Here is a 56739-nt window from a genome sequence, read left to right on the forward strand (position 1 = left end):
CCGCCTCCATCGCAGCACTGCTGATCACCACGGAGACCGCGGTGGTCGAAGAGGTGATGATCAACCCGGGCGCCATCCCGGCACCCGGATTCGGCGATCTCGCCGAAGGCATGGTCCGCCCGTCGAACATCTACTGACCGTGAACCATCCCTGACCTCGTCGGCCCCAGAACTGGGCCGGTCGCGATCCGGACACGCACACGTGTCCTCGGCGTTGATCGCGACCGGCCCTCCCCACGTGCGAACCGGTTCGGTGGCCGGTCCCGTTCGGATACACTCGGGAGCAGAGGTGAGATCTAGATCACAGAGGAGTCCACGCGCTCGGTGAAATGTCAGCCCAGCCCAGGCCAGAACGACCAGGCCCGACCAACCCGCGATGCTGCGATGTCCCGGGAGGTAGCGCGCGCCCGCGAGCGCTTTCTCAGCGACGATGACCTGGACGCCGCGGTCCGGGAGGCCATCTCCACCTCGTGGCGCCGCTCACGTTCCTTCAACGTCGATGCCGATCGTCTGCAGTTGCCGTTCGTCCGCGAACCCAACCTCGAGAGTCCTCTGGTTTCCGCGGCGCGGCCGGTGCTCTCCGCACTCGTCGACGACCTCGCCGACGATGCGGTCAGCGTCATCCTGACCTCACCCGACGGTGTGGTGCTGTCGCGCGCGTCGGCGAATCGTCGTCTCCGCTCGATGCTCGACGACGTGAATCTCGCCCCCGGTTACAGCTACAGCGAGGAGTTCGCGGGCACCAATGGCATCGGTACCGCCCTCGAGACCCGCAAGCCCACCCTGGTGGCCGGTGCCGAGCACTACGCCGGCTGCCTCGACCAACTGTCCTGCGCAGGCGTGCCGATCATCCACCCGGTCTCGGGTGCGATGGTGGGGGCGCTGGACCTGACGGGGTGGGACGACGAATCGGGGTCGCTGCTGATGTCGCTGGCGAAGTCGGCGACGGCGCAGATCGTGCAGCGGATGATGTCGCAGGCAAGTGAACGCGAGTCGCGGCTGCTCAACGCCTACCTCGCCACCTGCCGACGAGCGCCCCAGGCGATGGTGCTGGCCATCGCCGGCGACGTGGTGCTGATGAACCGCCGCCTGCGCTTGTCGGTGGATCCGCGCGATCAGCTCGCGATCCTCGAGCAGGCCGTCGACCACTCGCTCGTCGCCACGGCCGCCCAGCGGGTCAACGCGTTGCCCAGTGGCCAGGTGGCGCGACTCTCACCGGTCGCCGAGTTCTCCGACGCCGCAGCCCAGATCGCCGTGTTTCGCGTACATCTGCTCGACACAGCACCTGCACCGGCGGCGGCCGCTCGTCCGGCCCGGGCGACCCTGCCCGGCGTTGCGGGCCACAGCTCCTCGTGGCGGCTGGCGTGCGAGCAGATCTCGCGTGCCGTCGGCGCCGGCGAATGGCTGGCGGTGTCCGGTGAGCCGGGCACCGGCCGCAGCACCGTGCTGCGTGCCTGCTGTGACCGCCACGTGCGGAGCACCACACGGGTGTTCGCCGCCGACGACTTCACCGCCGAGGAAACCCTCGACACCCTGGCCACCGAACTCGAACGTGACGGCTTCTGCATCATCATCACCGATCTCGACCGGGTACCCGACGAAGCGGTGGCGGCAATCGCCGACATGCTGCCCGGCCGCGAACACGCCGGCTGGATCGGGGTGACCACCGGGGTCGACGCCGGATCGGCGCCATCCACCATGGTGCAGTCGACGGTGATGCCGTTCTTCGCCCACACGGTGGAGATCCCGCCGCTGCGCCACCGCATCGAGGACCTCCACGATCTGATCCCCGCACTGCTGCGCCAACTCACCCGTGGCCGCGAGCTGTCGGTGTCCGCCGAGGCCATCACCCAGCTCAGCAGGTATCCGTGGCCCGGCAACGTCGCCGAACTGCGCCAGATCCTTCGCGAGGTGGTGACCCACCAACGCTCCGGCGTGATCGGGGTGCGCCAATTGCCGCCGCGGTGCCGCGCGCTCACCCGGCACACCCTCACCCGCATCGAAGCACTCGAACGCGACGCGATCGTGCGCAGTCTGGAAGAGAACGCACACAGCAAGGCCGCGGCGGCGCACGCGCTCGGTATCTCCCGGGCCACCATCTACCGCAAGATCCGCGAGTTCGGCATCGACACCTGAGATCGACGCCCGAGATCGTCGGCGCCACGGGCTGTCACGACCACCCGCCGAGGACTACCGTCGAAGTCGTGGACATAGAGGAGCAGCGGGAATCGCTGTGTGCCGCCGCTCATCAACTCGCGGCGGCCGGATTGACCGTGGGAACCGGCGGCAACCTGTCGATCCGCGTCGAGGACGCCGTCCTCCTCACCCCGTCCGGATGCCGCCTCGAGTCGGTGAAACCCGAGCAGCTCGTCATCGTCGACCTCGAGGGTTCGGTGGTGGTCCCCACCCCCTACCGGCCCACGTCGGAACTGCGATTCCACCTCGACATCTACCGCACCACGTCGGCCTCGGCGGTCGCACACGCCCATCCCGTCGCGTCGGTGGCACTGGCCAACATCGTCGACGAGTTGCCGCCGATCCACTACACCGCGGCCATGATCGGTGGATCGGTGCGGGTGGCTCCCTACGCGGTGTTCGGCAGCCAGGAGCTCAGCGACGCGGTCACCACCGCGCTGCACGAACGCACCGCGGCGCTGATGCGCAACCACGGGTCGGTGGCCATCGGCGGCAACCTCGAAACCGCCTGCGAACACATCGAACTGCTGGACTGGCTGGCCGAGGTGTATCTGCGCTCACTGCCCGCAGGCACCCCGGCCGTCCTCGACTCCGCACAACTGACCGAGGTGGTCGCCACCGCGGCGCGACGCCAGTACACGCCCTTCCCCGGACACGACCGATGAGGCTGGTGACCGTCGGCGCACACGTACTCGATGTGCTGGCGGCGCCCGTCGAACACATCCCCGCCGGTCAGGGCGCAGCGCTCGTCGAGCACATCCGGATGTCGCCGGCCGGCCCGGCGGGCGGCACCGCTCTCACCGCCGCCAAACTGGGCGCCGAGGTGGCGACGGTGGGCGCGGTGGGCGACGACGATCCGGGCCGAATGCTCGCCACGGCATTGCAGCGCTTCGGGGTGGACACCACGCATCTGGTGCGGGTGGACCTGCCGACGTCGATGAGTGTGCTGCCGATCAGACCCAACGGTGACCGCCCGGCCCTGCACATGCCCGGAGCGAATCTCGCCTATCCGCTTGCCGAGCTCCCGATCGACCTGCTCACCGGCGCCGACCACGTCCACCTCGGGGCTCCGGAACTGCTCAATCCGCCCGAGCTCGCCCCGGTGATCGACGACATCCGGGCGGCGGGGGTCACGATATCCGCCGACATCCTGGCCGACGGCAACGCCGGCATGCTCGCCTGGCTCGAACCCGTGCTGTCGCGGCTGGATTACCTGCTGCCCAACGACGATCAGGTGCGTGGGCTGACCGGCGAAAGCGATCTGGTGACCGCTTCGCGCGCGCTGATCGCTCACGGCGTCTCCTGTGTGGCGGTGACCGCGGGCGCCGACGGGGCATGGGTGGTGACGGCCGACGACACCGAACACGCCCCGGCCCGCGCCGGCGTCGATGTGGTGGACACCAGCGGCTGCGGCGACGCCTTTTCCGCGGCATTCCTGGTGGCTCGCGGTCACGGGCTGTCGCTGCTGCAATCGGCCCAGGTCGGCTGCGCGGTGGCCGGACAGGTGGCCGAGGGACTCGGCAGCGATCACGGCGGCTTCACGTGGGCCGAGATGTCGGGGGCGGCGACCGCCTGACGGCATGCCACTCGAATGCATCGCTGAGGCACCACCATGCCGCTACTTCGGCCCAACCGATGTATTACCCCAGGTCTATCCGCTGTACAGATGCAGAGCTGGACGGGAATCATGAATACCGACACCGCAGATGCCAGACCAGTGGAGGCCGAGATGACGCAGAACCCGATCGAGGTTGTCGTCGTGGGTGGCGGGCAGGCCGGCATCGCGATGAGTGAACACCTCGGTGCGCAGGGCATTTCGCACGTGGTTCTCGAACGCGACCGGGTGGCCGAGCGGTGGCGCACGTGGCGGTGGGATTCGCTCGTCGCCAACGGCCCCGCCTGGCACGATCGCTTCCCCGGCATGGAGTTCGACATCGATCCCGACGCCTTCGCGTCCAAGGACGAGGTCGCCGACTACCTGGCCGCTTATGCGCGACGGATCGACGCACCGATCCGCACCGGCGTCGACGTGATCTCGGTGCGGAAGACCAACGGCGCGAGTGGTTTTCGGGTCGAGACCTCCGAGGGAATCATCGACGCCCGCTTCGTGGTGTCGGCGACCGGCGCATTCCAGAAGCCGGTCATCCCGCCGTTGGTACCCGACACCGCAGGACTGCACCAATTGCATTCGAGTGACTACCACAATCCGCAGCAGCTACCGGCCGGTGCGGTACTCGTCGTCGGCGCCGGCTCATCAGGGGTCCAGATCGCCGACGAACTGCGCTCATCGGGTCGCGAGGTGTATCTCGCCGTGGGACCGCACGATCGACCACCCCGGCACTATCGGGGCCGCGACTTCTGTTGGTGGCTCGGCGTTCTGGGCAAGTGGGATGCCGCGACACCACCGGCCGGCGCGGAGCACGTGACCATCGCGGTCAGTGGCGCACGCGGCGGACACACGGTGGACTTCCGCGATCTCGCCGCCGACGGGATCACCCTGCTGGGCCGTGCCGAACACTTCGACGCGGGAGTGATGCGTTTCGCTCCGGACCTGCGCACCAACATCGAGAACGGCGACGCCACATATCTTTCCATGCTCGACGAGGCCGACGAGCACATCGCCCGCAACGGTCTCGACCTGCCTGCCGAGCCGCTGGCCCGGGCGTTGGGGCCGCTGCCCGAATGCGTGACCGACCCGATCGCGGCACTCGATCTCGGCGCCGCCGGCGTGACATCGATCGTGTGGGCCACCGGATTCGCCTACGACTACGACTGGTTGCAGGTCGACGCCGCCGTCGACGAGAACGGTCGGCCACGCCACCAGCGCGGCGTGTCGCCGGAGCCCGGCATCTACTTCCTGGGACTGCCCTGGCTGTCCCGGCGCGGCTCGAGTTTCATCTGGGGGGTGTGGCACGACGCCCGATACCTCGCCGACCAGATCGCCATCCAACGCGGCTACCTCGCGTACCGTCCGCAGACCCAGACCCCCTGCACCGCTCGGACAGGAGTATCGGCATGAGCGCAGCCACCGGTCCCGAGGTCACCCACACCCGGATACGGCCGTTCAACACCCGTGACACCTACCCCGAACAGAACCTGGACAACGACCTGTGCCAGGCGGTGGTCGCCGGCGGCGTGGTGTACCTGCGCGGACAAATCGGGCAAGACCTCGACACCCGCGAATCGGTCGGCATCGGCGACGTCGCCGCGCAGACCGAGAAGGCGATGAGCAACATCGCCATGCTGCTCGACGAGACGGGCAGTTCGCTGCGCGACATCGTCAAGGTCACGGTCTACCTCACCGACATCCGTTACCGCGAAACCGTCTACCGGGTGATGGGCCGCTGGCTCAAGGGTGTGTACCCGGTGTCGACCGGGCTGGTGGTCCACGCGCTGGCGCGCCCGGAGTGGCTCGTGGAGATCGACGCCACCGCCGTCCTCAGCGACCCGGAACGCGCCGCCCGATGACCATGTCGCTGGTCGCCCGCGACCCCGCCACCGGTTCGTTCGGGATCATCGTGTGTTCGTCGAGTCCCGCGGTGGCCGCACGGTGCCCCCATCTGCGAGCGGGCGTCGGGGTGGTGGCATCGCAGAATGTCACCAATCCCGCTCTGGGTCCGCAGATCCTCGACCTGCTCGCCGGTGGCGCCGACGCCCAGACCGCACTCGACGCTGCGCTGGCCACCGAACCGTTCCCCGAGTATCGGCAGGTGACGGTCGTCGACACCGCGGGCGGCACCGCCGCCCACTCGGGAGCGCGCAGTCTCGGGGTGCACGCGCAGGTGCGCGGGGATCAGGCCGTCGCGGCCGGCAATCTGCTCGCCGACGCCGATGTGATCGACACGCTGCTCAGCGGTTTCACTCGCAGCGCGGCGGAGGACTTCGAGCGGCGCCTGCTTGACGGTCTCCACGCGGCGCTGGCCGCGGGCGGGGAGGAAGGACCCGTGCATTCCGCCGGACTGAGCGTCGTATCGGATGTGCCCTGGCCGGTGACCGATCTGCGCGTCGACCATGCCGACGATCCCCTCGCCGAACTCGACCGCCTGTGGGAGGTGTGGCGGCCACAGAAGAACGACTACCGGGTACGTGGCGTGGATCCCACGCGCGCCCCCTCCTACGGCGTGCCGGGTGACCGGTGAGCGGCCTGGACGCGGCGCTGCGCAGCGGCGTGGACACCGCGTTGCCCGCACTGATCGAGTTGTCCCGGGATCTCTACGATCATCCCGAGATCGCTTGGGAGGAGGTTCGTTCGGCCACGCAGGTGGCGACCCGGCTCGCGGGGTACGGCTTCGACGTCACCGAACGCTTCTGCGGCCTCGACACCGCATTCGCGGCGCGGATCGGCGACGGCGATCTGCACGTCGCACTCTGCGCGGAGTACGACGCGTTGCCCGGACTCGGGCACGCGTGCGGCCACAATCTGATCTCCGCCATCACCGTGGGTGCCGCGGCCGCGCTCGCTCCGCTCGTCGACGACCTCGGCCTGACCCTCTCCGTGATCGGGACGCCCGCCGAGGAGGGCGGCGGCGGCAAGATCGAGTTGCTCGAGCGCGGCGGGTTCGTCGGGCAGCACGCGGCGGCCATGGTTCATCCCGGTCCCGCCGACGTTGCGCGGGCACAGCCGTTTGCCGTCTCCCACAGCCACATCGACTATCGCGGGAAATCCGCCCACGCTGCCGCGTACCCCGAACGAGGTGTCAACGCGGCCGACGCGTTCACCATCGCGCAAGTGGCGATCGGCCTTCTGCGACAGCAGCTTCCGGCGTCGGTGCGAGTGCACGGGATGATGACCCGGGGCGGTGAGGCACCCAACGCCATCGCCGAACACACCGAGGGCCGCTGGTATGTGCGGGCCGAGACGCTGGCCGAACTCGCCGAGGTGGAGCCAAAGGTGCTGCGCTGCTTCGAGGCGGGTGCACTGGCCACCGGCGCCGAACTCACCGTGACCCCCGAATCCAGGCCGTACGCCGAGTTCCGCACCGACGAGGATCTGCTGGCCTGCTACGAGCGGCGTGCCGTGGCGGCAGGGCGTCGGTTCGGCACGGGACCCGACGCCACCATGGCACGGGCCTCCACCGACATGGGCAATGTGTCACAACAGATTTCGGCGATCCACCCGTACATCGGCATCGACTCGCTGCCCGCGGTCAACCATCAGCCCGAGTTCGCCGCCGCCACCCTCACGCCCGCGGCCGAGGTGGCGATCGCGCAGGGCGCGCTGGCGCTGGCGGGTACGGTGGTCGACGCCGCGGCCGACACTCCCCTACGGCACCGGCTGCTCGGCGTCTGAGCACGGAACGCACCTCGCCCCACGAGAGCACTGCCTCCCGCGGATCGATTTCCCTCCCGCGCACGTGATTCGATGCGCGGGAAGGAAATGGCGCCGCGGGAGCGCACCCGTGATCGACGTAGGAGCGGGTGGGCAGCTCAATCAGCGTGCGGGACAGCTCAATCGGCGAGTGCCATGCGCTCAGCCATGCGGGCATAGACCTCACCCAGTGCCGCCGGATCATCGTGGCCCCGACTGGGGAACCAGCGACACACGTCGACACACAGTGACGAGATCGCCAGCACCACGTCGCCTGGATCGTCGGCACCAAACTCCCCCGCCTGTACCCCGGCCGACACGATGCGATCCAGGATCGCGGTGGTCTTCCGTCGCACCGCAGCGATGGCGCGGAAGTGCTCGGGGGTCAGTGCCCCGAGTTCGTACTGCACCACCTTGGCGAGCTGATGATGCTCGGCCTGCCACCGCGCGAAGGCGCCGACCACCGCGCGCAGCCGTGCCCGATACGGCAGTTGGGCGTCGTCGACGGCGGCCAGGGTGTCGTACACACCCTGGTGTCCCTCCAGCGCGATCGAGTAGAGCAGTTCCTCCTTGGACCGGAAGTGCGGGTACATCGCGGCGGCGCTCATGTTCAGACGTGCCGCGATCTGCCGGGTGGACGAACCGGAGTAACCCAACTCGGCGAACGACGCGGTGGCCGCTGCCCGGATGCGCTGAGCTGCCACCGATTCACGCACCCCAGCCGCCACCGTCCCTCTCCTCCCAGGTCGTCAATGCGCGCGACCTTGACCCCCGGCCGCCATCAGGGCAGTATAAGCGAGTGCTCAGAAATGAGCGACCGCTTAGCGAATGCCCCCGTTCGTGAATGCCCCCTTTCGCGAATGCCCCCGTTCGTGAATGTCCCCGACGTCACCCGAAGGAGTGCCATGGCCGAGGCCCTGTCCCGCCGCGACCTCGAATTCCTGCTGTACGAATGGCTCGACGTGGAATCGCTGACCACGCGTGCACGATTCGCCGAGCACACTCGCGAGACCTTCGACGCCGTCCTCGACCTGTCCGCCGACATCGCGACCAAATGCTTCGCGCCCGCCAACAAGATCGGCGACGTGGCGGAGCCCTACGTGGGCGACGACGGCACCGTCGTGCTGCCCGATGAGATCACCGGCGGGATCACCGAGTTCCTCAAGGCGGGACTGATCGCCGGCCCCTTCGACGAGGATCTCGGCGGCATGCAGTTGCCCACAGTGGTCAACCGCGCGGCGATGGCCTGGTTCCAGGCGGCCAACGCCGCGATGTCGTCGTATGCATTTCTCACCGTCGGCAACGCCAACCTGCTCACCGAGTACGGCACTCCCGAGCAGATCGACACCTGGGTGCGACCCATGGTGGAGGGGCGCTACTTCGGCACGATGTGCCTGTCGGAACCACAGGCCGGATCGTCGCTTGCCGACATCACCACCAAGGCCGTCCCCGCCGGCGACGGCAGCTACCGGGTCACCGGAACCAAGATGTGGATCTCCGCGGGCGACCACGAACTCGGCGAGAACATCGTGCATCTCGTCCTCGCGAAGGCGCCCGGCGGCGGGCCCGGCGTCAAGGGCATCTCGCTGTTCATCGTCCCCAAATACCTGACCGACGGCACCCGCAACGACGTCGCACTGGTCGGCCTCAATCACAAGATGGGTCAGCACGCCACCACCAACTGCCTGCTGAACCTCGGCGAGACCGGCAACGGCGCAGTGGGATATCTCGTCGGCGAGGAACACAAGGGCCTGGCCTACATGTTCCACATGATGAACGAGGCGCGCATCGGCGTCGGATTCCTCGCCACCGCACTGGGTTACGCCGGCTACCTCGCATCACTCGAGTACGCCAGGGTCCGCACCCAGGGACGGCCCATCGGCCACAAGGACCCGACCAGCAAGCCGGTCCCGATCATCGAGCACGCCGACGTCAAACGCATGTTGCTGGCCCAGAAATCCTATGTGGAGGGCGCATTGGCGCTCGGCCTCTACAGCAGCAAACTCGTCGACCAGCAGCAGACCGGCGACGAGGCGGAAGCCGCCACCGCGGGTCTGCTGCTCGACGTGCTGACCCCGATTGCCAAATCGTGGCCCTCGCAATGGTGCCTGGCCGCCAATGACCTGGCGATCCAGATTCACGGTGGTTACGGCTACACCCGGGAGTTCCCGGTCGAACAGTTCTACCGCGACAACCGGCTCAATCCCATTCACGAGGGCACGCACGGCATTCACGGCCTGGATCTGTTGGGCCGCAAGGTGATCATGAACGGCGGCGCCGGTCTGCGGCTGCTCGCCGACACCATCGGTGCGACGATCGCGCGGGCCGCGGAATCGGCCGATGCCCAACGCTGGGCGGACATGCTGCGCCGCCGGGTGGACCGGCTGGTGTCGGTGACCGCGCAGGTGTGGTCGGCCGGCGATGTCGCGGTGTCGCTGGCCAACGCCACCGCATATCTGGAGGCGACCGGACACATCGTCGTCGCCTGGATGTGGTTGGAGCAGTTGCTGGCCGCCGACGGTTGCGCCGGCGACTTCTATGATGGCAAACGTGCCGCGGCACAGTACTTCTTCACCTACGAGCTACCCAAGGTGGACGCCCAGTTCGACCTGCTGGCCGCGCTCGACCGCACCACCCTCGACGCACGGCCCGAGATCTTCTGAACCCCCCGACCCTTCTCGAGAGGAACCGAAATGTCTGTGCTCGATCTGTTCAGCGTGACCGACAAGGTGGTCGTCGTCACCGGCGCCTCGTCCGGGCTCGGGGTGGCCTTCGCGACCGCCTTCGCCGAGGCGGGAGCCGACGTCGTACTCGCCGCCCGCCGCGCCGACCGGCTGGCCTCGACCGCCGCCGCGGTGGAGGCCCGGGGCCGCAAAGCCTTGTCGGTGACCACCGACGTCGTCGATCCGGCGGCGTGCCAGCACGCGATCGACTCGGCGATGGAGACCTTCGGCCGTGTCGACATCCTCATCAACAACGCCGGTGTGGGGACCGCCGTGCCGGCCACCCGCGAAACCCCCGACCAGTTCCGGTCGGTGGTGGACATCAACCTCAACGGCTCGTACTGGATGGCACAGGCCGCCGCGCGGGCGATGCAGCCCGGAAGCTCCATCGTCAACATCTCCAGCATCCTGGGCCTCACCACCGCCGGCCTGCCACAGGCCGCGTACTCGGCGAGCAAGGCCGCGATCGTCGGACTCACCCGCGACCTCGCCCAGCAGTGGGGTGCGCGCAAGGGTATCCGCGTCAATGCCCTGGCCCCGGGCTTCTTCGAGAGCGAGATGACCGACACCTACGTACCCGGCTACATCGACTCGCAGATGCCCCGGGTCATCGTGGGCCGCATGGGTGATCCCGCTGAGCTGGCCGCCACCGCCATCTGGCTCAGTTCGGCCGCCGGCGGCTACGTGACCGGTCAGACCATCGCTGTCGACGGCGGCATCACCATCACCTAGCACCCGTGGTCAGACGGTGGCAACCGCGATCAGGGTGTCGCAATTGACCTCCGCCACATCGCGTTCGGCCAGCCGCGCCAGGAAATCGGTGCGGATCTCGTCCACCTGATCGGCGGTGAGGGGCGCGAGCGCACCGCGCATTCCGCTGTTGCCCACCATCGACCAGGCGAACTCATCGGTGCAGGGGATGCGGAGACGAAAGACCGAGGTCTCGACGGCACGCGCGCCGAGCGAGGTGAACCATTGCGACACAGCCGGTTCGGTGTCGATGCGGGCGATGGGACTCTCCGCTCCCGCACTGCGCGGGCCGCGGTGCGACGTGGGTCCGGCGATCGCGGTGACCGAGTCGAAGAACGCCTCGCTGAACTCGCGCATCGAACCCGTGTGCCAGATCGATACGCCCATGCGACCGCCGGGCCGTAGCAGGGTCAGCAACCGGCGGACCGCGTCGTCCATCTCGGGGAGGAAGAACACCCCGAAGGAGCAGACGATCGCGTCGAACGCCTCCGCGCACGGCGGCACTCCGGGCGTGAGCGTGGTGACGTCGGCGCGGACGAACTCGATCCCGTCGAGTCCTTGTGCGACGGCGTTGCGTCGCGCGACGTCGAGAAGCTCGCCGGCGAAGTCGACGGATACCACGTGGCCACCGGGTCCCGCCGACCGCGCAGCGGGCAGCGCACTTGCTCCGGTACCCGAGCAGATGTCGAGTACCCGCTCGGCCGGGCGGATCGAGACGGCTTCCACAAGCGCGTGGCCCACCGGTCCCCACAGCTGCGGGGTCAGCACGTCGAATCGGGTGCCGACGGAATTGAACAGCCCGATCAGCGGCGAGTCCCCCGCGCCGCCGGTCATCGCTTCACCAGTCACCGCTTCACCGTAGCGAGCAGGCGATCGACGAACTCCGCCTGCGCCGGATTGAGCTTCCTCTTCGCGTCGGCGGGCACGAACCACTGGGCGCGATCGATCTCGGGGAAGCTCTGAATACGCCCGGAGCGCGGCGGCCACACCATCTCGAACGTGTTGCTGGTGACGGTGGCAACGTCGAGGTCTCCCTCGACTGCGAAGGCGACGACGACCTTGCCGCTGGCCAGTCGCACCTCGCCGAGCTCGATCATCGGCCCCTCGGGCGGCGGCTGACCGATCTCCTCGGCGAATTCGCGGCGGGCCGTCTCGTATTCGCGTTCCCCTGGCTCGAGTAGACCCTTGGGTATCGACCACGCACCGTCGTCACGCCGGGCCCACAGCGGACCGCCGGGATGAGCGATCAGCACCTCGATACCGGCGGTCGACGGCACCGGCCCCCCGGCGCCACGCCTTCGGTACACGAGGAGTCCGGCGCTGCGTCGGAGACCGTGTGCTGCCACGCGGACCATTGTCCACCGGTGTCGGAAACATCGTCGTCACACAGGTGCGGCACAAGCGAAACGTACAAAAAGTAGATACAGAGCATGGCGGTTCTCGACACGATCAAGCACGGCAAGCAGACCGATCGACCGGTGGACGAGATCCCACCACTGACCAAGCTGTTCCCCCTGGGCCTTCAGCACGTGATGGCCATGTATGCGGGGGCGGTGGCCGTGCCGCTCATCGTCGGTGGGGCCATGGTCTCGGCCGGGCAGATGCAGGCGAACGAGATCGTGCATCTGATCACCGCCGACCTGTTCGTGGCCGGCATCGCCACCATCTTGCAGGCCGTCGGCTTCTGGCGGTTCGGTGTCCGGCTGCCGCTGATGCAGGGTGTCACGTTCGCCGCGGTGGGACCGATGATCACGATCGGCCTCAACCACGGCATGACCGCGATCTACGGGTCGGTGATCGCCTGCGGCGTGTTCATGATGCTCGTCGCACCCATCGTCGGGCGGCTCATCAGATTCTTCCCACCGCTGGTCACCGGGACCATCATCCTGATCATCGGCATATCGCTGATGAGCGTGGCCGCCGGCTGGTTCGGCGGCGGGGTGTCGTCCGGCGAGGACTTCGGCGCACCCAAATCGATCGCGTTCGGATTCCTCACCCTGCTCATCATCATCCTGCTGGAACGGTTCGGTACCCCGGCGATCAAACGCGTCTCCATCCTCCTCGGACTCGTCGCGGGCACACTCATCGCCATCCCGTTCGGGATGACCGACTGGAGCGGCGTGGGTTCGAGTTCGTGGTTCGCGGTGCCCGAACCCTTCTACTTCGGCTTCCCGAGCTTCGACCTGAGTTCGATCATCGCAATGATCATCGTGGCCCTGGTGATCATGACCGAAACCACCGGCGACATCGTGGCAGTCGGTGAGATCGTCGACGAGAAGATCACTCCGCAACGCCTCGCCGACGGCATGCGCGCGGACGGTGCGGGCACCGTGCTGGGCGGCATCTTCAACACCTTCCCGTACACGGCGTTCGCCCAGAACGTCGGACTCGTGGCCATCACCGGCGTCAAGTCACGCCACGTCGCGACCTGCGCCGGCGGAATCCTGGTGATCCTGGGCCTGATCCCGAAGATGGCGGCGATCATCGAGGGAATCCCGCAGCCGGTCCTCGGTGGCGCGGGCGTGGCGTTGTTCGGCATGGTCGCCGCGAGCGGTGTCCGCACGCTCACCAAGGTCAAGTTCAACAACTCCAACATCCTGGTCGTGGCGATCTCGGTCGGCGTGGCGATGCTGACCGAGGCAAGCCTCTCGTACACCAATGACGACAAGATCCCGGTCGCACTCGACCTGTACGCCAAGTTCCCCGACTGGTTCCAGACGATCTTCCATTCGGGCATCTCCGCCGGCGCCATCTGCGCGATCGTGCTGAACCTGGTGTTCAACTGGCGCAGCACCTCGACCGACCCGGTCGACTACCACAACACCGGCGAGATCGACATCGCCGGCGACAACGCCGGGGTCGCGGGATCGGATGCCCCGCGTGGCGCCGCGTTCGACCCGCGCGACGCGCTCGCCGCCGCCGACCCGAACACCAGCCCCGAAACGCTGCGTATCCTCGCCGAACACGATGCGGGTCTGCACCCGTTCATCGTCACCAATCCGTCGACGCCCCGGGAGCTCTGCGACTGGATCAAGAGCCAGGGCGACCCGAAGGTGAAACGTCTGTTCGACCAGTGGGACGACGTCACCGACGGAAAGTTCTCCAGTCGTGGTGAGGACGCCACCACATGACACGTGCGGGCACCGCTGCAGGCCTATCGTTGACCTATGTCCACTAGCCCGCAACCCGAGAACGTCGACCCCGAGGTCGACGACCCCGACATCCCGCACGAGGCGCCGCACGAATCGGCCTTCGCCTTCGGCGATGCGAAACCGATCGGTGAGACCGACCGCATCGCACGGGAAAAGGCGATCTACGAGGCGGCTCGTCACGGCAACGACCTCAACCGCGGTCACGCACTCGGCGGCACCGACGGGACCACCGAAGGTCAGTGACCGCACACCCCGATCACCGCGACTCGCCATGCGAGATCTCGCGTCCGACCGATCGGTAACCGTGTAGACAGAGGGCATGGAGGTCCTGACAAGCCGCATCCTGCTGCGGTCGCGCGACCCGGAGAAGCTCCAGTTCTTCTACCGGCACCGCCTACACCTCGCGGTGGCCCGAGAATATCCGGGTGGACTGGTGTTCCACGCGGGCAACGGCCTGATCGAGGTTCCCGGTCACATGAGCGCCGACCTGCCCACCGATCACGCATCGGGGGCTGCGCTGTGGCTGCAGGTTCGCGACGTTCACGCCGTGGCACGAGAAGTGCGGGCCGCCGGGGTCGAGATCGTCAGGGAGCCGCTGACCGAACCGTGGGGACTGATCGAGATGCACCTCAACGACCCCGACGGCAGACTCCTCATCCTGGTGGAGGTTCCCGCCAACCACCCGTTGCGGCTCGACAACCGCTGATGGTGCCCGTGCGAGACTGGAGCGCATGAGCATCTGGACCGCCCCCACGGTGACCGAGCCGATCGACGCCGTGGTGGCGCTGCCCGGCTCGAAGTCGATCACCAATCGGGCGCTGGTGCTCGCCGCACTCGCCGACGGTCCGTCCACCATCACCGGCACCCTGCGCAGCCGTGACACCAACCTCATGCTCTCCGGGCTCACCGCACTGGGCGCACGCGTGCGGGTCGATCCCGCCGACCCCACCACCGTGTCGATCGAACCGGCGCCACTGCACGGCGGTGACGTCTACTGCGGGCTTGCCGGAACGGTGATGCGGTTCCTGCCTCCGGTGGCGGCACTCGCGCATGGCGACGTCTCGTTCGACGGTGACCCGCAGGCACGCACCCGACCACTCGCCACGATCCTCGACGCGCTGCGCGCACTGGGCGCCGACGTGGACGGTGATGCTCTCCCGTTCACCGTGCACGGCGGTGGGTCGGCGCCGGGCGGCACCGTCACCATCGACGCCTCCGGATCGTCCCAGTTCGTCTCCGGACTATTGCTCAGCGCCGCGCGTTTCGACAAGGGCATGACCATCGAGCACGTCGGCCCACCGGTTCCGTCCACCCCTCACATCGACATGACCGTCGACATGCTGGCGACCGCGGGCGTCGCGGTGGACACCTCCGAGCCCGACACGTGGCGGGTGGCCCCGGGAACCATCACCGCGGTCGACGTGGCCTGCGAACCCGACCTGTCGAACGCCGCGGCGTTCCTCGCCGCCGCCGCGGTCACCGGCGGCACGGTGGGGGTGCCGCGCTGGCCGGCCACCACCACGCAGCCCGGCGCGCAGATCGTCGACATCCTCGTCGAGATGGGGTGCACCGCCGAACTCGACGGCGGTGTGCTGACGGTGCGCGGCCCGCGGCGGCTGTCGCCCATCACCCGCGATCTGCGTGACATCGGGGAACTCACGCCGACGATCGCCGCCCTCGCCGCCCTCGCCGACGGCGAATCGGTGCTCTCGGGCATCGCGCACCTGCGTGGCCACGAGACCGATCGGCTGGCCGCACTCGCCACCGAGATCGGGCGCCTCGGTGGGGACATCACCGAAACCGACGACGGACTGATCATCCGGCCCGCCGAACTCCACGGGGCGCACTGGCAGTCCTACGCCGACCATCGGATGGCCACGGCGGGTGCGATTCTGGGGCTTCGGGTGGACGCGATCACCGTCGACGACATCGAGACCACCGCCAAGACCCTGCCCGACTTCCCCGGGATGTGGCAGCAGATGATCGGGCAGCCGTGACCGGGGCGGCTCGCATGATCACGGTGGCCATGATCACGGTGGTGGCCTGACGGTGAGCCGGCGCGCGAGCAGCTACGACGAATCCGATGTGCGGATTCGTCCCGGCAAGGGCAGCCGCCCGCGCACCAAGACCCGCCCCTCCCACGAGGACGCGGAACAGGCGATGGTGGTGTCGGTGGACCGGGGCAGGTGGGGCTGTGCACTCGGTGGCGATCCCGACGCGCACGTCGTGGCGATGCGTGCGCGCGAACTCGGCCGCACCCCGATCGTCGTCGGTGACGAGGTGGACGTGGTGGGCGACGTGTCCGGCAGGGCCGACACCCTCGCGCGTATCGTGCGGGTGGCCGAGCGCCGAACGGTGTTGCGCCGCACGGCCGATGACACCGACCCCTACGAGCGGATCGTCGTCGCGAACGCCGACCGGCTACTCATCGTGACCGCACTCGCCGACCCGCCCCCGCGCACCGGATTCGTCGAACGCGCGCTGGCCGCCGCCTACGTCGGCCGGCTCGAACCCATCCTGTGCCTGACCAAGACCGACCTCGCCGACCCCACCGGGTTCGTCGAATCGTTCGACGGTCTCGACATCCCCATCGTCCGCGCCGGACGCGACGATCCCCTCGACGACGTGCTGGCACTGCTGCGCGGCCACCTCACCGCGTTGATCGGACACTCCGGGGTGGGCAAGTCCACCTTGGTGAATCGTCTTGTGCCCGATGCGGATCGGGCGACCGGCGTGGTCTCCGGGGTGGGCAAGGGCCGACACACCTCCACCGCGTCGGTGGCGCTGCCACTGCCCGGCGGCGGGCCACGGACGTGGGTGGTCGACACCCCGGGGATCCGCTCGTTCGGGCTCGCGCACGTGGGACCCGACGACATCGTCGACGCCTTCGACGATCTGCGTGAGGCGGTCGAGAACTGTCCGCGCGGGTGCACCCACCTCGGGCCACCTGCCGACCCGGAGTGCGCACTCGATCAGCTCACCGGGCCGTCCCACCGTCGGGCGATGGCGGTGCGTCGACTGTTGCGGGCGGTTCTCAGCAGGGGGCTCGACGATCAGTGAGCGCGTGTCCGGCGACGCAACCGCCGCCGGTGTCGCACCTCCGAGAGCGCGGTCTTGAGTCCGATCGCGCGGTCGATGCCGACAAAGCGACGCTCCGACGCGGTCTCGGGTGCGTCGTCGGAGGTGTCGCGCAGGAACTCGTCGGGCAGCGCGAGTTTGTTGATCGTCCGCAACGTCTTGAGGTACTGCATCCACAGCGAGCCCGTCGAGTAGGGCAGGTCGTACTTCTCGCACAGCGCCTGTACCCGCACGGCGATCTCGGCCAGCCGATTCGACGGCAGGTCGGGATAGAGGTGGTGCTCGATCTGGTAGCACAGGTTCCCCGACATGAACGCCATGGCGGGGCCGGCGCGGAAATTAGCCGAGCCCAGCATCTGACGCAGGTACCACTGGCCCGGCGTCTCGTCGGTGAGGGACTCGACGGTGAACTTCTCCGCACCGTCGGGGAAGTGTCCGCAGAAGATCACCACGTACGCCCACAGGTTGCGGATCAGGTTGGCGGTGAGATTGGCGGTGAGCGTGTGCACGAAGTTGGGTCCGCTCAGCGCCGGGAAGAGCACGTAATCCTTGCCGACCTGTTTGCCGATCTTGCGCAGAAACGTCTTGATCTGCGGGATCGCGACCTCTTTGGGCTTCTTGCCCCGTACGACATCGGACAGTTCGAGGTCGTGCAGTCCGATCCCCCACTGGAATGTCGCCGCCAGCGCCACGTTTGTCAGTGGCTGGAACAGGAATTTGGGTTCCCACGGCTCGTCACGGGTGACCCGAAGAGTCCGGTAGCCCACGTCGTGATCCATCCCGACGACGTTGGTGTACTTGTGATGGATGTAGTTGTGCGAGTGCTTCCAGTGCGGCGCGGCGCACACCATGTCCCACTCATAGGTGGACGAGTGCACCTCGGGATCGTTCATCCAGTCCCACTGCCCGTGCATCACGTTGTGCCCGAGCTCCATGTTCTCGATGATCTTCGACAGCGACAACGCCCCGGTGCCGAGCAGCCACAACGACCGCCGATTGCTGCCCAGCAGCGCCGCGCGCCCGACCACCTCCAGCACGCGATGGGCGCGGATCGTTCGGTGCAGGTAGCGCACGTCGCGCTCGCCCAGGTCGGCTTCGACCTCCCGTCGCAGGGCGTCGAGTTCGGCACCCAGCGCCTCCACGTCGGCAGCCGTCAGGTGCGCATACTCGTTGATGTCGGTGATCGCCATTGCGTTCCATTATGGCCCACATCGTCGTGCCCGACGAAGAGCCGAAAGTCGGAAGTCCCTAGATCAGGCCGCGCGGTCGTGGATCGTCGCCTGCGCCGAGACGCTGCCGCGTGCCCGTCGACGTCGTCCCCGCAACGCTTCGATCGCCGAGCGCAGACCGCGTCGACGGCCGCTGTGCGGGTCGATCGTGGGCCGCAGCCGGGCACCGGCGGGCAGGTCGGCCTTGAAGCGGAGCTCCGATGCGGTCTCGGGGGCATCGTCGGACGTGGCGCGCAGGTACTTGTCCGGTAGCGACAGCTTCGCGATGGTCCGCCACGACTTGGCGTACTGCAGCGGAAACGAGCCGGTCGTGTAGGGCAGGTCGTATTTGTCGCACAGCTCCCGCACCCGCACCGAGATCTCGGCCAGCCGATTCGACGGCAGGTCCGGATAAATGTGGTGTTCGATCTGGTACGAGAGGTTGCCGCTCATGAAGGCGAGCAGGAAGCCGCTGCGGAAGTTGGCGCTGCCCAGCATCTGCCGCAGATACCACTCGGCCTGGGTTTCGCTGTCGACGTCCTGCTTGGTGAACTTCTCTGCCCCGTCGGGGAAATGACCGCAGAAGATCACCGCGTTGGTCCACAGGTTGCGGATCACGTTGGCCGTCAGCGTGGCCGTGGCGGCCTTGCCGAACGCTCTGCGGTAGCCGACCCGGCGACCGGTCACGGCCGCGGCGAGCGCCGGCTGGATCACGTAGTCCTTGGTCACCTGTCGACCGATCTTGCGGCCGACGTCGGCGAGGTCGCGGCGGAACTGCTCCTTGTCGGCCTCGGTCCGCCGCTTCTTGCCCAGTTCGAGATGCTGCGCGGCCACGCCGTACTCGAACAGCAACGCGAGCAGCGTGTTGTAGGCGAGATTGCCGAGATAGAAAGGCCGCCAACGCTGGTCACGGGTGACGCGCAGCAACCCGTAACCCACGTCGTCGTCCATGCCCAGCACGTTGGTGTACTTGTGATGGATGTAGTTGTGGGTGTGCTTCCAATGCGCCGACGGGTCGGTGTTGTCCCATTCCCACGACGTCGAGTGGACCTCCGGATCGTTCATCCAGTCCCACTGGCCGTGCATGATGTTGTGGCCGAGTTCCATGTTCTCGATGATCTTGGCGACACCGAGGGTGCCCGCGCCCGCCCACCACAGTGGCCGCGATGACGAGCCGACGATCAGTGCCCTACCGACCGCCTCGAGGCCGCGATGCACCCGGATGGTGTTGCGGATGTAGCGGGCGTCGCGTTCGCCGCGGTCGGCCTCGATGTCGGCCCGGATCTGATCGAGTTCACGGCCGAGTTCTTCGATGTCGGCCTTGCTCAGATGCGCGTACTCGGGAATGTCGGTGATCGCCATGAAAGCGCCCTCCCTGCTTGCCGGTGGTCACGGTCCGACGGAGCTTGGGCTGTACCGACGTCTTCTGCCTACGACCACGCCTGCCTACGACTCCGTAACTTACGCAAGCGTAGGTTATTCGGGGAGGACTGTCCACCCGTGTGAGGAGTGCCCGGTCAGGACCGGTCAGGATGTGGCGCCGACTCCGACGAGCGGGCCGCATCGGATGCCGAGCCGCTGCGCCGCAGTGTCCAACGCGGCGCGGTAGTGCTCGCGCTTGCGGCGATGGGTCAGCATGAACTGGGCCGACGCCGCGAGACGCCGGGGCATCGGTGCCCACCGGTCGAAGTCAACCCCGCATTTCGTGAAAACCCGCAGCGGGACCTCATCGGCGATCAAGCCGAGGTTGTACATCGCGAGACAGCACCCGATGCCGACCGAGGACTGCGAATGGTTGCGCGTCACCACGGTCAGGTCGGTCTGGTAGAGCGGCGTGGAGTCCAGCTTGCCCAGAAAGGCGAGGTGGGTGAGGAAATAGGACGCATACGTGGAGAACTGGGCAATCGCCGACCCGGAATGGATGGTGACCACACGACCGCCCGCCGACACATACGGCGCGTCAGTCGTGTTCTCGCGCAGGATGTAGCCGGTACAGTTCACCACCCAACTCCCCGGGACCGTCGGCACCTCCTCGCCGCTACGGAACACCAACTGCGGCAGATCATTCCGGTCGACGACGTCGGACAGATAATCCATCACCGTGCTGTTGAGCCCGGCGGAGATCGCATCTCGCTCCGACGGCGAGAGGTTCCCGTTGAGAAACCTCTCGGCCTCCCGCATCGGTGTTATCCCATAGACCCGGCGGTAGGCGTCGGTGACCTGCTGATCGTTTGTGCCGTCGTACATGTCGGCGTACTTGCCGAACACCTGACTGGCGGTTCTGCCTGCCAACCACCTGCGCACACCGACCGGGAACACGGCCTCACGGTTGTTGAAGAACGTCCCGGCACCGGCCACCAGGTTCACCTCACGACCGGGATTGCGCGCCATGATCAGCGCCGCCGTGTCCATGGCGGTCTTGCCGCCGCCGACGATCCACACCGGGGTGTGACTCTCGGCGAATCGCCTCTCGGTGAAGTCGAAGGAATCGGGCGAGACCGAGTTGACCTGCGAACTCGACAGTGCCAGTGGCTTGTTCGGCGTGACATCGAATCCGAAGGCGTTGATCAACCGGGGCGTTCGGATGATCTGTCGCCGACCGTCGGGTCCGCTGAGTTGGACCGTGACCCCGTCGGAGTCCTCGTCGTAGCCAACCATGCTCCAGCCGTAGTACTCCTCGAGTCCGACGCGATCGGACAATACGTCGCGGCAGTATCGGAGGTGCCCGAGCACTTCCGGCTTGGTGGCGAGATACTCAGGTGCGCGCCGCAGTTGCCAGGCGATATCGCCGGCGGTGAAGAACTCGTAGGGTTGATGCAGCCGCACATAGGAATACGTGTCGTTCCACATCCCGCCCGCGTTCTCACGACGATCGACGAGTGCGACGCGCTGCCCCGCGTCGAGATACCCGGTGGCCACCGCGAGCGCGTTCAAGCCGGCCACACCCGCACCGACGATGCAGAGGTCGACATGGCGGAACTCATCGGATTCGAGGTCGTTGGACGCAGCCATGGTTCCTCCGGTCTCACCGCTTACGGTGGCGGCTCGCCCGCCCTCCACGTCAGCCTCCCACCGACGCGGGGCGGGCAAAAGCCCCAGCTTTCGGGGACACACCGTAATCCGCATCGAGTTCCCCGCCGGTGAGCCGAAGGGCGCTTGCTCCGCCGGGTCAGTCGGCGAGTTCCTCGCGGAGCAGCTCGTATCCGACGAGGTCTTCGATGTGGCCGTCGGAGCTCGCGGCGAGCGGCTGGACGCCGAACTCATGGAATCCCGCGCGCTGCGCGAGCTTCTTGCTGCCCTCGTTCGAGTCCGCTGCGAGCATCGTCAGCCGCCGCACCCCCAGGACATCGAAGCTGTGCTCGACGGCAGCCGGAAAGGCCTCCCCCAGCACACCGGAGCCACGCGCCTCCGGGTGCGTGTAGAAGCCCGCCTCCGCACCGACCACGGGATCGATCTTGAACAGCGAGATGTCACCGAGGTAGTCGTCGGTCTCCTTGTCGGCGACGGCCCAGGTGCACGTTTCGCCTCGTGCGGCCGTCCACCACTTGCGGGTCCGCTCGGCCGCGGCATGCTCGAGCGTCAGCGGATCGGGCCGGCCGAACAGGTACTTCCGCGAGATCGGATCATCGAGCGTCTCCCGGATACGTTCGTCGTCCTTGGGCTCGAGCGGTCGCAGACGGAACCGATCGGTCTCGAAAGTCGTTGCGCGCCATACGGTTGTGGGCTCGAAACCGTCGCCCGCATGCCATTTTCCGCACCAGGCGTCGACCACACCGCTGTTCATCTCAAGCCAGTCGGGCAAGCGTCCCACCAGGGTGAAGCCCGCAGCATGTGCGGCGCGCAGACTCGTCAGATTTCCTTCGGCGGCCTGCCACCGAACGACCTCGACGTCGCGTTCGGCCACGGCGTACTCCATGGCGAGCACCATCGCGCGCCGCGCAAGACCCTGCCCCCGGGCATCGGGGTGCAGCCCGAAGCCGATGTCGACAACGCGCCCGGGTCCACGGAGGTCGACGCTGCCGACGAATCGGCCGTCGTGCTCGATCGCCCAGATCATCGACGTGCCGTCGCGCCAGCCCTGCAGCGCGTTGACGATGAACCGCTCGGCGTCCGAGCGCCCGTAGGGCGACGGCATCTTCGCCCATCGCATGGTCAGCGGGTCGGTGGCGTACTCGACGATCCGATCGACGTCGTCGGCCTGATGGGCACGCAGCGTGACGGTGCCGTCATCACATACCGGGACATCACTCGTCGCGGTCAACTCGGTCAGTTCAGTTCGCACGCGGATTCTCCTCCGTGGTCGACTGTTTCACCCGAAGAGCCTACGCGTCGACGCGGCAGGAGGTGGACAATACGGACGCTGCCCGCTCCGCACGAGTCGCCGACCAGCATGTTCGCCGGTCCGCGTGTCTCACACGCCCAGGGTGCAATCCCCCGCCGCCGCGCTCACACACGTCTGGATTCGTTCACCCTCGACGTGTTCGACGCCCGAGCGCAGGTCGCGTACGCAGCCCTTCTCCAGCATCACCACGCAACTCTGACAGATTCCCATCCGGCATCCGAACGGCATGATCACGCCGGCGGATTCGCCCGATTCCAGCAGGGTGGTCGCGCCGTCGGCCGTGGCGGTCCGGCCACTTCGGGAGAAAGTGACCTCACCGCCCTGGGCACCCACCGCACCCCGCTCCAGTGCGAAGCGTTCGATGTGCAGGAGCTCGGGCACGCCGGCGTCGTCGTACGCGGTGGTGAGCATGTCGAGGAAGCCGCCCGGGCCGCAGGCCCACGTCGCGCGTTCGCGCCAGTCCGGGCACAGTTCGGCGAGCAGATCCGGGGTCAGCTTGCCGTCGCTGCGGGTGTGCTGCACGTGCAGGTCCAACAGACCCGACGCCGCCATGTCGGCCAGTTCGTCGCCGAAGAGCAGGTCGGCGTCGGTGGGAGTCGAGTGGATGAGCACCACGTCGCCGGATTGCTGCCGGTGCCGCATCATTCTCAGCATCGAGATGATCGGTGTCACACCGCTGCCCGCGGTGAGGAACAGGATCTTCGACGGCAGCGGGTCGGGCAGCACGAACTCCCCTTTCGGCGCCGCCAGCCGGACCACGGTGCCCGGCGAGAGTCCGTTGACCAGGTGGCTGGACAGGAACCCCTCGGGCATCGCCTTCACGGTGATCGCGATGGTCTTGTCGGTGCGGGTCAGATCGGGGACGGACGTGAGTGAGTACGAGCGCCAGGTCCACCGGCCGCTCACCAGGACCCCGATCCCGATGTACTGACCGGCGCTGTAGTCAAGCGAGAAGCCCCAGCCGGGACGGATCCGGATCGTCGCGGTGTCGTCGGTCTCCCGGACCACCGACACCACCTTGCCGCGCAGCTCGCGCGCCGACCACAACGGATTGGCGAGGTGGAGATAGTCGTCGGGCAACAGCGGTGTGGTGACCCGCGACACCGCCGCGCGCACCCACTGCGCACCCCGGTGGCGGGCGGCGACGTCGGCCACCGGTGCCTCGAAGCGTTCCAACCAGCTCATCGCCGACCACATCTCCTCACCGCCGAAGCCAACCTACGCTTCCGTAGGTTAGCTCATCGGGATCGCCGCGGCTCGTGCAGGAGTCACAGCAGATCGAGCAGGAACGGCAGTTCTTGTGTGGCGTACCACCCCAAGTCGTGGTCCTCCACGTCACCGATCGCGAGTTCGGCATCCTCGTCGCCGAGATCGGCGGCATCCACCACGATCACCGCGGTCCGCACCGAGTCCTCGGCGTCGGCGCCGTCGACGAGGATCGAGGCGATCGCCGAGGTCGGGACCGGACCGGCCACCTTCACCACGGCGTCGTCGAGTTCGGGGCGCAGGGTGACCTCGGTGACGTCTGCGGCGACCACCGCGCGGCGCGGAGGAAGCCGCGGCGTGTCGCCGGGCTTCGTGGTGCGCGCATCGGCCTCGAGATCGGCGGCGGCCGACGAATCACCCGCCTCGGGCGGCTCACCGGCCAGCAGCCGCAACGACGCACGCGCCGCCTCGCGGACCGCCGCCTCGGCCAGTTCCTCGTCGTCGCCGGACACATACGACTCACGCAGCGCCGGGGTCAGGGCGAAGCCGGTGCCGCCGACCGGCCGGAATTCACCGGTCTCGGCGAGTGCCATCAGCATCGTCAAAGTCGCCGGAAAGTACACCCTCATCGCTTGCGTTCCTCCCCGCCGACACCGGCACTCACACTCTGAGATCTCAGCCTAGTGTCGCCGCGCGGCACCCGGGCGGGCGGATGACCACAGGCGCGGGCGGATGGCCTCAGGCGCGGGCGGATGACCACAGGCGCGGGCGGATGGCACCCGCCCCGGTGATGCCGTCGGTGCGATCGCGTCACTTGCCCTCGACGAGTTCCTCGTACGATTCGGTGACGTACTCGGCCATTTCGGGTAGATCCGTCATCACCCCGCGATCGGCGATGAACGCGAACCCGAGGTGGTCGACGTACTCCACAACGCTGACCGCCAGGGCCCGCCCACTCACCAGATTGGGCACCGCGTAGAGGCTGCCGACCGGCCGTCCCAGGACGTAGCGCTGTGAGATGGGTGCGGTGCCCATCGACACCGGCACGTTGTACCCCCGTCGGTCCAGCGAACGAAACGCACGCGAACTCAACTCGCCGAAGGGGACCACCCCGAGTTCGGCGAAGAGCGGCTGCGCCCCACTCGACACCCGACGCGACGACTGCGAGTACCGATGTGCCAGCCCCGCCACCTGCGCCAACCGAACCTGCGGGTTGGACTCGCCCACCGGCAGATCCGTGACGAAAGTCGGTTCGTCCACGTTGATCCAGCTGTCGGGAACAGGATCGGCGGTGACGCCCTTCTCGCGCGCACCCAACGGCAGCATGGCACGCACTGTGTCACCGAACTCGCCCATCGCGTCCACCGACAGCAGCCAGCGGCGCATCGACCCGGTGATGATGGCCAGTTCGACGTCGTTGACCGTGCACCGGTATCGCTCGGCGATCTTGGCCACGCCGCGCCGCGGTGCGGTGGCGACGGTGAACATCCGAGTGGACGATCCGGGGGTGTTGAGCACGCTCGACGGGGCGGAGTCGGTGAGCTGCTGCACCACCCTCCCCGCGCGGCGCGCCACACCCGACACCACCGCGCGCGCCTCGCCCAGCAAACCGTTGCCCCCGAGTACCGAATCGATGAGTTCGCCGGGTCGCGCCAACGTCTCGGTGATCGCCCCGATCGCCAGTTCGGCAGCCCCGGGCGGCGTGCCGGGCATCCACAGATCGGCGGGCAGTGCCGCGGTCTGGGCGGTGTCGTCGCAGATCAGTGTGCTGATCTCGCGATCGCCGTCGTCGACGAGGCACTTGTGCGATTTCGTCAGGATCGCGAGCCCGCCGTCGGCGAGCCCTTCGATGAGGTACATCTCCCACAAGGGTCTGCTGCGATCGAGTGGCCGTGACATCACCCGGGAGATCAGGTCGTCGAGATCGCCCATGTTTCCCGGCCTCGGCAATCCCGAGCGGCGGATGTGGAAGTTGATGTCGAAGTCGGGATCGTCGATCCAGACCGGCCGCCCGAGCGCCAACGCGACCTCACGGACCACCTGCCGGTAGCGGGGAGCCAGTTGCAGCCGATTCTCCACCAGCCGCGCGAGCGACGGATAGTCGAGCGAGCCGATCGTGACGGGCTTTGGCGCAGAACGCTTCTTGCCCGAATCGCCGGGCAGGATCAGCAGCGCGCCCAGGTGCGTGGTGGTTCCCGCGTCGTCGAGGAAATACGAGACCGCCTCACGCGCGGACAGACGGTTCGCCACCGACCGATCCTATCGCCGCGGATGCGCACGGCGAATGCGGTCGCCCAGATCTGTCGGCGGTGCGCGTGGCCCGTGGTGGTGCCGATCCGGGTCATCCGCGGCCAGTCGTGTTACGCGAGGATGAAAGACACCAACTGCCAACGGTATTCGACCTTGGTCGCGGTGTTCTGATAGCGCCGGTCACCGGGCGACTGGGGTGTGCGCACCCGGCACGGCAGCCGCTCGATGCGTCCGGCGAATGCCCGCACCCGCGGTCCCCTCGCGTAGCTGCCGAAGATCTCCGCCGCCCCCGAGCCGCACATCTGGATGTGGACGCGCCGCATGCGAGCGCCGTCGGCGCCGTCGGCGCCGGAGCGGGCGACGTTGGTCCGGACGAGTACCCCGAGCTGGTCGAGTACCGCCGGGGCGACACGTGGCTGCACGTGGGTCAGTGAGCGACGCCGATCAATCACTTCGAACGCCAACGAGACCGTCGCGATTGCGAACCGTCGGGCCTCCAGCGTGGCCGCGGCCACCGTCCGTGAGCCGGTAGGGGGCACCTGGGATGGCGGCCGTTGCGGTACCGGCGGCGCCGCAGGACGCGACGGGGTGCGGTCGTGGTGCAGGGTGGAGTCGTGGTGCGGGTCGACGAGACCTACCGCCGACCCGGCGCGTTCACACGACGGGGCCGGCAGTATCCGGATGCGTGGGGAGTCCATGGAAATCCGACGCGGGCGGGGCCCACTCGGTTCCCATGAGTTTTTCTACCCCTGACGGCGCTTGGACTTGGGCGGCTTGGGACGGGTGCCCTTCGCGTTGGCCCGTGCGGCGGCACGACGCTCACGGCGGTTCGCCGACACCAGTGCCGGGTCGTCGAGTTCCTCGTCCTCGGAGTGCACCGCGGTGCCGCCGCCCTCGTCGGGGCCCGAGTACGTCATCGGCGGCTCGGACTCGTCGGACACGCCGACCGCCCGCAGCGCCGCGGGCGCCTGCGACGACGAGCCCTCGCCGGAGCCGCTGCCCTGGGCTGTGGCACCGGCCATCGCCGGCTGGCGGGCTGCCGCGGCGGCTGTGGCCGCCGCCGACGCCGGCGTCACCACTGGAGCCGGCTCGGCCTGCACCTGCACGTTGAACAGGAACTGCAGGGTCTCCTCCTTGAGCCCCTCGAGCATGCCGGTGAACATGTCGTACCCCTCGCGCTGGTACTCGACCACCGGGTCCCGCTGGGCCATCGACCGCAGATGGATGCCCTCACGCAGGTAGTCCATCTCGTAGAGGTGATCGCGCCACTTGCGGTCGAGAACGCTCAGCAGAATGGTCCGCTCGAGCTGCCGCATCGCGTCGGGCCCACCGATCTGCTCGATCTCCTCCGCGCGCGCGGCGTAGGCCTTGTGCGCGTCCTCGCTGAGCGTCTCGGTCAGTTCCTCGGCGCTGATGTCGTCGCGTTCGCCGTACTCGTTCTCGCCGACAACCTCCTTGGCGTCGAGCTCGATCGGGTACAGCGACCGAAGCGCAGTCCACAACTCGTCGAGATCCCAGTCCTCCGCGTAGCCCTCGGCCGTCGCACCCGCCACGTAGGCGGCGACGACCTCGTCGATCATCTGCTGGATCTGCTCGCTGTGATCGGTGCCCTCGAGGATGGTCTTGCGCTCGGCGTAGATCACCTTGCGCTGCTCGTTCATCACCTCGTCGTACTTGAGGACGTTCTTGCGGACCTCGAAGTTCTGCTGCTCGACCTGCGTCTGCGCGCTGCGGATCGCCTTGGTGACCATCTTGGCCTCGATCGGCACGTCGTCGGGCAGGTTGACGCGGTTCATGATGGCCTCGAGCGCTGCGCCGTTGAACCGTCGCATGAGTTCGTCACCGAGGGAGAGGTAGAACCGCGACTCGCCGGGGTCGCCCTGACGGCCGGATCGTCCGCGCAACTGGTTGTCGATGCGGCGCGACTCGTGCCGTTCGGTACCGAGCACGTAGAGGCCCCCGGCCTCACGGACGGCCTCGGCTTCCTCGGCCGCCTCCGCGCGGGCGAGTTCGATGGCCTCTTCCCACGCCGCCTCGTAGTCGTCGGGGGTGCGCACCGGATCGAGGCCCGCCTTGCGAAGCCGGGTGTCGGCGATGATGTCGGGGTTGCCGCCGAGCACCACGTCGGTGCCGCGACCGGCCATGTTGGTGGCCACGGTGACCGCGCCGCTGCGGCCCGCCTCGGCGATGATCTGCGCCTCTTGCTCGTGGAACTTGGCGTTGAGCACGTTGTGCGGGATGTCGCGCTTCTTGAGCTGCCGCGACAGGTATTCCGAGCGCTCCACGCTGGTGGTACCGATCAGCACCGGCTGCCCGATCTCGTGGCGCTCGGTGATGTCGTCGACCACCGCGGCGAACTTGGCCTCCTCGGTCTTGTAGATGAGGTCGGTCTCGTCCTTGCGGATCATCGGCTTGTTGGTGGGGATGGGCAGCACACCGAGTTTGTAGATCTGGTCGAACTCGGCCGCCTCGGTCTCGGCGGTACCGGTCATGCCCGCGAGCTTGTCGTACATGCGGAAGTAGTTCTGCAGCGTGATGGTGGCCAGGGTCTGGTTCTCGGCCTTGATCTCCACGTGCTCCTTGGCCTCGATGGCCTGGTGGAGTCCCTCGTTGAAGCGGCGTCCGTCGAGCACACGACCGGTGAACTCGTCGACGATGAGGACCTCGCCGTTGCGCACGATGTAGTCCTTGTCGCGGTGGAACAGCTCCTTGACCTTGATCGAGTTGTTGAGGTAGCTGACCAGCGGCGAGTTGGCCGCCTCGTACAGGTTGTCGATGCCGAGCTGGTCCTCGACGAACTCGACGCCCGCCTCGTGCACGCCGACGGTCTTCTTCTTGATGTCGACCTCGTAGTGGACGTCGCGCTCGAGCAGCGGGGCGATCCGGGCGAACTCGCTGTACCACTTGCTCGATCCCTCGGCGGGACCGGAGATGATCAGCGGGGTACGTGCCTCGTCGATCAGGATGGAGTCCACCTCGTCGACGATCGCGTAGTTGTGGCCGCGCTGGACGAGTTCTTCGAGCGCGTGGGCCATGTTGTCGCGCAGATAGTCGAAGCCGAACTCGTTGTTCGTGCCGTAGGTGATGTCCGCGGCGTAGGCCACCTTGCGCTGTTCGGGGGTCATGCCGGTGAGGATCACCGCGGTGTCGAGCCCGAGGAAGCGGTGCACGCGGCCCATCCACTCGGAGTCGCGCTTGGCGAGGTAGTCGTTGACGGTCACCACGTGCACACCGTCGCCGGAGATGGCGTTGAGGTAGGCGGGCAGCACGCAGGTGAGGGTTTTGCCCTCACCTGTCTTCATCTCGGCGATGTTGCCGTAGTGCAGTGCGGCGCCACCCATGATCTGCACGTGGAAGTGCTTCTGGTCGAGCACGCGCCAGGCCGCTTCGCGGGCCACCGCGAAGGCCTCGGGCAGCAGTTCGTCGAGGGATTCGCCTTCGCTGTAGCGCTCGCGGAACTCGTCGGTCTTGGCACGCAACTCCTCGTCGGTGAGTGCCTCCACCTCGTCGGAGCGAGCTTCGACGTGCGATGCGATGGCATCGAGTCGCTTGACCATGCGGCCTTCACCGACGCGCAGCAGCTTGTTCAGCACCGTGGATCGAGTCCCTTACTCATGTCGCTTACACACGGAATCCGGCCTGTGCGCAAACACAGACCGGAATCCATGGTAGCGAGGTCGCCTGAACGCAACCTGACCGACCGGCGCTCAGGCCAGGCGGATCAGGCCGTAGTCGAAGGCGTGACGGCGGTACACCACCGTCGCCTGATCGGTCTCCTTGTCGTGGAACAGGAAGAAGTCGTGCCCCACGAGTTCCATCTCGTAGAGGGCGTCATCCACCGACATCGGTACCGCCGGATGCTCCTTGATCCGCACGATCTGCCCCGGCGTGTGCTCGGTGACCCCGTCGTCCCAGGTCTTCTCCTCGGCGTTCGACGACGTGTCGGGCACGTCCTGCGCCACGAGTTGGTCACCGCGTAACGGCGGCGCGCCCACCTCGGTGGCCTCGGCCACCGACATCGGCCGGCGATTGCCATGGTGTACCCGGCGACGATCCTTGACCCTGCGCAGACGCGACTCGAGCTTGTCGAGCGTCAATTCGAGCGCGGCGTAGAAGTTCTCACCGCACGCCTGGGCGCGGACCACGGGGCCCTTGCCCATCGCGGTGATCTCCACCAGCTGACACGCCTTCGCCTGACGACGGTTGCGTTCGTGGTCGAGTTCCACGTCGAAGCGGAAGAGGGTGGGGTCGAATCGTTCGAGCCGGGCGAGCTTGTCGCCGACGTAGATGCGGTAGTGCTCGGGGATCTCGACGTTGCGGCCGCTGAACACGACCTTGGCATTGGGTTCTTCGGGCTCCTCCGATTCGACGGTTCCGGGGGGTCGCACAAAGGCGAATTCGGGATCGTAGTTGTCGTCGGCCGAATTGCCGCCGAGGACTTTCGATTCCCGCTGACCCTTGCGATGGATGACTTGAGACATTCAACTACCTCCTGGGATCTGTCGTCCGCATCCTCACGAGCGATGGCCGTCACGGCGAGAACAACCCGGCCGATCTTCTCCGAGCGTCGGCGAAAGACGTTGGGGGAAGGCAGCTTCGGCTGTGACTGACGTCCGCTGCGGGGAGGGCCACGGTGACGGTGCCACGTGAGATGCCGACTTTCATTCATGCCAGCCGGACGGCTGACACCCACTGTCAGGGGCCTCACCTCCCGAGGACGTCTCGGCTACTTGCTGCACTTATGACGGTAGTCGGAAGTTTGCCTCCCGGCCATCTTTCTCCCCAGTGATCATGAAGTTCTCAGCGAATCGGGACCAACGTCCCCGACCGGGCGATCCACAGACGAGTTCGCGTCCACCGGATGGTCGTCGGCGAGGCGATATGACGCCGCGCGGACCCTCCCCGAACGCGATGATGGGCCCATGGCCAAGTCGTCACCACAGTTTTCGGTGGCCGCGGTGGTGCGCGCCGGCGCCGACCTGGTGCTGCCGGTGACATGCGGCGGATGTGAGGCGCCGGGCACCTCGTGGTGTGCCCGATGTGCCACGCGCCTGGCCGACGCGCCCGTGTCACTGCAGCCACGCATCCCGGTGGGTGCGCCGGTCTGGGCACTGGGCCGCCACCGCGGACCGTACCGCCGGTCGGTGATCTCACTCAAAGAGCGGGGTCGACGCGATCTCGCGAACCCGCTGGGAACCGCTCTGGCCGGTGCGCTGGTGCAGCTGGCCCGGTGGGGCGAGCTTCCCGACGCCGGTCGTCTGCGGCTCATCCCGGCACCCACCCGGCGACTGGCGGCGCGACGCCGCGGCGGCGACCCCGTGACGGCGATCGCAGCGAGCGCCGCACGCCACCTCGGGCCGCGCGTGTCGGTGTGTCCGCTGCTCGTGATTCGCGCCGGCGGGCGCGACTCCGCCGGTCTCGACGCGAGACAGCGTTCGGCGAATCTGCGCGACCGTGTGCTGCTGCGCCGCGACGCGTCGTCTCGGCCACCGGCGTCGGCGCGGGTGGTGCCCTCGGCAGTCACGGTGCTGGTGGACGACGTGCTCACCACCGGTGCCACCGCTGCCGAATCGGTGCGGGTACTGGCCACCGGCGACATCGGGGTGGACCTCGTCCTGGTGATCGCGGGTGCGTGAGCGCGTCGGTGTCCGGACAGTCCGGGGTCAGGGCAGGACCGGTGTCAGGCCAGTACCGGGTCAGGGCAGGACCGGGATGGCGCCGGGCGACATCGCCGGTTCGACCTCGGTCCAATACTGATCGGGTTGGCCGTTGGTGCTGCCGAGGCGGAGCACGCCGCGTTCGTCGCCGATGTAGACCGTCGTCGTGTCGGCCACCACCGCCCGGACCGGCGGCGCGATGTTACCGCTGATCAGGCCCGCCGCCGGCGTGCCGTTGATGGCGAGTTGGACTACTGGTGAATCCGGCGCGTCGCGGGCGATCATGAGAGTGCTCGCCGACGCCCAGTCCAGCGACACCGCGCGGTTTCCGATGTTGTAGGCGGCGATCCGTGGACTGGACAGGGCGACCTGACCGTCCTCGTTGGCGGCGATGATCGCGAACACGACCTGGCCTCCCACGATCATGGCGACCCGCACACCGTCGGGTGACACCTGAAGTTCGGTGATCGGACCGCGGACCACGGTCTGCACCGCGATCGCGTCCACCTGGGATACGACCACCGCGCCGCTTTGCGGATCGCGGGTCACCCGGACCGGTTTTCCGTCGATCACCGCCCAGAAGGTGTCGTTGCCGTATCCGCCGAAGGACGGGCGGGTGATCGAACCGCCGGAGGCGACCGCGGCGGTGCTGCCCCCGTAGGTACCGGCCACCAGATCGAGCCCGGGGTTGCCGTCCCGCGCGGAAGCCGCCGCCACCTCCGAACCGTCGGCGGAGATCGCTGCCGAGCGCACCAGCCGGCTTGTTCCCAGCGTGCCTCCCGACGGGGTGGTTCCGGTGTCGGTGACCTTGAGCAGCCCGCCGGCGCTGATGATGTTGAGGCCGACGTCGGTGGTCGGCACCGCCGCGGGGTCATAGGACTTCACGTCGGCGGTCTGCCAGCCCGAGGCCCGATCGGCCACCAGCGGCGCCCCGTCGGCGTCGATGACGTACGGGCCGCCGATGTCGGCGCCGTTGAGTGTCCAGATGAGTTGTGCGGCAAGCATCGTCCGGTCCCGGATGGACTGGTCACCCACCCCGACGAGTTCGATCCGCACTCCTCCCCCCGATATAGAGGTCACCTGTCCGCGCAACGAGCTTCCGGCGGGGACCGCGGTGTCCACCCCGGGGTCGAGGTCCTGGGCCGGACCGGCGATGAGCTCGTTGATGATCGTCGTGGGGTCGGAGTCGAGTCCGGCGAACAACCACCGCGGGTCGGAGACCAGATGCTGGCGGGTGCGGTCGGTGAAGTAGAGCGAGACCGCACGGTAGGCGGATTCGAACTGCGTGCGGTCGATCATCACGCCGTCCGGTAGCGGGCCGTCGATCCGCCACTGATCACCCACCCGGACAAGGCTGATGGTGGTCTCCACCCGCCCGGTGGCGGGCACCAGCTGCCCGTCGGTCTTGAGGGTGCCGACGTTGTCGCCGACCAGCCGCATCCGCACCGACTGCTGGCTGCGCTGATCGACGAACGTGTTGATCTCGTCGAGGATCATCGTGTCACCGCGTTCGTCCCACTGCGGGGATGCGGTGCGGGTGAGGAACCGTCGGGCCGCGGCGTGCCCGTCGGCGGGATCGGAGGTGGCCTTGAGAAACGCGCGGACGAGCGCCTCGGGGTCCATGTCGGATTGCGGGACCGGCACGGCATTGGTCGGCGCCTCGCGTTTGAACGAGGTGATCGGCTGCGGCGACGAACTGTTGGGGACGCCGCCGCATGCCGTGACCAATCCGAGGACGGCGAGCACGACGGCCAAGACCGGCCACCACGGGTGAGTGCGTGTGTTCACCGCTGGCCGCTCCCGGATTCGCCGGATGCCGCGGGCGACTGGGGTGCTGCCGGTGATCGCGGTCCGGACGGAGATGAGCTGGTGCCCGTTCCCGAGGCCAGCGCCGGGGACTCGTGCGCCTCGAGGGCGGGCGTGCTCCGCGAGGACGTCCGCGCGCCGGAGCCGACGGGTTTGAGCGGAAGCGGACTGCCGAGCACCTTGTGCCCGCGGATGAGCGGGAGGGTGAGCCGGAAGTTGGCGCCGTTTCCGGGCTCTCCCCACGCTTCCAGGCGGCCCTGGTGCAGGCGGGCGTCCTCGATGCTGATCGCCAGACCCAGGCCGGTGCCTCCGGACCTGCGGAATCTCGACGGGTCCGAACGCCAGAACCGGTTGAAGACCAGCTTCTCCTCGCCGGGACGCAGTCCGATGCCGCGGTCACGCACCGTGATCGCGACGGCGTCACCGTCCGAGCGCATCGTCAGGGTGACCGGTTTGCGATCGCTGTGGTCGATGGCGTTGGCGAGCAGGTTGCGCAGGATGCGCTCCACCCGGCGCGGATCGATCTCGGCGATGACGGGCTCGGTGGGCAGGTCGAGGATCAGTTCGGTGTCGGTGTCCTGCGCGAGTCTGCTGACGGTGGCCAGCGCCCCGTCGATGGGGATGGCCATGTCCATGCGCTCGGCGGCCAGTTCGGCCATACCCGCGTCGTGCCGGGAGATCTCGAGGAGTTCGTTGAGCAGCGTCTCGAAGCGGTCGAGTTCCTTGTCGAGCAGTTCCACCGAGCGTTTGCGCACGGGGTCGAGATCGTCGCGGCCTTCGTAGAGCACGTCACTGGCCATGCGCACGGTGGTCAGCGGGGTCCGTAGCTCGTGGCTGACGTCGGAGGTGAACTGGCGTTGCAGCCCACCGAACTCCTCGAGGTGGGTGATTTGTTTGGACAGGCTCTCGGCCATGTCGTTGAACGACATCGCGAGCCGCGCCATGTCGTCCTCGCCGCGGACCGGCATACGTTCCTTGAGGCGACCGTCGGCAAAACGCACCGCGATCCGCGACGCGGATCGCACCGGGATCACCACCTGCCGCGACACGAGCCAGGCGATCGCCGCGAGCAGCCCCAGCAACACCACACCACCGGTCAGCAGGGTGCCGCGCACCAGGTCGACGGTGTTCTGCTCGCTGGTGAGGGGAAACACCAGGTACAGCTCGAGGCCGGGGACCGACGAGTTGGTCGGCGATCCGACGATGAGCGCGGGGATCTGTCCACCCGAACCGTTGGGCACCGACGCGTACTGGTAGGCGATCTGCCCGCCCTGCACCATGTCACGCAAATTGCGCGGGATCTCCGAGATCGGGCCCACTCCGGATTCCGAGCCGTCGGGTCCGGTTCCGGGCACGAGAAGCACGGTGTCGAAGGTGCCGACGGTCCCCGCTGTCTGGCCGGTGTCGACGTCACGGTCGGTGAGCAGCGAGCGTGTCTGCCGCAACCTGTTCTGGACCGAGGTGTTGCCGTCGCCGCTGGCCAGGTCGCGTTCCACGGCGACCCGCGCGCGTTCGACCTCCTCGGTGGCGGCGCTGAGTTTGACCTCCAGCAACCGGTCGGTGATCTGGCTCATCAGCACGAAACCCAAGATCAGGAGCACCACAAATGACAGCGCCAGGGTCGACACCACCACACGCAATTGAAGAGATCGGCGCCAGAGGTGCCCGAAAGCCCTTCCGATGCCGGCTGCGGTGCGGGTGAACCGACCGAAGGTGCTGTTGACGCGTCGTCGAGAACGGCCGATCACGGCGGGCCGGCCTTGTAGCCGACCCCCCTCACCGTCAAGACGACCTCGGGATTCTCCGGGTCGGTTTCGACCTTCGCCCGTAAACGCTGGACATGCACGTTGACGAGTCTAGTGTCCGCCGGATGACGGTAACCCCACACCTGCTCGAGCAGGACATCGCGGGTGAACACCTGCCGGGGTTTGCGGGCGAGCGCCACCAGCAGGTCGAACTCGAGCGGGGTCAGCGAGATCGGCACACCGTCGCGGGTCACCTTGTGGGCGGGAACGTCGATCTCGACCGGCCCGATGGAGAGCAGTTCGGCGGGTTCCTCGTCGTTGCGCCGCAACCGGGCGCGCACTCGCGCGACGAGTTCCTTGGGCTTGAACGGTTTCACCATGTAGTCGTCGGCGCCCGATTCGAGGCCGAGCACCACGTCGACGGTGTCGGATTTGGCGGTGAGCATCACGATCGGCACGCCCGAATCGGCTCGCAGAACGCGGCAGACGTCGATGCCGTTCATCCCGGGCAGCATGAGGTCGAGGAGCACGAGGTCGGGGCGGATCTCGCGGACCGCGGTCAGTGCCTGGGTACCGTCGGAGACCACGAACGGTTCAAAGCCTTCGCCACGCAGCACGATGGTCAGCATCTCGGCAAGCGCGGCGTCGTCATCGACGACGAGGATGCGAGGCTTCATGGCGTCCATGGTGACACTTTTGTGACCCAACCACCGTGATCGACGCGCCGGGCGCCGAGTGAGAATCGACGAGCGCAGCGAGGAGGCTCGGAGCGAGGCGAGCCGGCGCCATACTCCAGCCGGGCGCCGAGTGAGAATCGACGAGCGCAGCTTACGATCTCGGGCGTGGGAGTACTGATAGCGGTCGAGGGACTCGACGGGGCCGGCAAGAACACACTGGTCACCGGATTGGTGGATCACCTCCGACGGGAGGCGGTGAGCGTGTCGACGTTCACCTTTCCCCGCTACGACCGCTCGCTGACCGCCGACATCGCAGCACAGGCCCTGCACGGCGAACACGGCGATATGCGCGACAGCGTCTACGGCATGGCTCTGTTGTTCGCGCTCGACCGATTCGATGCGAACGAGGAGATCCGGGCCGCCTGCTACGACTCCGACGTGGTGATCCTCGATCGCTATGTCGCCTCCAACGCCGCCTACAGCGCGGCGCGGCTACATCAGCACGCCGACGGGGAGGTGGTGCGCTGGGTGAGCGACCTGGAGTTCGGCCGCTTCCGCCTGCCCACCCCGGACCACCACATCCTGCTGGGCGTCTCCCCCGACGTGGCGATGAACCGGGCACGGAAGCGCGAATCGGCTGATCCCGGCCGCACCCGCGACGCGTACGAAACCGATACCGCACTTCAGCTCCGGGTGCACGACGTCTATCGAGAACTCGCGGCGGCCGGTTGGGTGAGTCCGTGGATCGAGATCGGCAATACCTCGCCGGAACCGGAAGACCTCGCGCGGCGTCTGATGATCGGGTGACGACCTGACAACCTGACGACCTGACAACCGGCGACGCTGATCGGACATCGATCACGTCATGGACACGTCGCCCGTCGGAATGACCGTTGGGTCATGACGGAGTCCCTGTTCGTTAGCCTGGATACATCCATCGTCCGCCGAGGAGCGACATGACCTACCCGCCGCCGCCTGACCGCGGCGCCGTCCCGCCGTGGGGCCCGGTTCCCGGCCCACGTCCCGGCCCTCCACCCGGACCATCCACGCCCCCGGGAGCGGTTCCGCCGCGAACGCAAGGACCTGCGGCACCGCCGGGGTACGGCGTGCCGCCTACGGGAATGCCCCCTACGGGAATGCCCCCGATGCCCGGCCCACCACCGGGCGGGTGGCCGCCGAATGGTGGGCCCCCTTTCGGAGCGCAGGCGTACGGGGGTGGTTTCTCACCGCCGCCGCAACCGCCGCGCCGCAATAAGGGACTCATCGCCGCGGTGGTCACCGGTGTGGTCGCAGTCCTGGCACTCGGTGCGCTGGTGGTTGTGCTGGCGGTCGGCGGAAACTCCGGCTCGCCGGACGCCACAACCGCCGCCAACTCCTCCACTTCGGCCGAATCATCAACGCCCACATCGCAACCCGAGTCCACACCGGATGGCTCCGGGTCCGATGGCTCCGGCGCGGAGGAGTCCTTGCCGGACGATCCGGCAGAGCTGATCGGGATTCGCGACGCCATGCAGAAGTTCATCGACGCGCTGAATACCCGTGACGTCACGCGGATCAAACAGGCTGTGTGCAGCCAGGTCCGGTCGCAGGTGAGCAAAGCGCCCAGCAATCCGGGCAACGTGGTTCTCGAAGGCCTGTTGAACGTCTCCGTCGACGGCACCACCGCGACCTCCCAGGTGCTGACCCACGTCGAACTCGGGCAGCAGCGGTCACAGTCCAAGCAAAGCGAGGAGACCTTCGCCAAGGAAGGCTCCGTCTGGTACGTCTGCCCGGGCACCGAACCGGACATCGGCACCTGACACCGCCATGGGTACCTGACATCGGTACCTGACGGCCATCGACGACGAGGTCGCCCACGGCAGCGCCGGGGCGACCTCGTCGGTCAACGGTCGGTGACTCAGTAGCGGTAGTGCTCCGGCTTGTACGGGCCCTCGACGTCGACATTGATGTACTCGGCCTGCTCCTTGGTGAGCTTGGTGAGCGTTCCGCCGAGAGCCTCGACGTGGATTCGCGCGACCTTCTCGTCAAGGTGCTTGGGCAGCCGGTAGACCTCGTTGTCGTACTCGTCGTTCTTGGTCCACAGCTCGATCTGGGCGATGACCTGATTGGAGAAGCTGTTGCTCATCACGAACGACGGGTGGCCGGTGGCATTGCCGAGGTTGAGCAGCCGTCCCTCGCTGAGCACGATGATCGAACGACCGTCATCGAAGATCCACTGATCGACCTGCGGCTTGACGGTGATGCGCTTGGCGCTCGATCCCTCGAGGCCGGCCATGTCGATCTCGTTGTCGAAGTGACCGATGTTGCCCAGGATCGCCTGATTCTTCATCGCACGCATGTGCTCGAGCAGGATGATGTCCTTGTTACCGGTCGAGGTGATCACGATGTCGGCGTTACCGATCGCCTCCTCGACGGTCACCACGTCGAATCCGTCCATGAGTGCCTGCAGGGCATTGATCGGATCGATCTCGGTCACCTGGACGCGGGCACCCTGCCCGGCGAGCGATTCCGCACAACCCTTGCCGACGTCCCCGTAGCCGCAGATCAACACCTTCTTGCCGCCGATCAGCACGTCGGTGCCGCGATTGATGCCGTCGATCAGCGAGTGCCGGGTGCCGTACTTGTTGTCGAACTTGCTCTTGGTGACCGAGTCGTTGACGTTGATCGCCGGGAACGTGAGCTCACCCGCAGCGGCGAACTGGTAGAGCCGCAGCACACCGGTCGTGGTCTCCTCGGTGACTCCCTGCACCGACTCGGCGATGGTCGTCCACTTGGTCTTGTCCTTCTCGAAACCGTCACGCAGGAGTTCCAGGAAGATCTTGTACTCCGCCGAGTCGTCGTCCTCGGCGGGCGGTACCACGCCGGCCTTCTCGAACTGGGCGCCGCGCAGCACCAGCATGGTGGCGTCGCCGCCGTCGTCGAGGATCATGTTGGCCGGGCGGCTGCCGGCATCGGAGTCGGGCCAGGTGAGCATCTGCTCGGCGGCCCACCAGTACTCCTCGAGTGTTTCACCCTTCCAGGCGAACACCGGCACACCCTTGGGCTCGTCCGGAGTGCCGTGCGGGCCCACCACCACCGCGGCGGCCGCATGGTCCTGGGTGGAGAAGATGTTGCACGACGCCCAGCGAACCTCGGCGCCGAGGGACACCAGCGTCTCGATGAGGACGGCTGTCTGCACCGTCATGTGCAGCGATCCGGAGATCCGTGCGCCCTTGAGCGGCGCCACGTCGGCGTATTCGCGTCGCAGCGACATCAGTCCGGGCATCTCGTTCTCGGCGAGTTCGATCTCCTTGCGGCCGAAGTCGGCGAGCGAGAGGTCGGCCACCTTGTAGTCGATCCCGTTCTTGCTGTCCGCGGTCAGTGCGTCGTGCACCGTCGTCATCAGGTCCCCTTGTCGCGAAGTGATCACCCGGGAGGTTCGAGTCCGCCCGGTGTGCCGGTGGCGTGCGTGATGCTTTGTGCCAGGCTATCGGACCTGATGTGACACCGAACGCCGGGCATGACCGCCCGGTGGGCATGCGATGGCGGCGATCTGCACTACCGGTCGGCTGCGGACCCCTCGGTCGCGGCCTGCGCCGAATCGTCCACCTCGCCGCGCTCTCGCCGACCCACCATCGAGTGCCGCATACCGTAGAGAAGGTAGATCGCCACGCCGATGATCATCCAGACCACGAAGCGAATCCAGGTGAGCGCCGACAGGTTGAGCATCAACCACAGGCACGCGAGAATCGCGAGCACCGGGATCACCGGGCCACCGGGCACGGTGAATCCGCGCGACAGGTCGGGCCGGGTGCGCCGCAGCACGATCACCCCGCCGGAGACCACGACGAAGGCGAACAGGGTGCCGACGTTGACCATCTCTTCGAGTTTGTTGATCGGGAAGAACCCGGCGACCAGCGCAACCACCGCACCGATGAGGACGGTCAGCCGCACCGGTGTGCCGAATCTCGGGCTGGTCTTGGCCATCGGCCGCGGCAGCAGACCGTCGCGGCACATGGCGAACAGCACGCGCGACTGCCCGAGCATCAACACCATGACCACGGTGGTGAGTCCGGCCAGCGCACCGATCGCGATGATCTTCTCCGCCCACGTGACACCGTTGAGCGCGAAGACGTCGGCCAGGTTCTTGGTGTCGCCGCCCTCGCTGGCGAGTTGCTTGTAGTTGGCCATGCCGGTCACCACGATCGTCACGAGCACGTACAGCACGGTGACGATGGCCAGTGATCCGAGAATGCCCTTGGGAACGTCCTTCTTGGGATCGCGGGTCTCCTCGGCGGTGGTCGCGACGACGTCGAAACCGATGAAGGCGAAGAACACGATCGACGCGGCGGCCAGCACTCCGTACCACCCGTAGGAACTGTCGCCGCCACCGGTGATGAGCGAGAACAAGGTGGAATCGACCGACCTTCCTTCTCCCGCAGCGTGTTGGGCGGGCGGTACGAAGGGGCTGAAGTTGGCGGTCTTGACGTAGAAGAAACCGACGACGATGACGAGCAACACCACGGACACCTTGATGGCGGTGATCACCGCGCTCACCCGCGACGACAGTTTGGTGCCCAGCACCAGCAGCGTGGTGACCGTCGCGACGATCAGGATGGCGCCCCAGTCGATGGTGAACGAGCCCAGACTCACGGTGCCACCGGAGAACCCGAACACGCTGCCGAGGTAGCTCGACCAGCCTTTCGACACCACTGCGGCGCCCACCGCGAACTCCAGGATGAGATCCCAGCCGAGAATCCAGGCGAGGAATTCGCCGAAGGTCGCGTAGCCGAACGTGTAGGCCGAACCGGCGACGGGCACGGTGGAGGCGAACTCGGCGTAGCAGAGGGCGGCGAGCGCGCAGGCGATGGCAGCCATCACGAACGACAGCGAAATCGCCGGTCCCGCTTTGTCTCCGGCGGTCGAGACGGTGATGGTGAAGATACCGGCGCCGATCACCACCGAGACACCGAACACGATCAGGTCACGCCAGGTGAGGTCCTTGCGCAGTTGGTGCCCGGGCTCGTCGGTGTCGGACATCGATTGCTCGACGGACTTCGTGCGGGTGAATGCGTTGGCCATCAGCGGTTCTCCTCTGCCTGCCGGTTGCGCGTGGACTCCGTCCGGCTCGTGTGGCTCACGCTACCGACAAGGGTGCGCCGTGCGCGCGGTAATCACCGCGACCCGTCACCGCGATCGATGTCGGGCTCGAGATAGATCACCCTGGCCTGGGGCACTGCCGCGCGGACCCGTTGCTCTGCGGCGTCGATGGCGCGGGCCACATTCGCCACATCGGTGCCGGGCGACACCGCGATCTTCGCCGCAACCAGCATCTCCTCCGGGCCCAGATACTGCGTCTTCATGTGGATCACCCGGTCGACGCCGTCGCCGGCCAGGGCGGCACGCAGCGCGATCTCCTCGTCCTCGGTGGCACCCTCCCCGATGAGCAGGCTCTTCATCTCCACGATCAGCACGATCGCGATGACACCCAGCAACGCACCGATGCACAGTGTGCCGATGCCGTCCCAGATCGCATCGCCGGTGGCCATGGTGAGCCCCACTCCCGCCAGTGCGAGCACGAGGCCGATGAGGGCACCCGAGTCCTCCAGGAGCACCACCGGCAGCTCTGGATTGCGCGAATTGCGGATGAAACGCCACCAGGTGGCCCGGCCCTTGAGCGGACTCGATTCCCGGAACGCGGTGGCAAAGCTGTAGCCCTCCAGACACATCGCCACCACCAGGATGACGATCGCCACCAGCGGCGACTCGAGTTCGTGATCGTGCGCGTGGGTGATCTTCTCGATGCCCTCGTAGATCGCGAACATCGAGCCGAGGGCGAAGATCACCAGAGCCACGATGAAGGAGTAGAAGTAGCGCGACCGGCCGTAGCCGAAGGGGTGGAGCTGATCTGCGGCCTTGCCGGCACGCTTCTGGCCGAGCAACAGCAGACCCTGATTGCTGGTGTCGGCCACCGAGTGCACACCCTCGGCCAGCATCGACGACGAGCCGGTGATGGCGAAACCCACGAACTTCGCAACCGCAATCCCGGCGTTTGCCGTCAGCGCGGCGATGATCGCCTTCTTGGAACCTTCAGCGGACACCGGCTTCCCTTCCGTCCTGAACACCGCTCCCGGGATTCACCCGCAACGCAGCGAGAGTATCCCGGGAGCGGCCCGTGAGGTGGTGGCGGGATGTCAGGCCATGCCCCGGAATCCGCGACCGATGGCACCGTCGAGGTCGGACATGGTGCGCGACGCGTTCGTGACACCGTGGTGGATGCCGAGCAACTGTTCGCGCGACTGGGAGAAGACGCGATCCCAGTTGAGCTGCGCGTCGGAATATGCCGACTTGGCGAGCGGCGAGTGCCAGCTGCCGTCGAGCGACGAGACCTGCTGCTTGAGCTTGTTGGCGAGCTCTTCGAGATGGCTGAACTCGGCCTGCAGGCTTGAGCTCAGGTCACCGAGCGAGGCGAAATCGTATTTGATGCGGTTCGTCATGGACGTCCTTTCGAGTGGGGCGGGTGTGATGGGTCCGGCAGTGATCGGCGCGGTGTCAGAGGCGCAGCGTCGGTCCGCCGGTGTCGAAGCCCGACGCGGCCTGGCCGTCGTGGTCCTCGTATCCGGTGAAGCCACTGGTGAGCTGTGTGCGGATGTCGTTGAGCGCCGAGTTCAACGTCATCGCCGACGAGTTCCAGTCGGTGTGGGTGGTGTCGAAGGCGCTGGACGCCTTACCGCCCCAGTCCGCGACACCATTCGCCGAGGCCCGGCCGATGCGGTTGATCGTCTCCTGCATCTCGTCGACCAGACCTGACACCGACTGCGCAGTGCCGAGTGCGCTGCTGACGTCGATATCGACGGCGCCGCCGCCGCTTCCATCCAGATTCATGTGTTCTCCTCCTGTGTAACGGCACCGCGGTGCGATGCCCCCCGAGCGGTATCCGTGACACAGATACCTCTGACATGTGCGTTGCCGGCGCCGGCGGATGTTCCGCCCGCGCCGACGATCCCCGAGGCCGGTGTCATCGCCACCAGCCTTCGGGCAGGGTCCCGACGAGCAGACCGGTGGCCTGCTCGATGCGATGACCCGTACCCGGCGACAAGGTGGTCCACACCCGGCCGTCGGGAGCTCTGCTGGGGCTGGCGACAACACAGCCCCGGTCGGAGTCGAAGATGCCCACCGCACCCGGCGCCTGCGACAGCGTTGCACCCTCGCGCGAGACCGCGACAATCTCGGTGCGGCGCACCGTATTCAACAACGCCCGCCCCACCGATGCCGCGTCGGCGGCAGGCATCCCGAGGGCGTGCAGCACACTCGCGATGTCGTCGGCGCCCCGACACCGTCCGAGACGATCGGCGAGTTCCGCGGTGGGCTGTGCGAGCGTCGTGAATGTGGTTGCGGCGGTGGTCGTGGCGCAGTGTCGGCGAACGATGGCGCCGATCTCCGCGGTGTCGGGGACGTCGACGGGACGCAGCGCCACGGCGTCGCCCTCGCGCTCGGCGAACACGTGGTGGTGCCCGCGCCGGGCGAGTACCGCGCGCATCGTGCCGGCGGCGGTGAACGTCCGGATCTCCAGTTCGCGATCGGGGCGGGCCAGCACCCACAGTGCGGTGGCCAGCCACTGCGGAGGCTCCCCGTCGACGTCGACGAGTCCGAGTCGAGCGAGCTCCTGCTCGGCGAGAACCGCAGACCCATCAGCGGATTCGACGTCGGTGTCGCCGAGCGTCACGTCGAGCACCACGGGCCAGGTGGTCACCCCCGCTCGGCGCCCGGCGTGGCGAAGCGTCGCCACGTTCAGGCGCGCCCCCCGGGTGGTCGTCGACGTCATCGTGCACCTCCCGCACCGAGCCGAAGGGTCTGCTCGAGGTAGGCGGGATCCAGTGTGGCCGAACCCTCCTCGAGTTCCGGACCGTGCCGGACCACCGGACTGTGCGTGGTGACCACGTCGGCCCAGGTGCTCGGTGCGGCCTCGGGTGCTCCGGCCAAGGAGTCGGAGGTGCCGTCGGCGCAGTGCCCACTCGCGGACGCGTCGGCCCCCGACTGTTGCCGGGCCGGCGTCCGCTCGGTCATCGCAGCGCCGGGATGTACCGGCGGCGGCAGGGTGGGATCGCTCGCGGGCACCGACGGTGTGGGTTGGCCGGGGATGAGGGGCGCCGGCCGGGCGCTCGAGGCCAGCACGGTGGGCGCGTAAACGGACTTCGCCGCCGGCGGAGCCGAGAACGCTGCGAACGGCAGACCGGGTATCGGCGCGGCGGATGCCGGTGTGGGGGTGGGGGCGGCGGGCGCTACCGACGGCTGGGCCGCGGAACGGGCTGCGGCTTGCTCGGCACGCAGCGCGGCATCCGAGACGATCAGTGGCGACGGGCGCGCCGGGTGCCACGGCGCGGCCACCGGCTCGGTGGCGTGCTCGTAGGTGTCCATCACGCGTGCCGCTCGCATCCGTTGATCGTGGAGTGCGCGTTCGGCGTGCGCAGCCGCCCCGGTCAACACGGGGGCCACCGCGCTGACGCTCACCGCCAGGTCACGCAGATGCTCGGTGAGATCGACCTCGGCCGAGTTCGGCATGGCCAGCCGGGCGACCGTGTTCGCGGCGGCCTGCGCCTCGGCGCGCGACGCGTTCGCCGTCGCATCGGCGGCGGTGTCGGCGAACCAGGTGACGAGCTCGGCAAGATGTTCCAGCGCGGTGGGTGCGTGGGTGGATTGCCAGTGGACTCCCAGCCGCGCGAGCACGGCGGCGTACTGCGCACCGATGTCCGCGAGCTCGGCTGCCAGTGCGGCCCAGGAGATTCCCGCTTCGGCGAGCGGCGCCGGCCCAACGCCCGCGGAGAGGTCGGCGACCAGACGCTCGGTGGTACGGGCGTCCCATACGATGCCGGTGAAGCCGGTCATGTCGATCTCCTTCCCGGATGCGGTGGGTGGGTGCGGACGTGGTGGGGCGGTGAGGGTCAGGCGCGCAGGCTCGCGGCCGCCTCGGTGTCGGCGTCGTCGATTCCCGTGGCCTGCGCGCGCAGGGTGGCGGCGATCTTGCGGAGCTCGTGGACGCCGGTGGCGGTGTCACCGGCGAATCCCGCGGCCACGGTGGTGAAGGTGCGGGCCGCGGTCTGCGACACCTCGTCGCGTCCCGCCTCGGATACGTCCAGGGACGCGCGGGCATCGGCGAGCACACGTTCGAGCCGGTCGGCGAGACGGTCGAGATCACCTGCAGCCGTGGATATCTGAGCGGGGTCGACGTCGAGATGCGATTCGTGGGCCATGGGATTCTCCTGCCGGATCGGGGTGAAGTAGACGGGGACGGTATGAGTTGCCGAAGAAGTCAGGTGGTGAGGTCGGGAGCGGGCACGCCCAGGCGCAGTTCGATGTCGGGCGCGGGTGCGGGCGCGGCGGGCTGGTCGTCGCCGAGAACCGGAGGTGCGACACCGCCGACCTCACCGACCACCTGCTGGCCGTTGTCCTCGGTCACCAAGTAGTCGGGGATCTCATGGTGTTCGTCGGCCGCACCCGCCCCGCGCGCGGCGCCCGCCGCCCCCGCCATCGGCGCCATGGAGGCGGGCATCGTCGTGGGCGCGGCGGTGACAGCCGTTTTGTGGCCGTCCCCGGAACGTAACCGGCGGGTTCGGTGGTTCCGGGCGCCGGCATCGACGCGCGCGCCGGCCCGAGAGGCGTTGCCATGGGACCGATGCCGCCGGGCATCGGTGCGCCGCCGAGGCTTGCCGGGCTGGTGGCGCCGGGACTCGGCCCGGTGTGATCGGGGTCGTCGACCCGTTCGGGATGCGCCATCCGGGCGGGTTCGATGTCGGGAATCTCCTTGTCCTGCAGGGTCAGCATCTTCTGCACCGGCGTCGAGAGCGTCGAGGGCAACTCGGCGGCCGTGGTCAACACCGGCGAGACCGCCTGCAAGATGGTGCTGGCCATCGCGAACGGAGACTGGGTTGTGGGGGCCGTTGCGGTCGTGGGGGCGCTGGTCACCGCGACCGGTGCACCGTTGACGGTCATCGACGTGGTGGGTCCGAGGAGCTGCGCGCGGGTCACGGCGACTGCGGTGGTCGCCTCCGCGAGTCCCTCGTTGGCAAAGAGCACCGCGGCCCCCTGACCGAGAGGGGTGAGCAGACCCGGCCCGATCACGAGGACCTTGCCGATGGTCGCCGCGATGATCGCCTGCACTGTCGCCAGTCCGGTGGCGACGATGCCGGCCGCGGCCTGGATGTTGAACGAGATGCCGCTGCCCTGCCCCGACAGCGCCGCACTGTTCGCACCCGCCTCGGTGGTCTTGGCCGCAGCCGAGACCGAGGCCTGCCCGGTCCAGAGTTTGTCGAGCGCCTCGAGTGCGCCCTGACTCATCGACAGCGAGGTCTCGAGCACCTTCGACAGGCCCTCGAAGACCATCGACGGGTCGAATCCCGCCGTCGACAGGTCACCGGTGCCGAATCCGCCGAGCAGATCGGTCATCGGCTTGAACAGCATCGCGAGATCGATCGTCGGCAGCGGGGGCAGTCCCGGCAGTGGGGGCAGGGGCGGAAGCTGTGGCAGTGGCGGCAGACCGAGTCCCGCGAGTATCTCGCCGACCGGCTGATCCAGGATGGGACCGAGCGGGGTGGCGTCGATCATCTCCTGCACCGACATGTCGGTGAGCGCCGGGACCGCAGGACCGACGCTGTGCTGTGTGGTCACAGCGCCGAGCGGATGACGGCGCCGTTCGCGCCGTCGGTGCCGTCGAATTCGGCCAGACCGGCCAGCGAGGCCGCCGCGGTGGACGCATGCACCGCGGCCAGGCTGCCGACGGAGAAGAGGTGGTTGGCCTGCGCGGTGATGAACGAGGCGAGGAACTCCTGCCCGATGAGACCGAATACCGGAATCATGACCGCGGTGTTGGCCGCAGCGTTGATACCGCCCGCCGCAGCCACAGCGGTGCCGATGGCGGCGTTGGTGGCCGCGAAACCTTCCAGCACTTCCGGACTCACTGTCACGTCGTCCATGTCTGCCCCCTCGATGTCGGTTGTGAGATGAGACGCGCGTATGCGCGTCGTGGTTCCGTGTGCATCACGCGCCCGTCGGGCCGATGCCCAGTTGTTCGCCGAACGCGGTGGTGAATTCCTCGGTGAGTGCGGCCCTGCGCGCGAAAACCCGTTGGGCGGCGAGTGCGGCCGTTGCGACGATCTGGTCGCCGAGGCGACTCGCCCCCAGTTCGTTGGCACCGTCGGCGAACCACAATCCGGTCAGGGCGCCGGTGCCGTCGACCTCCACGGTGATGAGGTCGTCGTCGGAAGTCTGCCGGACCGATAGTGATCCGAGTCGATCCCCGAAGTCCGCGAGAGTACCGAGTTGAGCACGCGCCCGTGCTTCGAGTTCGTCCATGGCCCAAGTCATCTCGGCTCCTACACCCGTCTCAGCCAGGACGACGGCGCGTCCTCGATCTCGTCGTCGGACTGTTCGGCGTGCGCCAACGCGTCCGCCGTCGGCAGTCCGAGGGTGTCGATCACCTCGGACGGTGCTCCCGCCGCGACGAGTTCTTCACGCCATCGGAGTCCGGCCACCATCGCCGAGCGGCGACACAGGCGCAGGATCTCGTCGGCGAGTACCTGTGGACTCTTCTTCAGCTCCGAGCGATCGATACGGACCGTGGTCGGCAGGCCCTGTGGAGTGGTCACCACGGCGAGCGTCCCCGACCGGGAACGTGCCGACGACATACGGAACGCGGCCGGCACCTCGGCGGCTTCATCGGTTCCCGAGGTCGTGCCCGCACCTGCGGTGTGGTGCGCGGTGACCCTGCCGTGCTGTCCGGTGACGCTGTCGTGCTGTTCGGTCATGCGAGATCGACACCCCCGTTTTGTTCATCCCTCTGACGCAGTTCCATCCCTCTGACGCACCGACGTGGTGGCCGGTTCCATCACCATCCGACTTCGGGTCATCTCGTGGATCCGTCATGGTCGTGCCCGGGTTCTCGGCCGAATCTCGCGACCGAAGTGTCCGATATGACGTGACGTTGGATGTTGCCACACTCGCCACACGGCGGCGAGATCTACACGCTCATTCATTTGGCTCGCCGACAAGTCGGGGTCGGTGATCAATCCGACTCGCCGGGTGGCACCTACTCTTCGGTAAGCTGCCCACGGCGCAGCGCACCGACACCGGTGCCGCGAGAGCCTCGGATCCGAGGGGGATGCTGGATCGATGACGACCGACGACTACGGGCGCGACACCGCCCGCCCGGTACCGCCACCGTGGCTGCAGTTCGCCCCTCTCGCCGATCCCGACGAACCCGCCGCAGCGAACGGTACCGCCACCCCGCCGGCGAGCCCCGTGCACACGGCTGCACCGTGGTCGGGCCGGCCGCCCGCGCCTCCGACAGCCGGTCCGCCGCCCTCTGCAGCGCCGACGCCGCCCCCCATCACACCGCCCCCCATCACACCGCCGACCGCCCCATCTCCGCACGTCGCGCACCCGTCGCCCACACCTCCGCCGTCGGCACCGCCGCCCACCGCAGCGCAAGCCGCCGCCCCTCATTCCGCCGTTCCACCGCCCACCTCGATGCCACCGCAACCGGCGACGGCTCACCTCTACGGGCACGCCGGCACACAGCCTCATCCACCGGCACCGACAACGCCGGTACCGCACGGCCCTCCGATGCCGCAGGCGCCGCCGGGGGCCCAGCCGTCGCCGGGTCCCGGCCGGTTTCCCGGCGACCACCCGCGGGGCCCCGGACTCGACGAGGTGGCCTTGTTGCGCAAGGCCCGCAGACCACCGGCCCGCGGCTGGCGACGCGCGGTGCACACGTTGTCGGCGGGCACGATCAACCCCGGCGACTCCCCCGGCGACATCGAGTATCAGCAGTTGCTCGAACGCGTCCGTCGCCCCGTCCGCGGCGACTACCGGATCGCGGTGCTCTCCCTCAAGGGCGGCGTCGGCAAGACCACCACCACCGTCGGGCTCGGGTCCACCTTCGCGACGCTGCGCGGCGACCGGGTCATCGCCGTCGACGCCAACCCCGACCTGGGTACCCTCGCACAGCGGATTCCGCAGCAGACGTGGTCGACGGTGCGCGATCTGCTCGCCGACGAGAACGTGTACCGCTACAGCGATGTTCGTGCGCACACCTCACAGGCCCCGAGCCGACTCGAAGTGCTTGCCTCCGAACGTGATCCGGCGATGGCCGAAGCGTTCAACGAGGACGAGTACCGCGGCGTGCTGACCATACTGCAGCGCTTCTACAACATCATCATCACCGACTGCGGAACAGGCCTGAGTCACTCGGCGATGAACGGTGTCCTCGACCTCGCCAACGCGATCATCCTGGTCAGCTCCCCCGCACTCGACGGCGCGCGCAGTGCGGGGGCAACACTGGACTGGCTGCAGGCGCACGGTTTCGGTCATCTGGTGTCGCGGGCGGTGGTGGTGCTCAGCTCGTCGCGTCCGGGCGCGTCGACCATCGACACCGGTCAACTGGCGCAACACTTCCTGACCCGCTGCCGCGCGGTGCATCAGATCCCGTTCGACGACCACCTCGCCGAGGGCGCCGACATCGACCTCGATCTGGTGAGCCGACCGACCCGCCACGCGCTGGTCGAACTCGCCGCCACCATCGCCGACGACTTCGGTGGCGCCACCGCCCCGAATGCCGAGCCGTTCTACACCTGACGCTCACGTTCGGGTGCTTCGTCGGCAAGCCCGGCGACGTCGCGTCGACGCGTCCGCCATCGTCGCCAGGCCGCGATCAGCGTCGGCACCACGACGGTGAGCACCGATGCGACGATGATCACCTCGAGATGGTCGCGGATCAGCGGCACCTGACCCAGGAAGTACCCGGCCAGGATGATCCCGCCTGCCCACACGATGCTGCCCAGCACGCTGAACAGGGTGAACACCCGATACGGCATGCCGCTGAAACCGGCCACCACGGGGGTGAGGGTCCGCACGATGCCGATGAAGCGTCCGAAGAAGACCGTCAGCGGTCCGAACCGTTCGAAATAGCGATGTGTTCGCTCCAGGTAGGTGGGTCCGATGCTGCGCATCACCCGTCCCTCGAGCACTCCCCGACCCAGTCGGCGCCCGATGACGTAGCCACACTGATCACCCAGGATCGCCGCAAGTGGCACCAGGACACACAACAGCCACAGTGGTGCGAACGGTTCCGGTTGTGCCGCGAGCACACCCGCGGTGAACAGCACCGAGTCGCCGGGAAACACGAACCCGATCAGCAGACCGGTCTCGATGAAGATGAGAACGCACAGTCCGATCAGTCCGCCCGTCGCGAGAAACGAGTCGATGTCGAACGGATTCATCGATCCCCAGACTACTGGGCGGTGCCGATGCGGTCCGGCTGCGTCACGGGTTCGTCGGCGGCCGTTAACTCGGTGCAACATCTCGCGCAAGATCGCCGAACGTGGGGTTAACTCGATAGTTGAAAGCGCCGTGAGCGGAACCATCCCGACGTCGCTGGTCACATTGTGGTGAATGTCGAGGAGTCGAACGTGTCCGAGAAAAGGGGCCGCGCCGGCACCGCCGAACGCGGCGCGAACGTCAACCGAGCCGGAGGTGGCCAGGCGCCTGCCAACCTGCGCCCGGTCTCCGATACCGAGGTGCGCGTCGAGTATCGGCGCATCCACGGTTACCGCCGGGCCTTCCGCATTGCGGGCAACGGCCCGGCGCTGCTGCTGATTCATGGCATCGGCGACAATTCGTCCACCTGGAACGACGTGATCCCCATGCTGGCGCAGCACTACACGGTGATCGCACCGGACCTTCTCGGGCACGGCCGCTCGGACAAGCCCCGCGCCGACTATTCAGTGTCCGCGTTCGCCAACGGAATGCGCGACCTGCTGGTGGTACTCGGCATCAACAAGGTCACCGTGGTCGGTCACTCGCTCGGCGGCGGCGTGGCGACGCAGTTCTGCTACCAGTTCCCCCGCTTCGTCGAACGCCTGGTTCTCGTGGCGGCCGGCGGGGTCAGCCGCGAGGTCAACCCGGTGCTGCGCCTGGTGACGATCCCGGTGGTGCACGAAGCCCTCACCCTTCTTCGGGTGCCCGGTGTGCTTCCGGCGATGCGCGCCGTCGGGCACAGTGTGGCCAAAGCGCCGTCGTTACCCACCCCGCCGGGTTTTCCCCGCAACCTCTCGCCCAAACGGATGCTCAACGACCACGAGGACATGATGCGGGTGGTCGGCGATCTCGCCGCGCCGACCGCGTCGGCCGCATTCCTGCGGACGTTGCGCGCGGTGGTGGACTGGCGAGGCCAGGCGGTCACCATGCTCGATCGCGCATATCTGACCGAGTTCCTTCCGGTGCTTGTGGTGTGGGGCGATGACGACTCGGTCATCCCCTACGAGCACGCGCTGATGCTGCATTCGGCGATGCCGCACAGCGAGTTGTCGACGTTCGTGGGGTCGGGTCACTTCCCGTTTCACGACGAGCCGGAACGCTTCGTGCAGGTGCTGACCGAGTTCCTCGAGCGCAACGAACCGATGGAGTTCGATCCGCTGGTGTGGCGCACGCTGATGACCGAAGGCCGCCGTTCCGACGATTTCAGCGGCGACGAGGAGACCGTCGAGGCGGTGTTCGACGCGCTCGACGACGAGCGCAGCGCAACCTGACGTCGCCATAGCCCGCCGGCAGGTGCGTCGGCAACCCGACAAAGACAACAATCGAACGACTGTCGACGCCGATTCGGACATGCCACGATGGCTTGCATGACATCTCCGCAATACTCGCCGGACTCCAATCAGCCGCCGTCCGCCCCGTTCGGCGCGCCGCAGCCCGAGCCCAACAACTTCGCCGCGGGACCGTCCTATGCCGGCGCGCCGCCGCCGCAGCCCGTCGGGCCCTACGCCCAGCCCGTCTATCCCGGGGTGCCGGGCGCGCCGGATGCCGGCGCACCCTTCGGTCGCGATCCGTACACCGGTGAGCCGCTGTCGGACAAGTCCAAGCTGGCCGCGGGGCTGCTGCAGATCTTTCTCGGCGGATTCGGCGTGGGACGCTTCTACATCGGCGACAACAAGACCGGTGGCATCATGCTCGGCCTGACGATCCTCGGCTGGGTCACGTCGATCCTGATCGTCGGTATCTTCATCGTGATGGGTGTGGGCATCTGGGCTCTCGTCGACGGCATCCGCATGCTCACCGGCAGTGTGCCCGACGCCAACGGCCTCAAGCTCCGCGCCTAGACTGCGGCGCGGCTGTGCGACGATGGGCTCGTGACCAATCCCCAGAATGATCCGTACACCGGACTGCCCTACAGCACGCCCGGCCCGGCTTTCAGCGGTTACGTACCCCAGCCGCCCGCCGGCGACCCCATTCTGGTCTCGATCGGCGACATCCACTGCACCAGGACGCAGGTGCTCACGCCGGTCGGGTCCTACCCGATCGCGGGCACACAGTGGAGCTTCGCCGACCTGTCCCGCACCACGCGGGAGATCCCGCAGTGGGCGATCATCGTCGCCATCGTCACCGCGATCGTCCTGTGCGGCCTCGGACTCCTGTTCCTGCTCGTCAAGGAGGATCGCACGGTGGGATTCGTGCAGGTCACCGTCGCCGGAAACGGGCTGATGCACACCACGTCGATCCCCGTGTCGTCACCGGCAGCGGTGGCCGACCTCGGCGCCCGGGTCAACTACGCGCAGGGCCTCGCCCACGAGATCTGAGGTGCGCTGCCGCCTGCTTGTGCCGTAGATCAGGGTCACCAGGTGACACGAAAATACGGCACTCGATGTGTGTCGACGCTTGCTACCCTCCGCGGCAGTCCTCCCCCGGGACCGCGTCGCGCACGTCACGGGTGACGGCGTTGCGGGCGGCCCACTGAGAGGCGTCGGGGTAATCCACCCCCACCAGCGACAGGCCCCGGGCCTGCGCCACCGGCACCTGCGCCGATCGGGTGCGCTCCGCAAGCAAGCCCGCACACCACGTCACGTCGCGGCGGCCGTCGCCCACAGCGGCCACCGCCCCCACCAGCGACCGCACCATCGACCAGCAGAAGGCGTCGGCGACGACCTCCGCGACGAGCACGCCGTCGCCACCGCGGCGCCAGGCGAAGCGCTGCAGATCACGCACCGTGGTGGCGCCCTCCCGGAATCGGCAGAACGCGGCGAAGTCGTTGAGTCCCAGCAGGGTCCGCGATGCGTCGTTCATTCTGTCGACGTCGAGCGGACGCACCCAGTCGCCGGTGACACGCGCCACGACGGGTTCGGCGCCGAATACGGCGTCGGTGAGCCGGTACTCGTAATGCCGACGCAACGCCGTGAAGCGGGCGTCGAAATCGGTTGACACCGTAGCGATCTGCTTCACCCTGACGTCGGCGGGCAACATCTTGGCGAGTCGGCGTACCAACCTCGACGGGTCACCGTCGATCGACCGGGTGGCCAGCGCCGACGACGGGATGTCGGCGTGCGCGACCTGTCCGGTGGCGTGCACCCCGGCGTCGGTGCGGCCGGCGACGGTCAGCCGCACCGGCACCCGCAGCACCGTCGCCAGCGTCGTCTCGAGTACCTCGCACACCGTCCGCTGCCCGGGCTGGCGTGCCCATCCCGCGAAATCGGTTCCGTCGTAACCGATGTCGAGGCGCAAACGAACGGACCCGCCACCCATCGGGGTGGCGGGTCCGTCCATGTGTGACGCGCTCAGTGTGATCCGACTTACTTGTCGTCGGCCTTGTCGCCGTCGACGTCGACGTCGGCGGCCTCCGCCTCGGGGGCGGTGGCAGCGGTCGACTCGTCGTCGATGGCCTCGGCCACAGCCTCGGCGTTCTCGACGGCGTCGTCGGACGCCTCGGCCTCGACGGCCTCGACCACGTTGTCGGCGTCATCGGTGCCGGCGGTGTCGTCGGTGCTGTCGGCCGCGGCGGGTGCCGGGGCGGCGGCCTTCTTCTCGGCGGCCTTCTTCGACGCGGCGGCGCGCGTGGCGCGGTTCGCCTCGCTCGACGCGGTGGTCTCGCGCACCAGCTCGATCACTGCCATGGGGGCGTTGTCGCCCTTGCGCGGCAGCGTCTTGATGATGCGTGTGTAGCCACCCGGACGGTCCGCGAAGAACGGACCGATCTCGGCGAACAGCGTGTGCACGACGTCCTTGTCGCGGATGTCCTTCATGACCTCACGCCGGTTGGCCAGCTTGCCGGCCTTGGCGTGGGTGATCAGCTTCTCCGCATACGGGCGCAGGCGCTTGGCCTTTGCTTCGGTGGTGGTGATGCGGCCGTGCTCGAAGAGCGATGTGGCGAGATTCGCCAACATGGCCTTCTGGTGGCTGGCCGACCCGCCGAGGCGGGCACCCTTGGTGGGCTTGGGCATTGTCTTCTCCTAGGAGGACCCGGCGATCACTCGATCTCCCGAGTCGGGGTTTGGCAACGCAGCGAACTACAGCTGCTCGGTCTCGGCAAAATCCTCACCGGAGTCGGCATCGAATGATGCCTCGTCCGACCACGTTCCGGTCGCCGGGTCGTAACCGGCAACCTGCGACGGGTCGAAGCTGGCCGGGCTGTCCTTGAGCGACAGACCCAGGGCGTGCAGCTTGACCTTCACCTCGTCGATCGACTTCTGCCCGAAGTTACGGATGTCGAGCAGATCCGACTCGGTCCGCGCCACCAGCTCGCCGACGGTGTGCACACCCTCGCGCTTGAGGCAGTTGTAGGACCGCACGGTGAGATCGAGGTCCTCGATCGGCAGACTGAACGACTGCAGATGATCGGCCTCGGCCGGCGACGGCCCGATCTCGATACCCTCGGCCTCGACGTTGAGTTCCCGTGCCAGACCGAACAGTTCGACCAGGGTCTTGCCCGCCGACGCCAGGGCGTCGCGTGCGCTGATCGAATTCTTGGTCTCGACATCGAGCACCAGACGGTCGAAGTCGGTGCGCTGCTCGACGCGGGTGGCCTCCACCTTGTAGGTGACCTTGAGCACCGGCGAGTAGATCGAGTCGACCGGGATGCGGCCGATCTCGGCACCCGACGCCTTGTTCTGCACGGCCGGGACGTAGCCGCGGCCCCGCTCGACGACGAGCTCGATCTCGAGCTTGCCCTTGTCGTTCAGGGTGGCGATGTGCAGATCGGGGTTGTGCACGGTGACACCGGCCGGCGGCACGATGTCGGCGCCGGTGACGGTGCCCGGGCCCTGCTTGCGCACGTACATGGTGACCGGCTCGTCCTCTTCAGAGCTGACCACGAGGCCCTTGAGGTTCAGGATGATGTCGGTGACGTCTTCCTTGACCCCGGGGACGGTGGTGAACTCGTGGAGCACTCCGTCGATGCGGATGCTGGTGATGGCAGCACCCGGAATCGAGCTGAGCAGGGTACGACGCAGCGAGTTGCCGAGGGTGTAGCCGAAGCCCGGCTCGAGCGGTTCGATGACGAACTTCGACCGGTCCTCGGCGATGATCTCCTCGGTAAGGGTGGGTCGCTGTGAGATGAGCATTGACGTGACTCCTTGTGGCCGACCGCTATTTGACGGCCTAGAAGGTGAACCGAGCAGCTGTTGCTGCCGGCGTATTACTGAATCGGCGAACTACTTCGAGTAGAACTCGACTGCGATTACTTCGAGTAGAACTCGACGATGAGCTGTTCGGTCAGCGGCACGTCGATCTGGGCGCGCTCGGGCACGTTGTGCACGAGGATGCGCAGCGTCGACGGAACCACCTGCAGCCAGCCCGGAACCGGACGATCACCCTGGAGCTCCTTGGCGATCTGGAACGGGACGGTCTGCAGCGACTTCGGACGGACATCGATGATGTCGTACTGGCTGACCCGATAGCTGGGGACGTCCACATTGACACCGTTGACGGTGAAGTGGCCGTGCGTGACCATCTGACGCGCCTGACGACGGGTACGGGCCAGGCCGGCGCGGTACACGACGTTGTCCAGACGGGTCTCGAGGATCTTCAGCAGCTCATCACCGGTCTTGCCGGTACGACGGTTGGCCTCTTCGTAGTAGCGACGGAACTGCTTTTCCATCACTCCGTAGGTGAAGCGTGCCTTCTGCTTCTCCTGCAGCTGCTGCAGGTATTCGCTCTCCTTGATCCGCGAGCGGCCGTGCTGGCCGGGCGGATAGGGGCGACGCTCGAACGCCTGATCGCCGCCGATGAGATCGACGCGCAGACGACGGGACTTCTTTGTTGCGGGGCCGGTATAACGAGCCATTGTCTATTCTCTTCCTTTCCCGCTAGACCCGACGCCGCTTGGGCGGACGGCAACCGTTGTGCGGCTGCGGGGTGACATCAGAAATGGTGCCGACCTCGAGGCCGGCGGCCTGCAGCGACCGGATCGCGGTCTCACGACCCGAACCCGGTCCCTTGACGAACACGTCGACCTTCTTCACGCCGTGCTCGGCGGCCTTGCGCGCAGCGTTCTCCGCCGCGAGCTGAGCCGCGAACGGGGTGCTCTTGCGCGAGCCCTTGAATCCGACGTGACCCGAGGACGCCCAGCTGATGACGTTGCCGTTGGGGTCGGTGATCGAAACGATGGTGTTGTTGAACGTCGACTTGATGTGTGCGTTGCCGTGCGGGACGTTCTTCTTATCGCGACGGCGTGCGCCCTTCTTCGGGCCTGCGCTACGTGACTTCGGAGGCATTACTTCTTCTTCCCGGCGATGGTCTTCTTCGGGCCCTTGCGAGTGCGGGCATTGGTCTTGGTGCGCTGCCCGTGGACCGGCAGGCCACGACGGTGGCGCAGGCCCTGGTAGCAGCCGATCTCGATCTTG

The 56739-nt window shown here is 67.7% G+C and carries 58 protein-coding genes (2 of these 58 cut by a window edge); 22 read left to right on the plus strand and 36 right to left on the minus strand.

The window, feature by feature from the left end; genetic code table 11:
- The 8 genes from groL to ACWDTD_RS02035 all read left to right on the plus strand — a co-directional run.
- Positions 1-137, plus strand: partial view of a chaperonin GroEL gene (gene groL, locus ACWDTD_RS02000; RefSeq protein ID WP_449745367.1) — the end only. The gene continues 1513 nt to the left of window position 1, outside the view; only the last 137 of its 1650 coding nucleotides appear in the window; its start codon lies beyond the left edge, outside the window; its stop codon occupies positions 135-137.
- Positions 138-383: 246 nt separating this feature from the next.
- Entirely contained in the window at positions 384-2135 is a 1752-nt protein-coding gene (locus tag ACWDTD_RS02005; RefSeq protein WP_449745368.1) for a sigma-54-dependent Fis family transcriptional regulator, read from the plus strand.
- Between the two features lie 68 nt (positions 2136-2203).
- The gene (locus ACWDTD_RS02010) at positions 2204-2860 is read left to right on the plus strand and encodes a class II aldolase/adducin family protein (RefSeq protein ID WP_449745369.1); all 657 of its coding nucleotides are present in this window, start codon (positions 2204-2206) and stop codon (positions 2858-2860) included.
- Positions 2857-3771 carry a carbohydrate kinase family protein gene (locus tag ACWDTD_RS02015; protein ID WP_449745370.1) on the plus strand — a complete coding sequence of 305 codons (915 nt, stop codon included), beginning with the start codon at positions 2857-2859 and terminating at the stop codon, positions 3769-3771. Before ACWDTD_RS02010 ends, ACWDTD_RS02015 begins: the two co-directional genes overlap by 4 nt.
- 153 nt (positions 3772-3924) lie before the next feature.
- A complete protein-coding gene (locus ACWDTD_RS02020) occupies positions 3925-5214 on the plus strand; it encodes a flavin-containing monooxygenase (protein ID WP_449745371.1) in 1290 nt (429 codons plus the stop codon).
- Positions 5211-5663, plus strand: coding sequence for a RidA family protein (locus ACWDTD_RS02025; protein ID WP_449745372.1), 453 nt, complete (start codon positions 5211-5213; stop codon positions 5661-5663). Before ACWDTD_RS02020 ends, ACWDTD_RS02025 begins: the two co-directional genes overlap by 4 nt.
- Positions 5660-6334, plus strand: coding sequence for a DUF1028 domain-containing protein (locus ACWDTD_RS02030; protein ID WP_449745373.1), 675 nt, complete (start codon positions 5660-5662; stop codon positions 6332-6334). Before ACWDTD_RS02025 ends, ACWDTD_RS02030 begins: the two co-directional genes overlap by 4 nt.
- Positions 6331-7485, plus strand: coding sequence for a M20 family metallopeptidase (locus ACWDTD_RS02035; protein ID WP_449745374.1), 1155 nt, complete (start codon positions 6331-6333; stop codon positions 7483-7485). Before ACWDTD_RS02030 ends, ACWDTD_RS02035 begins: the two co-directional genes overlap by 4 nt.
- A 158-nt stretch (positions 7486-7643) precedes the next feature.
- Here the strand turns inward: ACWDTD_RS02035 and ACWDTD_RS02040 are convergent, their stop codons facing one another.
- Complete coding sequence (locus tag ACWDTD_RS02040) at positions 7644-8231, minus strand: TetR/AcrR family transcriptional regulator (RefSeq protein WP_449745375.1); 588 nt, start codon at positions 8229-8231, stop codon at positions 7644-7646.
- A 177-nt stretch (positions 8232-8408) separates the two neighbouring features.
- Between ACWDTD_RS02040 and ACWDTD_RS02045 the strand changes: the two genes are divergently transcribed.
- On the plus strand, positions 8409-10166 hold the full coding sequence (locus tag ACWDTD_RS02045; protein ID WP_449745376.1) for an acyl-CoA dehydrogenase: 1758 nt from the start codon (positions 8409-8411) through the stop codon (positions 10164-10166).
- Positions 10167-10196: 30 nt separating this feature from the next.
- On the plus strand, positions 10197-10958 hold the full coding sequence (locus ACWDTD_RS02050; protein ID WP_449745377.1) for an SDR family NAD(P)-dependent oxidoreductase: 762 nt from the start codon (positions 10197-10199) through the stop codon (positions 10956-10958).
- A gap of 9 nt (positions 10959-10967) precedes the next feature.
- Here the strand turns inward: ACWDTD_RS02050 and ACWDTD_RS02055 are convergent, their stop codons facing one another.
- A complete protein-coding gene (locus ACWDTD_RS02055; protein ID WP_449745378.1) occupies positions 10968-11825 on the minus strand; it encodes a class I SAM-dependent methyltransferase in 858 nt (285 codons plus the stop codon).
- Positions 11822-12331 carry an NUDIX domain-containing protein gene (locus tag ACWDTD_RS02060; RefSeq protein WP_449745379.1) on the minus strand — a complete coding sequence of 170 codons (510 nt, stop codon included), beginning with the start codon at positions 12329-12331 and terminating at the stop codon, positions 11822-11824. Before ACWDTD_RS02060 ends, ACWDTD_RS02055 begins: the two co-directional genes overlap by 4 nt.
- Before the next feature lie 75 nt (positions 12332-12406).
- On the opposite strand from ACWDTD_RS02060, the gene ACWDTD_RS02065 reads away from it, so the two are divergent.
- The 5 genes from ACWDTD_RS02065 (at position 12407) to rsgA (ending at position 17188) form a co-directional block, all read left to right on the plus strand.
- A complete protein-coding gene (locus tag ACWDTD_RS02065; protein ID WP_449745380.1) occupies positions 12407-14107 on the plus strand; it encodes a nucleobase:cation symporter-2 family protein in 1701 nt (566 codons plus the stop codon).
- A 36-nt stretch (positions 14108-14143) separates the two neighbouring features.
- Entirely contained in the window at positions 14144-14371 is a 228-nt protein-coding gene (locus ACWDTD_RS02070) for a hypothetical protein (protein WP_449745381.1), read from the plus strand.
- 76 nt (positions 14372-14447) lie between these two features.
- Positions 14448-14834: a VOC family protein gene (locus ACWDTD_RS02075; RefSeq protein WP_449745382.1), complete on the plus strand. Its 387-nt coding sequence runs from the start codon at positions 14448-14450 to the stop codon at positions 14832-14834.
- 25 nt (positions 14835-14859) lie between these two features.
- Positions 14860-16125 (plus strand): 3-phosphoshikimate 1-carboxyvinyltransferase, encoded by a 1266-nt coding sequence (aroA, locus tag ACWDTD_RS02080; RefSeq protein ID WP_449745383.1) that lies wholly within the window; start codon positions 14860-14862, stop codon positions 16123-16125.
- Positions 16126-16177: 52 nt separating this feature from the next.
- Entirely contained in the window at positions 16178-17188 is a 1011-nt protein-coding gene (gene rsgA, locus ACWDTD_RS02085; protein ID WP_449745384.1) for a ribosome small subunit-dependent GTPase A, read from the plus strand.
- On the opposite strand, the gene ACWDTD_RS02090 is transcribed toward rsgA, so the two are convergent.
- The 10 genes from ACWDTD_RS02090 to hpf all read right to left on the minus strand — a co-directional run bounded on the left by ACWDTD_RS02090 (position 17182) and on the right by hpf (position 30693).
- Positions 17182-18396, minus strand: a complete 1215-nt coding sequence (locus ACWDTD_RS02090) for a fatty acid desaturase family protein (RefSeq protein WP_449745385.1) — start codon at positions 18394-18396, stop codon at positions 17182-17184. The genes rsgA and ACWDTD_RS02090 overlap by 7 nt on opposite strands.
- A 63-nt stretch (positions 18397-18459) precedes the next feature.
- The gene (locus tag ACWDTD_RS02095; protein ID WP_449745386.1) at positions 18460-19776 is read right to left on the minus strand and encodes a fatty acid desaturase family protein; all 1317 of its coding nucleotides are present in this window, start codon (positions 19774-19776) and stop codon (positions 18460-18462) included.
- Between the two features lie 165 nt (positions 19777-19941).
- A complete protein-coding gene (locus ACWDTD_RS02100; protein ID WP_449745387.1) occupies positions 19942-21426 on the minus strand; it encodes an FAD-dependent oxidoreductase in 1485 nt (494 codons plus the stop codon).
- 157 nt (positions 21427-21583) lie between these two features.
- Positions 21584-22696, minus strand: coding sequence for a GNAT family N-acetyltransferase (locus tag ACWDTD_RS02105; protein WP_449745388.1), 1113 nt, complete (start codon positions 22694-22696; stop codon positions 21584-21586).
- A 129-nt stretch (positions 22697-22825) separates the two neighbouring features.
- Positions 22826-23941 carry a ferredoxin reductase gene (locus ACWDTD_RS02110; protein WP_449745389.1) on the minus strand — a complete coding sequence of 372 codons (1116 nt, stop codon included), beginning with the start codon at positions 23939-23941 and terminating at the stop codon, positions 22826-22828.
- 83 nt (positions 23942-24024) lie between these two features.
- Positions 24025-24591, minus strand: a complete 567-nt coding sequence (locus ACWDTD_RS02115; RefSeq protein WP_449745390.1) for a DUF6912 family protein — start codon at positions 24589-24591, stop codon at positions 24025-24027.
- A gap of 181 nt (positions 24592-24772) precedes the next feature.
- Entirely contained in the window at positions 24773-26212 is a 1440-nt protein-coding gene (locus ACWDTD_RS02120; RefSeq protein ID WP_449745391.1) for a wax ester/triacylglycerol synthase domain-containing protein, read from the minus strand.
- Between the two features lie 110 nt (positions 26213-26322).
- The gene (locus ACWDTD_RS02125; protein ID WP_449745392.1) at positions 26323-26910 is read right to left on the minus strand and encodes an Rv3235 family protein; all 588 of its coding nucleotides are present in this window, start codon (positions 26908-26910) and stop codon (positions 26323-26325) included.
- Between the two features lie 45 nt (positions 26911-26955).
- Positions 26956-29805, minus strand: coding sequence for a preprotein translocase subunit SecA (gene secA, locus ACWDTD_RS02130; protein ID WP_449745393.1), 2850 nt, complete (start codon positions 29803-29805; stop codon positions 26956-26958).
- Positions 29806-29919: 114 nt separating this feature from the next.
- Positions 29920-30693 carry a ribosome hibernation-promoting factor, HPF/YfiA family gene (gene hpf / locus ACWDTD_RS02135; protein ID WP_449745394.1) on the minus strand — a complete coding sequence of 258 codons (774 nt, stop codon included), beginning with the start codon at positions 30691-30693 and terminating at the stop codon, positions 29920-29922.
- A 441-nt stretch (positions 30694-31134) separates the two neighbouring features.
- Here hpf and ACWDTD_RS02140 point away from each other — a divergent pair, with 441 nt between their 5' ends.
- Entirely contained in the window at positions 31135-31848 is a 714-nt protein-coding gene (locus ACWDTD_RS02140; RefSeq protein ID WP_449745395.1) for a ComF family protein, read from the plus strand.
- Between the two features lie 60 nt (positions 31849-31908).
- Here the strand turns inward: ACWDTD_RS02140 and lpqB are convergent, their stop codons facing one another.
- The 3 genes from lpqB to mtrA are packed head-to-tail and all read right to left on the minus strand — an operon-like array spanning position 31909 to position 36106.
- Positions 31909-33657: an MtrAB system accessory lipoprotein LpqB gene (gene lpqB, locus ACWDTD_RS02145; RefSeq protein WP_449745396.1), complete on the minus strand. Its 1749-nt coding sequence runs from the start codon at positions 33655-33657 to the stop codon at positions 31909-31911.
- A complete protein-coding gene (gene mtrB / locus ACWDTD_RS02150; RefSeq protein ID WP_449745397.1) occupies positions 33654-35423 on the minus strand; it encodes an MtrAB system histidine kinase MtrB in 1770 nt (589 codons plus the stop codon). The genes lpqB and mtrB overlap by 4 nt, the downstream gene beginning before the upstream one ends.
- Entirely contained in the window at positions 35420-36106 is a 687-nt protein-coding gene (gene mtrA, locus ACWDTD_RS02155; protein ID WP_449745398.1) for an MtrAB system response regulator MtrA, read from the minus strand. Before mtrA ends, mtrB begins: the two co-directional genes overlap by 4 nt.
- Positions 36107-36262: 156 nt before the next feature.
- On the opposite strand from mtrA, the gene ACWDTD_RS02160 reads away from it, so the two are divergent.
- Positions 36263-36904, plus strand: a complete 642-nt coding sequence (locus ACWDTD_RS02160) for a dTMP kinase (protein WP_449745399.1) — start codon at positions 36263-36265, stop codon at positions 36902-36904.
- 512 nt (positions 36905-37416) lie between these two features.
- The gene (locus tag ACWDTD_RS02165; protein ID WP_449745400.1) at positions 37417-37896 is read left to right on the plus strand and encodes a hypothetical protein; all 480 of its coding nucleotides are present in this window, start codon (positions 37417-37419) and stop codon (positions 37894-37896) included.
- 98 nt (positions 37897-37994) lie between these two features.
- Here ACWDTD_RS02165 and ahcY read toward each other — a convergent pair whose 3' ends face one another.
- From ahcY to ACWDTD_RS02230, 13 genes are all read right to left on the minus strand, one after another.
- The gene (gene ahcY / locus ACWDTD_RS02170) at positions 37995-39479 is read right to left on the minus strand and encodes an adenosylhomocysteinase (RefSeq protein WP_449745401.1); all 1485 of its coding nucleotides are present in this window, start codon (positions 39477-39479) and stop codon (positions 37995-37997) included.
- Positions 39480-39634: 155 nt separating this feature from the next.
- Positions 39635-41158, minus strand: coding sequence for an amino acid permease (locus ACWDTD_RS02175; protein ID WP_449745402.1), 1524 nt, complete (start codon positions 41156-41158; stop codon positions 39635-39637).
- 92 nt (positions 41159-41250) lie between these two features.
- A complete protein-coding gene (locus tag ACWDTD_RS02180) occupies positions 41251-42177 on the minus strand; it encodes a cation diffusion facilitator family transporter (RefSeq protein WP_449745403.1) in 927 nt (308 codons plus the stop codon).
- 93 nt (positions 42178-42270) lie between these two features.
- Complete coding sequence (locus tag ACWDTD_RS02185) at positions 42271-42573, minus strand: WXG100 family type VII secretion target (protein ID WP_449745404.1); 303 nt, start codon at positions 42571-42573, stop codon at positions 42271-42273.
- Between the two features lie 55 nt (positions 42574-42628).
- Positions 42629-42961, minus strand: a complete 333-nt coding sequence (locus tag ACWDTD_RS02190; RefSeq protein WP_449745405.1) for a WXG100 family type VII secretion target — start codon at positions 42959-42961, stop codon at positions 42629-42631.
- 133 nt (positions 42962-43094) lie between these two features.
- Complete coding sequence (locus tag ACWDTD_RS02195; protein WP_449745406.1) at positions 43095-43901, minus strand: ESX secretion-associated protein EspG; 807 nt, start codon at positions 43899-43901, stop codon at positions 43095-43097.
- Positions 43898-44962, minus strand: a complete 1065-nt coding sequence (locus ACWDTD_RS02200; protein WP_449745407.1) for a PPE domain-containing protein — start codon at positions 44960-44962, stop codon at positions 43898-43900. Before ACWDTD_RS02200 ends, ACWDTD_RS02195 begins: the two co-directional genes overlap by 4 nt.
- 56 nt (positions 44963-45018) lie before the next feature.
- Positions 45019-45327, minus strand: coding sequence for a PE family protein (locus ACWDTD_RS02205; RefSeq protein ID WP_449745408.1), 309 nt, complete (start codon positions 45325-45327; stop codon positions 45019-45021).
- Positions 45328-45386: 59 nt separating this feature from the next.
- Positions 45387-45533, minus strand: coding sequence for a hypothetical protein (locus ACWDTD_RS02210; protein ID WP_449745409.1), 147 nt, complete (start codon positions 45531-45533; stop codon positions 45387-45389).
- Entirely contained in the window at positions 45530-46741 is a 1212-nt protein-coding gene (locus ACWDTD_RS02215) for a hypothetical protein (RefSeq protein WP_449745410.1), read from the minus strand. Before ACWDTD_RS02215 ends, ACWDTD_RS02210 begins: the two co-directional genes overlap by 4 nt.
- A complete protein-coding gene (locus tag ACWDTD_RS02220) occupies positions 46738-47046 on the minus strand; it encodes a type VII secretion target (protein WP_449745411.1) in 309 nt (102 codons plus the stop codon). Before ACWDTD_RS02220 ends, ACWDTD_RS02215 begins: the two co-directional genes overlap by 4 nt.
- A 64-nt stretch (positions 47047-47110) precedes the next feature.
- Positions 47111-47437, minus strand: coding sequence for a YbaB/EbfC family DNA-binding protein (locus ACWDTD_RS02225; protein ID WP_449745412.1), 327 nt, complete (start codon positions 47435-47437; stop codon positions 47111-47113).
- An 8-nt stretch (positions 47438-47445) separates the two neighbouring features.
- Complete coding sequence (locus ACWDTD_RS02230; RefSeq protein ID WP_449745413.1) at positions 47446-47877, minus strand: hypothetical protein; 432 nt, start codon at positions 47875-47877, stop codon at positions 47446-47448.
- 364 nt (positions 47878-48241) lie between these two features.
- Here ACWDTD_RS02230 and ACWDTD_RS02235 point away from each other — a divergent pair, with 364 nt between their 5' ends.
- Positions 48242-49705 carry an AAA family ATPase gene (locus ACWDTD_RS02235; RefSeq protein ID WP_449745414.1) on the plus strand — a complete coding sequence of 488 codons (1464 nt, stop codon included), beginning with the start codon at positions 48242-48244 and terminating at the stop codon, positions 49703-49705.
- On the opposite strand, the gene ACWDTD_RS02240 is transcribed toward ACWDTD_RS02235, so the two are convergent.
- Complete coding sequence (locus ACWDTD_RS02240) at positions 49696-50349, minus strand: DedA family protein (protein ID WP_449745415.1); 654 nt, start codon at positions 50347-50349, stop codon at positions 49696-49698. The two genes, ACWDTD_RS02235 and ACWDTD_RS02240, sit on opposite strands and share 10 nt — an antisense overlap.
- 273 nt (positions 50350-50622) lie before the next feature.
- On the opposite strand from ACWDTD_RS02240, the gene ACWDTD_RS02245 reads away from it, so the two are divergent.
- The 3 genes from ACWDTD_RS02245 (at position 50623) to ACWDTD_RS02255 (ending at position 52704) form a co-directional block, all read left to right on the plus strand.
- Positions 50623-51657 carry an alpha/beta fold hydrolase gene (locus ACWDTD_RS02245; protein ID WP_449745489.1) on the plus strand — a complete coding sequence of 345 codons (1035 nt, stop codon included), beginning with the start codon at positions 50623-50625 and terminating at the stop codon, positions 51655-51657.
- Positions 51658-51753: 96 nt separating this feature from the next.
- Positions 51754-52227 carry an NINE protein gene (locus ACWDTD_RS02250; protein ID WP_449745416.1) on the plus strand — a complete coding sequence of 158 codons (474 nt, stop codon included), beginning with the start codon at positions 51754-51756 and terminating at the stop codon, positions 52225-52227.
- A gap of 30 nt (positions 52228-52257) precedes the next feature.
- Entirely contained in the window at positions 52258-52704 is a 447-nt protein-coding gene (locus ACWDTD_RS02255; protein ID WP_449745417.1) for a hypothetical protein, read from the plus strand.
- A gap of 82 nt (positions 52705-52786) precedes the next feature.
- On the opposite strand, the gene truA is transcribed toward ACWDTD_RS02255, so the two are convergent.
- From truA to rpsM, 6 genes are all read right to left on the minus strand, one after another.
- Complete coding sequence (truA, locus tag ACWDTD_RS02260) at positions 52787-53665, minus strand: tRNA pseudouridine(38-40) synthase TruA (RefSeq protein WP_449745418.1); 879 nt, start codon at positions 53663-53665, stop codon at positions 52787-52789.
- A gap of 26 nt (positions 53666-53691) precedes the next feature.
- Positions 53692-54339: a 50S ribosomal protein L17 gene (gene rplQ, locus ACWDTD_RS02265; protein WP_449745419.1), complete on the minus strand. Its 648-nt coding sequence runs from the start codon at positions 54337-54339 to the stop codon at positions 53692-53694.
- Between the two features lie 66 nt (positions 54340-54405).
- A complete protein-coding gene (locus ACWDTD_RS02270; RefSeq protein ID WP_449745420.1) occupies positions 54406-55458 on the minus strand; it encodes a DNA-directed RNA polymerase subunit alpha in 1053 nt (350 codons plus the stop codon).
- A gap of 116 nt (positions 55459-55574) precedes the next feature.
- Complete coding sequence (rpsD, locus tag ACWDTD_RS02275; RefSeq protein ID WP_449745421.1) at positions 55575-56180, minus strand: 30S ribosomal protein S4; 606 nt, start codon at positions 56178-56180, stop codon at positions 55575-55577.
- A 22-nt stretch (positions 56181-56202) separates the two neighbouring features.
- Positions 56203-56610 (minus strand): 30S ribosomal protein S11, encoded by a 408-nt coding sequence (rpsK, locus tag ACWDTD_RS02280; RefSeq protein ID WP_006338095.1) that lies wholly within the window; start codon positions 56608-56610, stop codon positions 56203-56205.
- On the minus strand, positions 56610-56739 hold the final stretch of the coding sequence (rpsM, locus tag ACWDTD_RS02285) for a 30S ribosomal protein S13 (protein WP_449745422.1). Its footprint extends 239 nt past the window's final position; the window shows 130 of its 369 coding nt (coding positions 240-369); its start codon lies beyond the right edge, outside the window — the gene reads right to left on this strand; its stop codon occupies positions 56610-56612. Before rpsM ends, rpsK begins: the two co-directional genes overlap by 1 nt.

This window comes from Gordonia sp. NPDC003425 (assembly GCF_053588635.1).

Excerpts from the sequence above, each read along its gene's own strand:
- aroA (WP_449745383.1), top strand. The coding sequence starts at position 14,860 with ATGAGCATCTGGACCGCCCCCACGGTGACCGAGCCGATCGACGCCGTG.
- ACWDTD_RS02005 (WP_449745368.1), top strand. The coding sequence starts at position 384 with ATGTCCCGGGAGGTAGCGCGCGCCCGCGAGCGCTTTCTCAGCGACGAT.
- ACWDTD_RS02065 (WP_449745380.1), top strand. The coding sequence starts at position 12,407 with ATGGCGGTTCTCGACACGATCAAGCACGGCAAGCAGACCGATCGACCG.
- ACWDTD_RS02140 (WP_449745395.1), top strand. The coding sequence starts at position 31,135 with ATGGCCAAGTCGTCACCACAGTTTTCGGTGGCCGCGGTGGTGCGCGCC.
- ACWDTD_RS02270 (WP_449745420.1), bottom strand. The coding sequence starts at position 55,458 with ATGCTCATCTCACAGCGACCCACCCTTACCGAGGAGATCATCGCCGAG.
- ACWDTD_RS02220 (WP_449745411.1), bottom strand. The coding sequence starts at position 47,046 with ATGGACGACGTGACAGTGAGTCCGGAAGTGCTGGAAGGTTTCGCGGCC.
- ACWDTD_RS02070 (WP_449745381.1), top strand. The coding sequence starts at position 14,144 with ATGTCCACTAGCCCGCAACCCGAGAACGTCGACCCCGAGGTCGACGAC.
- ACWDTD_RS02235 (WP_449745414.1), top strand. The coding sequence starts at position 48,242 with ATGACGACCGACGACTACGGGCGCGACACCGCCCGCCCGGTACCGCCA.
- ACWDTD_RS02190 (WP_449745405.1), bottom strand. The coding sequence starts at position 42,961 with ATGAATCTGGATGGAAGCGGCGGCGGCGCCGTCGATATCGACGTCAGC.
- ACWDTD_RS02020 (WP_449745371.1), top strand. The coding sequence starts at position 3,925 with ATGACGCAGAACCCGATCGAGGTTGTCGTCGTGGGTGGCGGGCAGGCC.
- ACWDTD_RS02060 (WP_449745379.1), bottom strand. The coding sequence starts at position 12,331 with ATGGTCCGCGTGGCAGCACACGGTCTCCGACGCAGCGCCGGACTCCTC.
- ACWDTD_RS02095 (WP_449745386.1), bottom strand. The coding sequence starts at position 19,776 with ATGGCGATCACCGACATTCCCGAGTACGCGCATCTGAGCAAGGCCGAC.
- ACWDTD_RS02045 (WP_449745376.1), top strand. The coding sequence starts at position 8,409 with ATGGCCGAGGCCCTGTCCCGCCGCGACCTCGAATTCCTGCTGTACGAA.
- ACWDTD_RS02225 (WP_449745412.1), bottom strand. The coding sequence starts at position 47,437 with ATGACTTGGGCCATGGACGAACTCGAAGCACGGGCGCGTGCTCAACTC.
- ahcY (WP_449745401.1), bottom strand. The coding sequence starts at position 39,479 with ATGACGACGGTGCACGACGCACTGACCGCGGACAGCAAGAACGGGATC.
- truA (WP_449745418.1), bottom strand. The coding sequence starts at position 53,665 with ATGGACGGACCCGCCACCCCGATGGGTGGCGGGTCCGTTCGTTTGCGC.
- ACWDTD_RS02025 (WP_449745372.1), top strand. The coding sequence starts at position 5,211 with ATGAGCGCAGCCACCGGTCCCGAGGTCACCCACACCCGGATACGGCCG.
- mtrA (WP_449745398.1), bottom strand. The coding sequence starts at position 36,106 with ATGGACGCCATGAAGCCTCGCATCCTCGTCGTCGATGACGACGCCGCG.
- ACWDTD_RS02090 (WP_449745385.1), bottom strand. The coding sequence starts at position 18,396 with ATGGCGATCACCGACATCAACGAGTATGCGCACCTGACGGCTGCCGAC.
- ACWDTD_RS02125 (WP_449745392.1), bottom strand. The coding sequence starts at position 26,910 with ATGGACTCCCCACGCATCCGGATACTGCCGGCCCCGTCGTGTGAACGC.
- ACWDTD_RS02195 (WP_449745406.1), bottom strand. The coding sequence starts at position 43,901 with ATGACGTCGACGACCACCCGGGGGGCGCGCCTGAACGTGGCGACGCTT.
- rpsK (WP_006338095.1), bottom strand. The coding sequence starts at position 56,610 with ATGCCTCCGAAGTCACGTAGCGCAGGCCCGAAGAAGGGCGCACGCCGT.
- rpsD (WP_449745421.1), bottom strand. The coding sequence starts at position 56,180 with ATGGCTCGTTATACCGGCCCCGCAACAAAGAAGTCCCGTCGTCTGCGC.
- ACWDTD_RS02240 (WP_449745415.1), bottom strand. The coding sequence starts at position 50,349 with ATGAATCCGTTCGACATCGACTCGTTTCTCGCGACGGGCGGACTGATC.
- rplQ (WP_449745419.1), bottom strand. The coding sequence starts at position 54,339 with ATGCCCAAGCCCACCAAGGGTGCCCGCCTCGGCGGGTCGGCCAGCCAC.
- ACWDTD_RS02205 (WP_449745408.1), bottom strand. The coding sequence starts at position 45,327 with ATGGCCCACGAATCGCATCTCGACGTCGACCCCGCTCAGATATCCACG.
- ACWDTD_RS02100 (WP_449745387.1), bottom strand. The coding sequence starts at position 21,426 with ATGGCTGCGTCCAACGACCTCGAATCCGATGAGTTCCGCCATGTCGAC.
- ACWDTD_RS02030 (WP_449745373.1), top strand. The coding sequence starts at position 5,660 with ATGACCATGTCGCTGGTCGCCCGCGACCCCGCCACCGGTTCGTTCGGG.
- ACWDTD_RS02075 (WP_449745382.1), top strand. The coding sequence starts at position 14,448 with ATGGAGGTCCTGACAAGCCGCATCCTGCTGCGGTCGCGCGACCCGGAG.
- ACWDTD_RS02230 (WP_449745413.1), bottom strand. The coding sequence starts at position 47,877 with ATGACCGAACAGCACGACAGCGTCACCGGACAGCACGGCAGGGTCACC.
- ACWDTD_RS02250 (WP_449745416.1), top strand. The coding sequence starts at position 51,754 with ATGACATCTCCGCAATACTCGCCGGACTCCAATCAGCCGCCGTCCGCC.
- ACWDTD_RS02110 (WP_449745389.1), bottom strand. The coding sequence starts at position 23,941 with ATGAGCTGGTTGGAACGCTTCGAGGCACCGGTGGCCGACGTCGCCGCC.
- ACWDTD_RS02185 (WP_449745404.1), bottom strand. The coding sequence starts at position 42,573 with ATGACGAACCGCATCAAATACGATTTCGCCTCGCTCGGTGACCTGAGC.
- hpf (WP_449745394.1), bottom strand. The coding sequence starts at position 30,693 with ATGTCTCAAGTCATCCATCGCAAGGGTCAGCGGGAATCGAAAGTCCTC.
- ACWDTD_RS02050 (WP_449745377.1), top strand. The coding sequence starts at position 10,197 with ATGTCTGTGCTCGATCTGTTCAGCGTGACCGACAAGGTGGTCGTCGTC.
- ACWDTD_RS02175 (WP_449745402.1), bottom strand. The coding sequence starts at position 41,158 with ATGGCCAACGCATTCACCCGCACGAAGTCCGTCGAGCAATCGATGTCC.
- ACWDTD_RS02200 (WP_449745407.1), bottom strand. The coding sequence starts at position 44,962 with ATGACCGGCTTCACCGGCATCGTATGGGACGCCCGTACCACCGAGCGT.
- ACWDTD_RS02015 (WP_449745370.1), top strand. The coding sequence starts at position 2,857 with ATGAGGCTGGTGACCGTCGGCGCACACGTACTCGATGTGCTGGCGGCG.
- ACWDTD_RS02115 (WP_449745390.1), bottom strand. The coding sequence starts at position 24,591 with ATGAGGGTGTACTTTCCGGCGACTTTGACGATGCTGATGGCACTCGCC.